This window comes from Paenibacillus sp. A14 (genome assembly GCF_036864815.1).
Lineage (GTDB): Bacteria > Bacillota > Bacilli > Paenibacillales > Paenibacillaceae > Fontibacillus > Fontibacillus sanfengchensis.
This window is the reverse complement of record NZ_JBAGJD010000004.1, coordinates 115,343-173,013: the sequence shown is the minus strand read 5'-3', so window position 1 is coordinate 173,013 and position 57,671 is coordinate 115,343. Positions and strand designations below refer to the sequence as shown.

The following is a 57,671-nucleotide window of genomic DNA, read 5'->3' as shown; positions in this document are numbered from 1 at the left end:
CGTTTGTTTGAGTTATCTTTAACAACTCGTGAAGTATTTTTTGCCACTGTTTTGCTGTGTCTTGCTCAATATGGATCAAATCAATCATTTGATATTGAAGTACATACTCCTCAAAAGTTTGGTATTCGGTTTCATCATCTGGATAATCAGAGTCCCATTTATAAAACGGGCTGATTTCGAGATATATTTTATCCTCAATATTGTAAATAAATGTTTCATTGCTAACTTCTGTATGTGACGACCAGAGTAGAAATTCCTCGGCTGGGTCACTACGATCTGAATTATCGGTTGTCCATAGCTCATGCATATAAATATTATGGTAAAAGCCAATCCCCTTCTCAACAAAATCACTTTTTAGTTGGAGTTCATTATTCAGTGCTTTCGTAAGCAAGTTATAAAGTTGCTTTACTGCTTCGATAAAAAAATCATGCACAAACAAATCACATATCATTTTTCCATCACGCCAATATTTCAAAGATACGTCAGTAAGAAAAACAACGTCTTGCTTTTCACAAGGTAAATATAATAGAATTTCCTGTGATTTCGATATTTCAAGTCTAATCGTATGAAGCAAACTTCTCCCACCTTTACTGGTTTTTAAAATCATTGATAAGATCAATTGCCTTTTGAGTTAACTTCCCTTTCCCTCCAACTACTCTCACATAACTTGCTTCAGTAAGACTTCTTTACTGTTCCAGAGTTCTTCCCAGGAGTATCTCCCATATACTCTAAACGTTTTGAGAGATCACACGGTTCCGGTAGTCCCACTTCTCTATTACTTTAATTCCCCTATCGGGACGGTGCCATCTGCCACTTGCATCTTGATAATAACCTTAGGAACATTCCAGTCCCCTAAGTTGTAATCTTAAATTGGGAATAAAAGAAAGCCACAGCACGGCAGTGAACTGCACCCCATTTGTTGGACACAACTAACAAGTGGGGTGTATTTTTGTGGGGAAGTTTTCTGAAGAGAAGAAGTATCAAGCTGTACAAGCCTATTTAGACGGTAAAGAGTCTTTTTTACTTGTTTCTAAGATGCTAGATAGCGCGTTTGAACGATTGGATGATAAAGATACCCTTCTTATTCATTCCGACCAGGGCTGGCACTATCAAATGCGTCAGTATCAGCAAGCTTTAAAAGAGCATGGGGTCACACAGAGTATGTCACGCAAAGGAAACTGTTATGATAATGCCGTTATCGAAAGCTTCTTTGGTACCTTAAAGTCCGAATTCTTATACATGCAGGAATTTGAGAATATTGACCAGTTTAAGGCCGAATTAGATCAATATATCACGTACTACAATCACAAACGGATTAAAACAAGACTGAAGGGCATGAGCCCGGTACAGTACCGGACTCACGCCCTCAATGTCGCCTAATAATATTAGTGCTAACTTTTTGGGGTCACTTCACACGGAAGTTAGCTCGCATTGTGGCATTGTTTAAGAGGCTGTTATCTAATCTGCTGTTTCATGAATAAGTTTAAACTCCCTACATTCACATAAGTTATTTACAGCTTCATAAATACTGTCCCCGAACTTCCAAATGTAATAGTCATCATGAAATCCATATACCTTGCCAAGTTTATCCATAAAGATTGTTGCATTATCGCCATATGCCGTACCTATCACAACTAAATTCTTACCCAAGATCACCTCATATCTTTTATAATGTTTTCTTTCCAAATCTCCTAAACCTTCTTGAGGAATAATGGAGAATTGGCCTTGGTCATCTTTATCCAAGTATCTGAATGTTAGTCCATTAAATTCTTCAAGAGCATCCTTTACAGATTCAAAAACTTCATAACCCTTTTTCTCTAGATACTCCACAGTAGAATTGATATCTACTCTCCTCCCACTATACCATCCTGCCTTTTCTAGTATGCTTACGGTTTTTGACGAAAGTTTCCCCATATAATTTCCTCCCATTATTTTAAAGGAACATCGACTACAAAGTCCTCAAATGTTACTTTACAATTCTTGCACATCTCTTTATATTTTCCGTTTTTAGTCGATATTGTACTTAATAGCATATTCTCAATGTTAACTCCATCCCTAAATGCTTGATTAACCGCTTGTATTTCTGCACAATTCTCTACCTCCCATGTTTGAAAACTATTTTTTCCCGTACTATCCATCGCTCTTTGCTTCGTTTTTTCTATTAAAGGTATTATATTATCGTGTAGTTCGAATTGCGTAGGATTAAATCTTGGATTACCAGTAACTAGATCTTTACCAATACCATTATACCCAAGGTAATATTTCCCCGTCTTTACATCAACAACAACGGTTATTACACGAGGAACATAAATCTCATTTGTATTTGGATCAATGTACTTTCCAGCAATTAGTTCTGCTCTCTCGGCTTCACGTATTTCTCTTGCCAATTGAACAGCTTCTTCATGTGTCAGAGCATTACCCGTCCCCTCACCACCATCCTTATTCCCGTTCCCCTGATCGTTATCCTTCTTAGGCTCTGGTTCATGATGTTGATCAGGCTTCTTGTCGGGTTCGGGATGTCGCTTAGGCGGTGGTGGATCCTTCCGATCCGGGGGATTCGGCTCATTGTTTCTTCGAGTCGGTACTTCAACTTCAATGTCCGGGCCGCCTGCAGGTACCGCTCTATTCCGACTGAACATGCTCTGCGCCAACGTGCTGCCCGTCTCTGCCAATTGCTCCAGCGATTGGCTTGCTTTGCGCCGCGCTGCCTCGACACCGTTGGCGATCCATGGCGCCACTTGGTCCAGCCCGGTTTTCGCGCCTGTTCTCCTTCCGGCATCCACTACTTGATCCATGGCTTTCCCAAGCTTGCTTCCGACCGCATCCAAACCGCCCTGCACCCATTGGCTCGCCTTGTCCAGATTGTTGCCCATGACTTTGCTCAAAGCTTTGTTGGTTCCTTGCCCCAGGGCTCCTCCGAGGTTCTTCGCGATTTTTGAGTCCAGGGCTCCGGCCGTCAGTGTCCCGACACCCGTATCGATCAGCAGCGTCTTGAAGCTGAAGCTGCCTTCCATCAATTGGCTCATGACGCTCTCTGCCGCGCTCTCCGCCGCATTAAACGCCGTTTTCCCGACAAATCCCGCCGCTCCTCCAAACGGACCGAATACCGCTCCGGTCACAGCCCCGATCGAGGAGTCCTTAAAGGCGGCCCACATATAATCGCCCGTGTCCGAGACTTCTCCCTTGGCAATGTCCGAGATGGCCATCGTCGCCACGGCTGCCGTTCCCGCCATCGCCGCTCCGACCACGACTGCCCCCGCGCCCAAGGTCGCTACCGTAAATGCCGCTGCCACTGTCACCAAGGCCACGACCGCCAACCCTGCCATGACGTTCCCGAACAATTTTCCCCAACTGAACTTCTTCTTCTCTTCTTTCGGCGGTGTCCAGGTTGCCGGCTCGTCATCAAATTTCGGATAGGTCGTCCGGTCGCTCCCGTACTGCTGAACCTGATCCCCAAAAATTTGATACTCGTTTTCGATCGTAAAGCCGCTCTGCTTGCTTAACTTTTTCACCAGGATCAAGTTCGTCGTCCGGATCACGATCCGTTTCGGCGTGTACAGCGAAATATCCTCCGCCGCCTGGAAGGTCAGCTTCCGGTGAGCGACGCCAATCTTCGTTTTACTTTGAAAAAAAGCTTATTCCTGCTCCTAATTCAAGAGGAAATAAGCTTATCACCCGAGCTTCTGTTGACGAATCAGGTTCGGTCGAAATGAATCGATAAGGCTGTTATCATCGTCATACGAAAAATGTTGCTGCTTTTGGATTTATATATATCCGGCAATCAATCGAGCAATATCTTCTTGCTTACAGTTTTTCGCCAGAGTTAATGCATCCATATTTTTCATAAATTCATTTGTATATTTCACATTTACGTCTATTCCATTTTCCAACAATAGATAAGAAGCTTCATAATTCCCTTTACGAATAGCAGTAAAAAGGGGATTTCGTTTTGGACTGCTCACATCAATCATAATATTTTTTGATAACAACAATTTAACTAATTGATTTCCCGATTCAAATACTGCATTGTTCAATTCAATTCCACTGAACTTATCTAAATCAACACCTAATAAAACTAAATCTTCTGCCAACTCAAAATTTCTTGTTTTTATAGCAACATTTAATAACGAGCCATCTCGTGTAATTATGTTACGAAAATCAGGATTGTCATGTATTAATTTTCTATCATTACTTATAACACCGTGTCTTAGTTTTTCTGAAATAACTACCGTTTCATCTGGTTCCCCCCATAAACATTCCATATTGTATCTTTTTTCGTATGCTTGATACTCGTACGAACCTGGCTTTGGTCCATCTATTACTGCCCTTATGAAATCAGATGGAGGACAATAGTTATGTTCAATTACATAATGAAGTACCATACTTGGAGCAGCATATTTCTCTTTTCCATCTTCACTTATAACTCGAATTTCTGATGATCCTAATGTAGCAAAGTCAGTTAAACTAGATTTTTCGGGAATTGTACTGTCAGCACAACATATAAAACAACTCCTGTTTTCCCTAGTTTCATTAAAAGGATTCTTCACATACATCCATAATTTGTCAACAAATTCGTTTGTTACATTCCCCTTATCATAATTCTTTGTTCCATAAATCCATCCTATATTTTGGGCATTTTCAAAATGGTGAAGAGAATAAAAGGTAAAATCTCTGTAATATTCCGTCATTTATAACTCTCCGTTCATTCTTAATATGTAAACAATTAAAATCAAGCGCTTTTAAATACTTTCGTACAAAAAGGCTCATTCCTTCCTACTCACATAGGTGAAATGAGCCTGTTTACCATCTTTTATCATGATAAATGTATTCTTAATACGTTCCATTAAAAAGTCATTAATAGTCCCTTTTTGTTATCATTGGCCTCCTTGTAAAGTTGAGTCAATTCATCATATGCCTCAATTAACTCCGGAAAAGTATATTCATATAAAGAATCGTCCATTTCTGAAAATTCACTATTTATAAATTGGTTCCTCAACTCAATAAGGTTTCTAAAAATAATCGGAACATCTTCTGTCCGAACAATTCCAGTGCCCATTCCCCCTGGATCAAGTCTGAATTTTTCTGATTCTACTGGATAACCAAGAACACAATACTCTGGATGAAATGGTGTTGGGAATTGTTTCAGTGCTTCCAACAAAGAATCCCATGAATAAGAAAGTCCAAGTTCTTCTTCTGGAGAATAAAACTTAGTCAAAGCTAAATCTGCGAGCTCTTGGACATTTCCCTGTTCCAGTTCATCTTCCCAAACATCATCTAGAAATTCCCCAGTGTACGGGGATCGAATTTTCCCGATATTATTCATATTATATTGTATTAATAACCTAGGTTCGTCTTTTTCACCAGAAGCAATTACGATTTCGCAAAGTTCTAGTTCAAAACCTTTTGTATCGAAGAGAAAGGATTTATGCTCCATGATTTTTCTCCATTTCATGTTTCCTCCACATCATCATAAGAAAGTGAGAAAGTGGGCCTCCGATGTTTACCCCGACCTATGCTTTCTGGATGAACCGAATCGAATGCCATTTTGGACCGCTTCAGAAGTTTGTCCTAGAAGGCAGTGACTTTGCCAAAACACCAAAATCTCGGATTAGCGTATCAGGCGTATTTACGCTGGTGAAACAAAACAAACGTAAGGCCATTTTTACGTGAGCAGAATAAGAACAAGGTTGTCTGAAAAGGCACTAGTTTACATAAAAAGCCCATATACTATAGACTTAACTTAAGTTATTATTCCAAACCCTCTAATACCCGCTCTATTTGTAATTGAAGCTTTTGTTTCTCTTCATCTGATAGTTGATTACCTACTTCATTAACGTTAAAGTTTTTCAAGGTGTTCTTAATGATAATTAAGCTATCAGTATCCCTTAAATGATTTTCCAATAATCGTTGGGCTAATGTAGTATAAACTACAATCTTTTCACCTATAGTATGTTTACAATCTCGTTCAAAACGCACCAATACGTCTTCTGCTAGCTCCTTAACAGATTTCGTAGGAACAAAAATTTCATCAAAGTATCTATTTACTTCATCCTTCATTTCTTCATAGTACCAAAAAGTTCTTGGGTAAAAATTCAAAGGTTTTATTTCAATTTCATTTAGAACATAATTTTTTCTGGTAATCAAATCATGATACTGCTCGTTTGTTAGCTCTTGTTCTATTAATTCAAATGCAATTTCATTAAATTTTTCTACCAAATAATCCTTTGACTTATAAAATAGATATGGTTGTCTCAATGCAAACTCACCGTAAGAAATCAAAATGATAGCTTTCTCAAGGTCACCTCTGTTCATCAGCAATTCAAAATCATCCATAGTTCGTTCTAAAGATTCAGAGTTGTTCATCCCTTTTTGTTTATAACCTTGATACGTCTCATTAAAGGACTCAAATAATTCTTCGTATATACTGCTCATATTAAAAGCTCCTTTATTATCTAATAGGTGTAATTTCAATTTTTCGGTTGTGAACAACTTCAATTTCTATATTTGGATACTTCTCTTTAAATTGACTTATTATATAATTACAACTGCCGCATGTATCTTTTTCGGTAAATAAGGTGATTTTTCCTTTAATTTCAGGTTTATCTCCTAAATCTTTAGCAATATTGTTTAATATTTTGAACTCTGTGTCATCATCTCTTAATGTTTCCCTTCCTCGTGAATTCGGAGCTTCTGTTGCTTTAAATATTGGGTTATCAGGATATTCAGATATATCTTTTATATTGGGATTACCTGAATGTTTTGTGACTTGGCTATGAGCAAAGTATTCATTTTTCGGTAATTCAACTTCCAGTTCAACTCGAGTATAACAAAAGTTACCTTTCCCGCTCTTTAATACTGTATTTGACAACCTCCCCTTATATTTAGCGGCACTTTCTAGTAATTCCTTATCTCTAATAGGATCAGCTGCCCTTGTTGTTACCCATTCGAAGTCTATTAATTCACCAGTTACAGGATCACGTGCATACCTATGCTCATGTGCTGTTGAACCATGATCATCACCGTTCCCCTGATCATTATCCTTTTTAGGCTCTGGTTCATGATGTTGATCAGGCTTTTTGTCGGGTTCGGGTTCGGGATGTCGCTTAGGCGGTGGTGGATCCTTCCGATCCGGGGGATCCAGCTCATTATTTCTTCGAGTCGGTACTTCAACTTCAATGTCCGGGCCGCCTGCAGGTACCGCTCTATTCCGACTGAACATGCTCTGCGCCAACGCGCTGCCCGTCTCTGCCAATTGCTCCAGCGATTGGCTTGCTTTGCGCCGCGCTGCCTCGACACCGTTGGCGATCCATGGCGCCACTTGGTCCAGCCCGGTTTTCGCGCCTGTTCTCCTTCCCGCATCCACTACTTGATCCATGGCTTTCCCAAGCTTGCTTCCGACCGCATCCAAACCGCCCTGCACCCATCGGCTGGCCTTGTCCAGATTGTTGCCCATGACTTTGCTCAAGGCCTTGTTTGTTCCTTGTCCCAGGGCTCCTCCGATGTTTTTCGCGATTTTTGAGTCCAGTGCTCCGGCTGTCAGTGTCCCGATGCCCGTATCGATCAGCAGCGTTTTGAGGCTGAAGCTGCCTTCCATCAATTGGCTCATGACGCTCTCTGCCGCGCTCTCCGCCGCATTAAACGCCGTCTTCCCGACAAATCCCGCCGCTCCACCAAACGGACCGAATACCGCTCCGGTCACAGCTCCGATCGAGGAGTCCCTAAAGGCGGCCCACATGTAATCGCCCGTGTCCGAGACTTCTCCCCGGGCAATATCCGAGATGGCCATCGTCGCCACGGCTGCCGTCCCCGCCATCGCAGCTCCCGCAACCACCGCCCCGACCACGACTGCCCCCGCGCCCATGGTCGCTACCGTAAATGCCGCTGCCACCGTCACCAAGGCCACGACCGCCAACCCTGCCATGACATTCCCGAACAATTTTCCCCAACTGAATTTCTTCTTCTCTTCTTTCGGCGGTGTCCAGGTTGCCGGCTCGTCATCAAATTTCGGATAGGTGGTCCGGTCGCTTCCGTACTGCAGAACCTGATCCCCCAAAATTTGATACTCGTTTTCGATCGTAAATCCGCTCTGCTTGCTTAACTTTTTCGCCAGGATCAAGTTCGTCGTCCGGATCACGATCCGTTTCGGCGTGTACAGCGAAATATCCTCCGCCGCCTGAAAAGTCAGCTTCCGGTGGCTCGTCAAAATGACGCCCGTGGCGTCGTCAAAACTGATCTTCAGCGGCTCCTTCGACCCGCTCATCACGTTGATCGCCGTTGGCGTGATCTCCAGCTCGCTTCCATGCTCGGTACCGAAATAGCGGTTATTCGGATTGCCGGTTTTGCCACAGGCCTCTCCGTTGGTCCGCACACAACCGATGACCCGCGCGTTGCCTCCCTGATCATCCGGGAAATAAAGACTGGCCTCCGTCCCCACCACGGGCATGCTGTACATCGCGTTTCCCGTAGGCGGAGCAAAGGGGAACCAATACGCCAACCCTTGCGGCTGCTTCCCGTCGATCTCCAGATGCAGCTTCACCTGCTCGCCTTGGACCTCCAACACTTTTCCCTGAATAGAAACGCCTGTCATTTGCTGATTATGTATGATGGTTTGGCGTAGGCCTTCCCTTCGCGCCAAGCGATAAGTATACCGAAAAATCCCTTTGGTGATCGAAGCCTTGACTTCGCTAACCACTAACGATTTACCTCGGAATTCAGCCGCATCTCCCAAGTTCAAGCGCTGGTCGCTTTCAATGTCGTAGCGAAAATAATCCGTATGATGAAGCCCCGCACCGCTTCCGCTCGCCCGGGTATAGTCCAACAGATCCTTACTCGCCCGATAGGGAATCTCGGAGGGAATCGTTACAGGATTCCGTTTGGGCATACCCACATATATTCTTGGCTTTGCTTCCAATATATCACTTAGAATAACGCTTTGAAAATGACTCGCAATCCGCTTGAGAAACTCCCAATCCGTTTCGTCATACTGGACGATCGGTTCCCCGATCCGCTTTTCGCTCCCCTCAACCTGAATCACATCATGTCCGGGATAGTCCGCCATCACCGTTTGGATCAGCGCCTGATAGGTCATCTCTTTATTTTGAAAAGAGCGGCGCTTTTTGCCGAGATCCATAAAGACTGTCGCCGACATCGCCTCAAGTTCAAGCAGAAATGTTCCGTTGCGATGCACCGTTTGCGCCTTGGAAATCACCCCATGAAAAATCTTGTATTCCCCCGCCTTATCGCTGACGATCACCTGAATCGTCTCTTCCATGGATGCCTTAAGGGCTGCGCTTATTTGAGCCGTTTCGTCCACGAACCCTCGAACCGTCAGCTTCCCATGCTCATTGGGCTTCCATTCGAGCGAGATATCTTCAAGGATTTTTATCGGATAAGGCGACACGATGCTTACTTGTTCGTAACCGACCACATTCGTCAAGCCTCCATTCGCATAACTGTCATGCTGTCCATTACCTCCGCCTATGCTTTTTTTTATTCGCTCTGCTGCCCATTGCTGGCAAACTTTATGATTCCTCCCAATTTGCAATACATCTCGGAATCCGTTGTCAATGCGCTCTCTCCGTCCACTTTCACTTTGGATTTGGTCTTCGTCCAGGTGTCCCCCAGCAGTTGCGGACAACAAGGCTTGCCCTGAATTTGCTGATTGTCCATAGAAATCAAATAGATGGTCTCGCCGCTTTGGTTCTTCTCGCTATAGCAAATGCCAAAACTCGAAATGTTCTCCTCTACCTTGCAGTCCTTTTCATTCATCATCGGTTTATCGCCCACAAAACTCCCGTGGCTGACCGGCAGATTCAGCTTCCTCATATGGGACCCGCAATCACAATAGACTTCGGCCCCCCGGACCACATAGTAATATTTGTCCACAACAACCCCTCCCTCAAGTTAGCTTAGGCTTACTCCATGTCGACTCGTTTCAGAGAAATCCCCACCGGATCCCGGCGCAAAATGCTCTCGGCTACTTCCAAACGTACGACAATTAACGGCTTTACGCTTTCGGCCACCCTAAAAATGCGTTTCCCCTGCAGCTTGTCTTCCTGTAAAACCAACTTCTTAATGACACTCCGATCTACTGTTAGTTCACTCTGCGGGCTTAATGCTTCAACCTCTTGAAAAATCGGCAAATAGTAGATAGCTTGCTTGTTGTGAATCATATCGATCAAAGGAATCAGCTTGAACAAACAATCCGGTTCATACATTTCAATCAAGGGCTTAAGTCGTTCGGACACCAGAAAGAGCTGAGAACTCAGAACGTCCAAATATTCCGCATCCGCTTCTGCCTGCACATGAAACAAGGTTGTATCCGGGAGGTGATGCGGCTGAATCCGGTTGATATGCCGAAAATCGATTTTCTTATGCAATTCCTTTAGGATAGGAAAGCTGGTATAACGTTCGTCCTGCTGCAGCGTAAAATACTCCATCACATTCCCCCCGCTTCACTCCGGTCCGAATCGTGATCCGGCTCTAGTGGGCCAAACAAAACCTCACTTTGATCCTGATATTCCCCTGCCAACACAAGAAAATCAGGCCTTTTCCGCATGACACCAAAGCCATCGCTCTGTAAAAGATCCGCAACCATGGTACGTATGAATTCCACCGCAAAGGAATGGTAGTACACCGCGACAATCTGCAGAATTCGGTCCACGTCCATGACAGAAATTTTGCGGGCATACTCGCGCCGGACGGATTCCAATTCGGTCATACGCCGAAATAACGGATCAAATATAAAATCCGCCTCCCACCGTGCCGAGCACTCTACCCGGTCCAGATACCAGCGATGGTCATAGACATCGATCCGGTAGCAAGCCTTTCGTTCCAGTAAACTCGTTCTTAAAAAAGTAAAGTACAGATATTGAATATCCCCTTTAAGCTGTTGTCCCTGCAGCAAGGCCGCTTTTCTGCACACTTCGTCCGCCACTTTTAGTAAACCGGCCTCAATATCGGTCCGTTTTTGTTCGTAGACCTGGCTGATCAGAGGAATGTCCTCTTCCCAACGACCAATCACGTGTTTTTCCAAAAAGTCGTCGATAGCCGCCTCGCGATCCATATACGGTTTCATTCGATGTTCACCCGGCCTCCGCTCATGGTGACCTGGTCCTCAATTTTCATGGAAGCATTGGCCTGGTTGAGTTCAATACCCGCCTCACCTTGGAGAACGATTTTGGCTCCGCCAATAATTTCGATATCCTCCTGGGCATTCAGGGATATTTTTTTGTCACTATTAATCTCAATGCCCCCATCATCCGTCAAACGCATCAACAATTGACCGCTTCCGATAATCTCTACGGCTCCCGGCTTGAACACAATTTGCTTCCCGTATTTGGTGGAAATACTTTTGACCGCCGGATCGCTTCTTTTTTGCGGGTCGGAGGACTCCACATCCACAGAACTCGCGGCAAACGCGTTCTTCTCCTCCTTATCCGGAAAGTAAAGCCGCACTTCGTCGCCGACCTCGGGCATACAGTACCATCCGCTTCCGTCCGGCGAAGAGTATACCGTTGAATAGGGGAACCACATCGCTCCTTCCGTCTGGCCATGGTCCATATGGAGGGCTAGTTTTACTTTGTCCTTGGCTACATCCGTGATCTTCCCAAACAGTGAAGTCCCGGCCAGGGCGGAATTGTATTCCGTGGGATAGCGCAATCCGGTTTCGCTTTTGAGTTCATAGGTATGCGTCAACACATCGTGTTCCAGCCTAGTCTCCACTTTGCTCACAAACAGCTTGTTTCGGTGAAATTGAACGCTGGTGCCGAGTTCAAGCCATCTATGGCTCACAACGGAATAGCTGATACTACTTTGCTCGTTGATACCGTCTATCCCGTTCTCGGATTTGACCTTGTAATCTCGCAAGTCTTTTTGAATCGCATAGTTGTACTCTTGCAACTCCAATGGATCGCCGAAGTCGGGCACACCAATATAGAGCTTGGTCCCTTCGGTGGAGCTTACGGGAATCAACGGTGCATGGAAATGAGAGGCCAACCGCCTCATAAACCCCCAATCCGTTTCCTGGTACTGAACGAGCAAGCTGCCGATCGCTTTGCCGTCCGTTGCTTCATCGATCAGGTCCGATGCCGGATACGCCTTGAGAATATTTCTGAACAATTGATTGTAAGTCATGTGTTCATCTTGAAAAGATCGGCTCTCTTTGCGAATATCCATCCCAACTGAGGAGCTATGAGCTTCAATCGTAATACTCCGCACATCCCGGATCGCTTGAACCGACATATTCGTAATGATGCCCTGGAACAAATAAATCGTTCTGTCTTTATCCTTAACCGTAACCTGGAGGACCTCGTCCGCCTCAACTTGTTCCACATACTTGTCCAGCACTTCCTCGGATACGATCCCGGTAACCGAAAGCTTGGCATGATCATTCACTTGTTTGACCATCCGAAGATCGGTAATCCGATCGAACGGATACTGGGAAACCGAAATATCTGCCGATGAAATGATCGTCTGATTCATGTTTCATCCTCCTCTTCCTTAGCGACAGTGATCGTCCGAATGGCCTGATACGCTACATCCCTCCAGTCTGGATACACCTTGTAGTCACAGCAGAATGTGCCCATAAGCACCTGACCTTCAAACTCCAGGAAATACATAATATTGAACAAATATCCTTCGATAACCGTACTTTTAAACTCAAAGAAACCTACAGTCTTCCCACCGATCGCTTCAATACCACTCTCATAAAATATGTGGGTTGGATTAACCCTCTGAATCATGGCCTTCATACCGTTAGTCAGTTCCTCTACCAGCTCATCCTCGAGCTCGTGGTCGATTCTCTTGAATGTAAAGTCGACACTGCCCATTTCATCACTTCGGATAATTTCCGGCCGCTGCTCATAAGGATATTTAATTGAGCTGTACTTTAGCGGCATTTCCCCGAACTCTTGCGGTAGGTATATGAATAACTTGTTGTCGAAGAACGACTGCCTTGTAAATTCGAAATACCGTTGACCGATTCTTACGGGACCTGAAACAATGGAGCGGGGATGCAGGGATTGCTCCGCCTCATTCATCATTCGTGCAATTTTTTCGTCCATGAATGACATAATAAGCCTCCTCCTCTTCCTACTAATTCTCCGTAATCATCCGCAAGCCACAGGCCGCCACTTCGGGTGTTCCCCTTGGATACGAGGGCAGGTGGTTGCGGAATTTACAATTGTGAAATTACACCATCTATCCCTATATTTCGGATGTAAAATCGGATAAATTAACCCACTCCCCATACAAATCGCCCCATTTCCCACAAAAAAACCTGACCTCGGAGCTTCCTCCTAGTCAGGGTCGGGACGGCATGGGTCTGGATAGCACAAAAATCTCCTCCAGGCCTACAGTATTATGTTCATGATGGCAGCGGCCGTTAGTCCGGACATCGCAGTGCATATCACAATAGCCTTGCGGTAACCCATCCGATCGCCAAATTTGCCCAGATAAGGACCTGAAAATGAGGATACCCGCAAGGGCATCGTCGGAGTCTACACACTAACGGGAAAACCTCCCGTTAATGTACCCGCTCTTGGCCCTTGGATCGGATTTAGCTGGAAAAGCTCCATCTATTTTGCGGCCCAATTGCCGATATACACCATTTCAGGCGAATTAGCAGGAGGTTTTCCAGCTAATTCGCCTCTGTAGCCGTATAGGCGCCAAATTAACGGGAGGAATTCCCCTTAATTTGAACCAAAGAATTAGCTGTAGGACAAGAGGGTGAAGAGAACTCTCGCCTTCTGTCCCAACAAAAAAAGGCCGCCCGTTAAAGGCGACCTCTTGTGTCTACTCCACTTATTTCCCCAGATAAGCGTTCAGCATCCAGGAATGTTTCTCCAGCGCCGACAGGATTCCGAGCAGCAAGTCCCCAGTCGCTTCGTCCCCGGCTTCCTCGGCCGCTTGCATGCCTTGTTTCAGCTCGTCCGAAACTACGGCAAAGTCGCTCACGATCGCAGACACCATAGCCTCCGGTGTTTCGCCTCCTTTGGCTTCGGACAAGGTGGCAAGTTCCAGCGATTCGCGCAGGGTGGCCACGGGTTTGCCGCCGATAGACAACAGGCGTTCGGCCAGTTCATCGATATATTCGGCTGCTTCATTATACAGTTCTTCAAATTTCGCATGAAGGGTGAAGAAGTTCGGCCCTTTCACAAACCAGTGGAAATTGTGCAGCTTTGTGTACAGCAAAGTCCAGTTTGCGATTTGCAGGTTCAATTGTTTCTCCAGCGCCAGTTCGTTTTGCGTCATACTTTGTTGGGACATGATCATTTCCTCCATTCAAATATAGTGATAAAGTAAAAGAAACAACTTCAATTCAGATATCTTAAATTTAGACTTATTCTAAATCTAAATCATGTATTTATCTTACCACTGTCCTCCAATTTCCGCAAGCTTTTTATACATAAATTTCCCGTGAAAAACTGCTCAATCTACAGTCTGTGCACATCGTAACCCGGTTATGCAAAAAAAGAAGCCGCCCCCTCCGGGTCCGCGGCTCCTTCTCTAATCCCGAATATGCAATTTAAGCTGTTCCAGGGTTCGTTCCAACTGGCGAATTCCGTCTTCGACCACCCGCCGGTCCACCGAGTTGACGGTGTCGATCTGCGGCTGCTTCCGCAGGGCGGCAATGGTTTTTTTCTCCTCTTCCCAGTACGCTTGGCGGCGCTGGATTTCTTTATATTTATCCAGTAAGTCCGTAATAATATCGTAAAAGCGTTCGTAATCCACGATAACGTCGTCGAGAAAGCGGTCAACCTCCTCTTTTTCATAACCGCGCATTTTCACATCAAAATCCTTCTCATGAATGGCGAGCGCATTCAGCTTAATACCAAGCTGTTTAAACAGGCCCTTCTGGTCCTCCAGCTTGCGTCCGTAATCATCCTGCATTCGGTATCCCTCCGTACCTTCGCTTGCATAATTTTCGAAATTCACATTATATAATGTACCATACTTGCTGTCATTTTTCGACGAATGCCCGCCGAGTAATCCTCCCCACCTCATGATATAATACAGGAAGCAAGGATATTCCAGTAATTCTATATTCCAATTACATAAGCGAAATGGGGTTCAATCAACTTGTCTCAACTATCCAACCCGAAGGGCCAAGCCTCCCGGTGGACCAATCCCTGGGTGATCCTCGGCAACGTTTCGGTCGGGACCTTTATGTCGACGTTGGACGGCAGCATCGCCAATGTGGCGCTGCCCACGATTGCGGGCGCATTGCATGCCGAGCTTCATGTCGTTCAGTGGGTGCTTACCGCTTATCTGCTGACCATTTGCGCCACCCTGCCCGTGATGGGCAAAATCTCCGACATGTTCGGACGCAGCCGGATTTATAACATCGGCTTTTTGATCTTTGCCGTCGGCTCCGCCCTCTGCGGTCTCTCCGATACCCTGGGGCTGTTGATCGGTTCCCGGATTCTGCAAGCGCTGGGAGCCGCCTGCCTTATGTCCAACAGCCAGGCGATTATCGCCGAAGTCTTCTCCAGCAAAGGGCGGGGCCGGGCCATGGGCATCACGGGCACCATGGTCTCGCTCGGTTCCTTGACCGGCCCGGGAATCGGCGGGATCCTCGTCGAGCATCTGGGCTGGACTTCGATCTTCTGGATCAACGTCCCGATCGGCCTGATCGGCTTTATCGCCGGCTGGTTCATTTTGCCGAAGGACCGGGATCGTAAAGCCGCCCAGCCGTTTGACTATACGGGATCTGTTCTTTTTATGCTGGGGATGGTGGCGTTTCTCTTCGTCATCTCGGGCGGACAGGACTGGGGCTGGCTGTCTCCGGCCGTTATCCTGGGGGGCGGGCTGTCTCTGCTCGTGCTGGTGTTATTTTATTTATGGGAAAAACGCTCCCGCCATCCGATGCTCGACTTTAGCCTGTACAAGATTCCCGCTTTTGCCATCGGCAATGTGACCGCGCTTCTGTCTTTTGTGGCCCTGTTCTTTACCAATGTGCTGATGCCTTTTTACATGCAGGATGTACTCGGCTTCACCCCCGCCAAAACCGGATATACCATGATGGTATATCCGCTCGTCATGGCTGTCGTCGCCCCTGTTTCCGGGTGGCTGTCCGACCGGATCGGTTCCTTTGCCCTGACGACGGCCGGCCTGATCATCAACGCGCTGGCGTTCGGGCTGCTGAACACCTTGTCGGCGGAAGAAACCGCCTGGATGGTCGGCCTGCATCTCGGGCTGTTCGGCCTGGGAGGTGGGTTGTTCCAATCGCCGAACAACTCCAGCGTGATGGGCTCCGTCCCCCGGGATCGGCTCGGCACCGCGGGGGGACTAAACGCACTGGTCCGAAATATCGGGATGGTGCTCGGCACCTCCTTGTCCATCTCCTTGTATTCTTCGCGTCTCAGCGCGGTACGCCCCTATGCTCCGGGAGAGCAGGGAGCCTTGAGCGCGCTGCATACCGTGTTCTGGACAGCGATGGCCATCTGTCTGTTAGCCCTGCTGGTATCCGTGCAGCGCCGGCGAACGAAACCGAAAAAAGATAGTATGCCCGCGTAATTTTTACATTCGACAGAAATCACGTTTCTTTTTATAATAAGATTTAGCGTTGTAAAAAACGGTTTGGTGGTGAGTTCAATTTTATATATCTACACATTGGTGCTCTCGTTTTTGATTGTATATGTTCTGATTCCACCCCTCGGCAAACTCGCCTTCCGCCTGGACTTTGTGGATAAACCCCGTGAGGATGTCGAGCGCAAAATACACCGGAATCCGATTCCGCTGACGGCCAGCTACGCGATCTTCATCGGTTTCTTTACGTCCTATCTTCTGTTTACCAGGGAATTCACCTGGGAGACCGGGGCCCTCTTTCTGGGCGGTATCCTGCTGCTGGCCATTGGAACGGTCGACGATTGGTTCAAGACGAAGGGCAAGGATTTTCCGGCGCTTCCCAAGCTGATCGTTCAGGTATCCGCGGCCGTGCTGGTGTTTACCTCCGGCATCGCATTCAGCGGATTCGTGAATCCTTTCAATGGAGAATACGTCCTGCTGCCTACCTGGCTGCAATTTATCCTGACGATCCTGTGGATTTTCGGAGTCACCACGGTCATCAATTTTTCGGACGGGCTTGACGGTCTGGCCGGGGGATTGGCCGCGATTTCCGCCGTCACCCTGTTCGTGGTCGCGTTAGCCAAAGGGCAGACTACTTCGGCGATGCTGTCGATGACGCTGATCGGCGTCACCCTGGCCTATCTGCGGTACAATAAACCGCCGGCCAGAGTATTTATGGGCGACGCGGGCGCTACGTTCCTGGGCTTCATCTTGGCCGTTATCGCTCTGGACGGGGCTTTCAAGCAAGCGACCGTACTCTCGCTCTTCATCCCCGTGCTGGCTTTGGGCGTGCCGATTTTTGACAACCTGTTCGTCGTCATCAAACGCTTTCTGCAAGGAAAATCCATCTATCAGGCCGATGCGAGCCAGGTGCACTACCGCTTGCTCCGTGCCGGATTGAATCATAAACAAGCCGTGATGTTTCTGTATCTGATCAGCACGTGCCTGGGTTTGTCCTCGATTATCCTGCTGCTGCTGCAGGGATAGAAAAAAAGCCGATCTCCAAATGTGGAGGTCGGCTTTTTTTGTGAACCACGCAGAGATGCCCGTTGGCAAATCAATCCTTCGGCTGATCGGTTTGTTTTTTGTAAGATTGATTCAACATGAACTGCCCTTCCGATTGAAGCTTTTGCAAGGCTTCCTCCAGGGAAATTTTTGTCTCCAGCACGCTCTGCAACTCCTTCTGCATGAGCTCCTGAAATCCGGCGTAAAACTCGGCCGGAGTATCGTCAGCCGTCACGGAGCTGGTCACCAAGGGCCGAAGCGCATAGAACGCGTCCAGATCAATCTCCCCTTGTTCGTAATGCCCCATTCTCGCCAAAATATTGCCGTCCATCGACTTGCCTTTCACTTTGGCGTACTCATCCCCGCTTACATATTTAATGAACTCCCAAGCCGCGTCCGCATTCGGCGAACCGTTCCGGATGGCAAAGATCTCCTTGAGCCGAATATCATTCGACGAATCTGGTCCTTGGATCTACCGGCCCGGCCACGACGCCCAGAGGAAAGGCGCTAGACTTGGGATCTCGGTTTTTCGCCCGTTTCAGATCATTAAGCAAATACAAGTCGTCCACCGTCATCGCCATGTTCCCTTGGATGAACGGGTCGGTTTCGGACTCGGCTTGTCCCGGCTTGCCCGTTGCCGCACTCTTCGAATACACGTGACCGGAGCCGCAAGCATCCACCGCCAACCGCATGATTTGTTTCCAAGCGTCCGATGCAATGACGACCTTCTTTTGGTTTGGATTCACCGTGGTTAAACCTTCCGTTGAAGCCATGCGATCCGCCAAAGCGTCTACCGTAGCCCCATCTCTCAAGCCGAATCCGTAAATACGTTTGCCGTCATTGTTTTTTAAAGGAAAGCGTCCGGCCAATTCCAAAAGTTCGTCCCATGTCATTTTCTCCCGGGGCAAGGCGATCCCGTTCTGTTCAAATAATGCCTGATTATAAAAAACAGCCGTTCCGTAGAACCTCGGACTTAATCCGTACATTTTTCCTTGTCCCTTCTCCTGGAGCAGCTCCGTAATCGTAGGATAAACACTTTGGAGGTCATAGTGATCCCTTTGAATAAGCGGATCGAGTTCCATAAGCAAACCTTTCCCGATATATTTCTCGTACTGCTCGGCTTCAAGCAACAGCACATCCGGTTGTTCTCTCTCGATAAAATCCATCTCCGCTAATGATAACGATACCATTTCTTTTGAACATATGAACCGGTGCCTCCAGTCTGTTATTACTTGGATACCCGCGAATGTTTTAATGATCCAAGCAGCTCAGACATGATGTTACCATAAAAGTAATAAAATTCTATGGCAAAACTCTCACGGAACTTAAGGAATAACGGCGGAATAAAAAAAGACAAAGAAAAAAGGCACCTTAAGGTACCCATATATTTAAAAGTTATGATGTTTTGTTCGTTTCCCCGGCGGTCCCGATTTCCTTCGGCTTTTCCTCTTCAAAATCGCCGCGGGCGCCCTTTTTAAATTCCTTGAGCATCGTTCCGAAGCTGCGGCCCAGTTCCGGCAGTTTGCTCGGACCGAATAATATTAACGCGGCGATAACCAGCAACAGCAAATGAGTTGGCCGCAACAAATTTTCAAGCACAATTATCACCTCTTTAGGCTGTCTTTTTTAAAATTATACTACTTTATACAGGATAAAGGAAAACTATTTCTGCAAAAATCCGATTAAAATCTGCCAATCCTCATAGAAAGTCCGCCGAAAGAAACCAAAAGCCGCTGACGGGCATATGCTGAGACATCAATGTATGCAAAGGAGCGAGCACCATGAACATGTACAGTCTGTGGGCTGTCATCGCCATCGGATTGGCCTCCAACCTGGACAATGCGGGCGTCGGAATCGCCTACGGTGTCCGAAAAATTCATATTCCCTGGTATTCCAATCTCGCCATCGCGGTTATTTCCTTTCTCGCTACCCTGCTTTCGGGCTTGTTCGGAAACTGGATGACCCTGTGGGTTCACCCCGGGATCGGCCAATGGGTCGGAACGATCGTGATCGTCACCGTCGGGGTCTGGGTCCTGCTTCAACCTTTTGTGGAAAAGAAAGCGGTCCCCCAGGACGAGGAGCCCCCGATTCTGACCCGGCTGCTCCGCAATCCCGAAGAGGCGGACCGGGACAGCTCGAAATCGCTCAGCATCGGGGAATCCGTGCTGCTCGGCGTGGCGCTGGCCATGAATGCGCTGGCCGGGGGATTCAACGCGGGCATCACCCACTTGAATGTGTTCTACACCTCGCTGTCCGTCGGGCTTTTCAGCTTCATCCTGCTGGCCGTTTGCTCCGGATTCGGAGAGAAATACGCCGCCGAGAAGCTCGGCAATCGGGCCACCGTCATCTCCGGGCTCCTGCTTATTTTTATAGGAATCCATCAAATTTTATAGAGGTTCCCGGATCCGGCGCCAGCCTCATTCGCACCGCCATGAGCGGCCTATTGGGGCGATGCAGCCGCGGTGGCGGGCCATTGCGGCTTTCTCGTCCGTGAAAGAAGCCATTAAGAGGGGGCTAGTGCCCCAGCAGACATCATTATAGGAGCTGGCCGGAATTAAGCGGGCCCCCAATTCGGAATTTGGGCCGCCATCTCCCGCAAATAAAATACCGAAAGTAAGTAACCGAAAGTCCGCTATTCCCTGCCTTCCGGGAGGCTTTTTTTGCCCATTTAGCTGGGGAAAGCTCGCGCTAATGGGCACTCCAAGTTGGCTCTACTCCTCCAGCAACCTAGTCCTTTCCTCCCGTCATGACCTCCACCCCACGCTCCTGCAGCCCCTTCACCCATACCTGAGGACAGGAGGCATCGGTAAGCAGCACGGAGATCTCCTCCAGCGGGCAAATCTTGGCAAATGTCGTCACGCCAAATTTGGTGTGATCGGCCACGATGAGGGACTCCTCCGCCCGCTGCATCATTTTGCGGGACACCGCGGCTTCTTCAAGATCATAGTCGGTAACGCCGTCGGTCAGCGAAACGCCTCCCACCGAAATAAATGCCTTATTGGCCTTGAATTCGTCCAAAATCCGGTGAACAACGGGGCCGGTAGCCGCTTGAACCCGAGGATCGATCTCCCCGCCGGCGAATAGGATCCTTCCCCGAAACTCATTTAAGGCGCAGTTCAAAATGGGTACCGAATTGGTAATGACGGTCACCTGAGCCCGATCTTTGATCGCCCGCATAATTTCGAGAGTTGTGGTGCCATTATCAAGCAAAACCGTTTCCCCGTCCTTGATCAAAGCGGCCGCAAGTGCGCCGATTTCCCGTTTTTCCCGCTGCTGCATCAGCGATCGCTTAAGGAAGGGGGGTTCCGTTTGCTCGGCGCGCATCTGAACGGCTCCGCCGTACACTTTCCTCAAATGTCCCTCTTTCTCCAGCCTTTCCAAATCACGGCGCACGGTTTCCGTGGATACTTTGAGCTGTTTGGCCAGCATATGTACATGAACCTTTCCCTCCTTGTCCAATTGGCCGAGGATGGTGGTCCTTCTATCCTCAAAAGTTAATGACATCGCTCTCCCACTGCTCCTTTTGCCTATATGACTTCGCGCTTGAAATTGTTATGTTGTGGTTTTCTGTTGTTTTTAATCAGTTTATTCTCCGTTTCAGATCTTGTCAAACGGCGTTGAGCGGTATTCACGGCTAAGAAATTCATTGACAGGTTTTCCGTCCGGCGATAAAATCTCTTAAAACAACAAAAAACAACAAGATACAACATCATTACAAGTATAAATGATTGGGAGGATCAACGGATGAATCAGCGTTTGACTTTTGGGGAAGACGGCACATTTACCATCGTACAGTTCACGGATTTACATTGGAAGAACGGCAATGAAATAGATCGGCAGAGCCGGGCTCTTATGGAGCTCGTCCTGGACAAAGAGCGGCCGGATCTCGTTGTGTTTACGGGAGACGTCATATATACCGGTCCCGTTCCGGACGGAGTAGCCGAGTGCGAAGATCCGGCCGGGGCGCTGCGGGAGGCGGTTGCCGCGGTCGATGAACGCCAAATTCCATGGGCCCTCGTGTTCGGCAATCACGATACCGAGCAAGGGATCACCCGGGAGGAACTGATGCGAGTCGTCATGGAGCATCCCCACGCCTTGGCGGTGCCCGGGCCGAAGACCCTTCCCGGCGTGGGAAACTATGTGATGGAGTTAGTGGATGCGAAAGGACAGCCGGCGGCCAATCTCTATTTTTTGGATTCGGGGAGCTATTCCGCTCACCCGCATATTCCCGGCTACGGCTGGATCACCCGGGAGCAGATTCAATGGCTGACCGCGGAATCGTCCCGGCTGAACCCTCCCGAAGCGGCGGATAAAACGCCGGCGCTGGCCTTTTTTCATATCCCGATCCCGGAGTATAAGGAAGTGTGGGAAACCCAGGTGTGCTATGGTGATAAGCATGAACCGGTTTGCTGTTCGCAGGTCAATTCGGGGCTTTTCGCGGCTTTCGTGGAAATGGGCGATGTAATGGGGACCTTTTGCGGACACGACCATGTCAACGATTATTGGGGGACTCTCCACGGGATTCGACTGTGTTATGGCCGGGCGAGCGGCTATCATACCTATGGCAAGGAAGGTTTTCCGCGCGGGGCGAGGGTCATAAAATTGACTGCGGGCACCAATAGCTTTGAGACTTGGCTGCGGCTTGACGATGGCAGCGCTGTCCGCGAACAATCCGTTCATCAGCCGGAAGCACCTCACCGATAGGATGTGGGCAACCTGCTGGCTGTTCCTCTTCCTCGAGCACATTTTCTTCTTATTGGCGCTTCACTTATAATAGAAAATATAATATAAATTCGCCAATCGTTGGATGGAGGAGGATTGGGCTTGATTTGGTTGCATGCCTATGAAGCGGAATTAAAGCTGGTCTTTGATGAGGCAGAAAAGAGGCTCTCCGTTCTACCCGAATCATTGCGGCAGCCGGCCTTAGAGTTTCTTGATAAATTTCATGTTCTAAAAGAAAAGTCCTCAAAAAATTATATCTGCTACCTTCTGCCTTTCTGGCTGGAAAAGCCGGCGGGGATCAGTACGGCGGACAGTCGCCGGATGGCAGTGGCAAATATTTTCGGCATGATGTATTACCATCTGTTAGATGCGGCCATGGATAAACCCGATTCCGCCATGACCGGGCGATTACCGATGGCCCAGTTGGTTCATTTGGAGTTCATACAGATATACAGCCGTTATTTTCCGGGAGATTCCCCGTTCTGGAATTATCATCGAAAATACGTAACCGAATGGGCTGAATCCGTATCCAGAGAAGCCATATCCGATTACTTTCATGACGATCCGGTGCGGATGGCGCACAAAGCCGCTCCCGTCAAACTTTCCATCGCCGGAGCGCTGCTGCTGACCGAGCGCGGCGAACTGATCCCGCGAATCGAACAAGCAGTGGATACCGTTTTGATGACCCTTCAGCTACTGGATGACTGGGACGATTGGGAGAAAGACCTCCGGGAGAACAGTTACAACGCTTTGGTATCGGTGATTCAAACCGAACTGAGTATCCCCCGGGAACGCCGCCCCACTGTCGAAGAAATGAGACAGGGTATAACGGTTCATGGGGGGTTGTCCCGGCTTGCGGAACAGGGAAACCGGAATCATGATTCCTTAACGGACATTCAGGACGTGGTGCCCGATCTGTTCACTTTCCATGCTGATCTCCGAGCCAATCTTAATGACGGAGCCGTAGAGATTGAGCAGGAGCGAAACGCTTTGCTCCGAGCGGGAGGATTGAGATACTGGCTGGACAAAAATATGAGTTGAAAGTAGATTTCATGATAGATACATGATATACTTACTAGGAAAATATAACCATTTTTTTCATGAGAAAGGGTGATCTTATGACATCAGGAGCTCTCCTTCAAAACAAGATTATTGAAAAAGCATGGCATGACCCGAGTTTTAAAGCAAAACTTCTCGCAGATCCTAAAGCCGCAATCCAGGAGGCACTCGGTGTAATTCTCCCGGATCATATCAAGGTAAAGACTGTAGAAGAGAATTCCAATGAATTCTATCTTGTACTGCCTCCAAATCCTTCTAATGTTATTAAGTCTGAAGTTAAGCCTAATGCGGTTTGGGGATAATTTCCCTATTTTTTAATTCCTGACCTGGAGTAGCGACAAGAGGACATCATACCGGACCCAATGCATTTTTTATTGCTGGAAACCGGACAATGGCCTCGGTCCCTACTCCTTTTTCACTTGTAAAGCTGATCTTCCCGTTCATGATTTCGATGATGCGGAAGGTCACCATAAGTCCCAAGCCTGTCCCTTTGGTCTTGTTGGAGAAATAAGGCTCACCCAACCGGGACAGCACTTCTTCATCCATTCCCTCTCCGGTGTCCTTAATGTGGATACTAACCTCCCCATCCTTTTCATAAGCCCAAATTTGAATCTCGCCTTCTCCGTGAAGAGATTCGATACTATTTTTGATAATATTAATAAAGGCTTGCTTGAATTTTGAGGAATTCCCTTTAATGTACAAATCCTGCGGAATGTGGACGGAAATTTTGCCTCCTTGAAGATTGGCCATCGGAACCAAAATACCTTCGATATGAATAAACTCATTTAGCACATTTAACTCGGTTACCTTACCGACCTCCGGCTTTGCGAATGTCAAAAAGTCGGTAATTATACCGGAAGCACGGTCCAATTCCTCCAGAGCCATACTCAAATAAACCTTGTCCGCAGAGTTCTGCTTCGCCACCAGCAACTGCAAGAATCCCCGGGTTACTTGCAGCGGGTTACGCACTTCATGGGCGACAGAAGCGGCCAGTTCACTGATAATTTCCATCTTTTCGGAACGTTGAAGCTCGTTGTTGAACATTTCCAATTGTTTCGAGTATTCCACTACTTGCTCGTGGTTTCGTACAAACCGCTTTCCAATAATAATAATTAGCGATATGACAAAACAAACCAGACCCCACTTCCAAAGAAAAAGATCATAGTATGTGGATTTAAAGAAAAACCAGGAAATTTCTATCAGCCCAAGGACCGCAAAAACAACAAAGCCAATCGAAAATATAATAGCCTCCTGATTCCCGCGAATCATATAAATGGTAGATACGGTAATTAGAAGGATAAACTGTACAATCATTATTGCACCAAGTACATTCATGGAGGCGAATTTGTAAAAATTGTAGAATTTATTATGGCTCAACATATTAATCAACATAAAAAGTAGACAAAACAGGGAATAACCCACTTGAAACTTTCTGTATTTGGTAATGATCGCTTTATATCCCCGTCCAATGATACTTTCAAAGAAACTGGTGAACGATGGCAGTAGGGCTAAAAGCGAGATGTCGAATAATGCAACATAAATATTACCGAACTTGCCGTATAGAGAATATAGAAATGAAGAGTACGTTATTACCAAAATTCCACTGGATAGGATGATAATACATAGCGAAAACCAGCTGGAAATGTGCTCATTCCTTAAAAACAAGGAACAGATCAGCATGACTACAGCAATAAATATCAAGGCACAACCGATGATAAAATCCGTCATGTTATTCTTGATATATGAGGTTTGCATCTCTCCAAAATCGCCTAAAAGCACTTCGCCTTGCAGCCCGATGCGCGATCCGGAATTTATCCCCACAAAAATAGAATCACCTTCAACTGAGCGATCCAAAGGCAGAAGAATTGTATTGGTTTCATATTTGTATTTGCGCTTTGACTCATAGATCATTCCGTCCCTAGACAAAATAACCACATGGGAACCGTAAAGTTTATTGAAAAGAAGTGCCGGCGTCCCCGACTTATACTGCGGTATTTTAAATTTCACCCACATTACCATAGTCCCGTCCGGCGCTTGAGGAGTGAGGTCGTCCTTTTGCACTCTCGTCCAGCCCGGCAGGGACTCCAATTCCTCCACGCTCATATTCGGATCAAATCGATCCGCCCAGGTGACTTCCCATTCTTTGATCGCCCGGTCGCTTCCATGTTTGGAATCCGGCACTTCCAATAAAAACGCGCAAAAAGCCACCATAACCAGCACAAAAAGGATGGCTATCGCTTTAAAAAAAGCTTTCATTCCAGCACCCCTGCCAATGAAATAAAGAGCCACTTCAAACTTCCTACTCAATTCGATACGTCAGATCCGCAAACCTTCAATTATATGGAAAATTAAGAACTTTTTTAAATCTGACAAGCATTAAAATTATTGTACCTTTAATGATGCGTTTAATCTACGAATACTTTTGTAGTGATGCAAATAACTTCCATTTTACCAGGAAACGGAAAGCGGTTCCAACAAAAATAGGCCCTGGATATCCATAGCTGATGGATTTCCAGAGCCTAAAGAAAGATTTATGATTTTGGCATGGATGTCTTCCGCGTTATTAGGCCATCTCGATTTCGATTCGCTTTGCCCCTCCGCTGCGGATGTCCTCCGCCAGACAACCGGAGATGACGGAACCCTCGAGGTACAGCGTCGATCCGTCGGCTTTATGCACGGCGATGCTGCGGATCACTGCCGCATCGCTGCCATAGGTGTCCTTTTTCCCGAGATTTCGGTAGGTCACCTGCGTCTTGCCCAAGAAGGTGAAGGTCACCTCGCCACGCTCGTCAAACAGCCAGCCCGGCAAAGCGGGGTTGAAGCAAAGCTGCAGTTCGCCGCCGCTCGAAATGCGGAACACCCGCTTGCCCGCCATCATCGTGATCCACATGCTGATAAACTCCGCGGTGGAGCCGCTTAGACGGGCGACAAAGCCCCGCCCGTGCACCTGGGGATCGGGATTGACGCTGGAAGCGATGAACGAGGAATTCTCCAGCGTACTCCGCCCGTAAACCTCTGGATCCAGGAACGGGATGAGCGAGGTCTGGATTTCCTCGAAAAATTGTTCCTTCAGCCCCGCTTTCAGCAACGCCAACAAATATTTGTAGCTCATGTGCAGGAAGACCGATTCCCGTTCCAGCCATCCCGACGTAAACGCGCGAATCCGGCCGATTTCATGCGATTCCCCGTCCAGGCTGACCGAGGTTTTGTACATGCGCAGCTTGTCGTCAAACAGGTCGCTGCCGCGAATCAATTCATAGGCCCGCTTGGCCTCAGCCGGATCCTCGAGCGTCTTCATCCAGCGGGCCGGCCCCTCCAGGAAATGAGGCAGCGGGCGGACGACGAATTTCTTCACCACCGCTTTAGGCAGCCCGTAGCCGCTAATCACGGGGTTCCCCTGGCCGTCCAGCACAGGTTCGTACGCTACGGCTTCAAAGGCGAAGTAGGTCGGCGCGAGTCCGTTCCCCAGCGACACGGCTTCCGCGATTCCGGCGTCGATTTTGTCCAGCATCTGACGGAAAGCCGGAAGGAGTTCCGAAAGCCGAAGCGTGCGCTCCTTCCCGGTGATGCCGTAACGGATGCTCTCCCGATAACGCTCGCGGGCCGAGGCCGCCTGGTCCCAATAGGAGAAGGCGTCCAGTTCGCCGTTCAGGTGACGAGCGAGCAGGACGGTCACGGTCCGCAACAGGTCCGCGATTTCCTCGGGGACGGCGATCTCCCGCGAGGCGGCTTCTTCGGCGGATTCCGACACGAACTTCAGCATCCGCTTCAGCTCGAAGGTTTCGCTCATTCCGGAACCGAAGAGGCCCGGCAGCCCGTTCATGGCATCGTTCCAGCCCGGCTTGTTCCCCTCCATCTCGATCCCCATACCGTAAGGATCGAGGGTCGCAAATTTGACCAGGGAAAGGGACAGCAGCTTCACGAACAAGTTGGTGCGGTAGATCTCTCCGCTGCCGTTGTTCGTTTTCAGCCAGTTCGTGCTCTTCGCCGTCAATCCCTGCCGCTGCATTTTTTCCTCATCCGGCACCATGGACCCGTACTGCCGGACTTGCCCCCCGCTAATTACGTACTTCTCGCTCCGCGGCAAAACTCGGGCCGGGCTGTCAAAGTACGTATAATCCTGCTCCTCGTACAGCAAAGCGGCCTTCCGATCCGGGAATATATCGAGATAACTGTCGATCAGATCCATATTGTAAGTCCAGTGGTCGGACCAGTAACCTTCCCCGAAGGTCGCTTCGATTTCCTGTTCGGCCAGGGACAAGATTCCGGTCAAAAACGCCTCTTCCTCCACTTGCAGAGAAACCTGGTGCTGCGCCACATAGGAAATCAGCTTGCCCGGCGTAAATTTGCCGAGACAGAGCTCCCGGAGCTCCTTCCGGGTATTGCCGGCGGCTTTGGCCAGCCATTGTTCCAGTTCCGAAGAACGGCTTTCCGGTACGCGGAAGCTCGTTCCCTCTACACCGAGCGGATTGTATCCGTCAGCCTGCATCAGGCTGAAAAACGTTTTGATATTGAAGGTACCGACGCGCGGATTGAAATAAATATCGCTGCGGCGGTTTTGGTTGGCATCCCGGAAGTTGCCGTTTCCTTGGGAATAATACTCGGGCGCGATCGAAAAAAAGTTATAGTCCCGTTCCAAATCCCCATGTTTGCGGGAATACAGGTGTATCACGAAGCCCTCTCTGCCATTCTCGAAAATAAACGGGTAACCGCCGCGGAGAAAATTGTCCAAATAGCTCTGCTTGGCGTAGGCGTCAAACAGCGGCATGGCTGTTCTGGTGGTCACGTCGGCCGTCAAGGTTTCCGTCAACTCCCGGGCTTCCTTTCGCTTCTGCTCGATATAGGCCGGTACCGCGATCAGAGGCGCCTTTTCATTCAGCCGTTCCACACTGTCAATATGACCGACCAGGGTGAAAATGCGTTTGGACGCTCCCGGCGCCAGTTCCACGGCTACACCGGAAAAACCGCACGGTACTTTGTTCGTGCAGTACTGCGTCTGTTTCGCCAGCTCGGCAAGCGGTATCCCGGCAAAACGCTCGGGATAAGCAAGCGACGTATTGCTGCCGAAGACAAGCTCGAAATCGGCAAACGGCCGAATCAGGCTGCCCTGTTCGTCGAAGGACAGGTAGAAGTGGCCGCTGCGGATTTCGCTCACTTCCGCTTCGTCGTGCGTACTGGAGCGGTTCCGGTAGTAGGGAATCCCGTTCTCCAGATTATCGACCTCCATCCAGCTCCGCAGCAGATTGCCGATTTCTTTGTATCCCGCATTTTCCACACCATAGGGTAGAATTTCCGGCATCCCGTCAAGCACCTCAAGGCGCAGCGGCCGATCCGAATCATTGGTAATTTCCACTTGCCGCACCAATGCCGCGTAATCGTCGTTCGGAATATGGAAATAGGCGACTTTCGTGCTTAGGCCCTTGCCCTCATGCTTCTCTTCAATGCCTACCTCATTGGCTAAAATCCGCATGCTGCGCTTCGCCAAAGGATCGGGAGCCATGCTTTGAAACGGCTCGTAAATCTCCGAGCTCCCCGTCTCCTTGATAAAGGTTCTGAATCCTTTCATCGAAACGGATTGATAGGTGATGCTCGCCGGGGAGAATTCCATGATCGGGCTGTTCTTGTCCCGAATCCCTAAGCTGCATACCGCCTGCCCCCGGTTTACGTAGAAGGTCCACATCGGAATCCCTTTGAGTCCCGCCAGCCCCGGCAGGAAGCTGGAAAACGGCTTGGCCTTATCGAACTGATGAATGACAAACGCATCCTGCTCAAACTTGTAATTTGACATCCGTACTCCTCCATACTTTTGTTTTCAAATCGCTTTTCAACCTTTTGTGTGCGTCTCGAAGAATCGCGTGGCGAGAGGGCCGAAACCGGTTTCGATTTCTTTCGAAAAAAATCAGGGGCCCGCGTTAAAGGAAGCGGCAAGACTCCCTGATTACAAGCTCTACCGGCAACATTGCGGTTTGTACTTCATTCCCGCCTTCTATCGTATAGATTAACATGTCGGCCGCTTTGCTGCCAAGTGCATAAGTATTCTGCCGGACGGTGGTTAATGAGGGCGTCAAAAATTTGACCATTTCAATGTCGTCGAACCCGATCAACGAGATGTCGTCCGGTACGCGGAGCCCCCGTTTTTTCAGGGTCATCATAGCTCCGACCGCCAGGTTGTCCCCGGCGGCAAACACCGCCGTGGGGAGCCGATCCGTCAGCAGCAGCTCCTCCATCGCAGCCTGGCCGCTCTCCATCGTATAATCATAGCTGCCTTGAATCACATACTGCGGTTCGACGGGCAAACTTAAGTTTTCCATCGCGCGAAGGTAACCCTGAAGCCGCTTCTCGCCCGCAAAACTATGCCCGCCGCCGATATGGGCGATCCGCCGGTGGCCGAGCCGATGCAGGTACTCCACAGCCTGCATGGCGCCTGCGATATTATCGGAACAGATCGTGCTCTTTGTGTCCGACTCCTGATCCAGAAGCACGCACGGAATGTTGGAATCCAGCAGTTCCTGAAAATACGGATCCCCGTAATCCGGCAGGATGACCACGACGCCGTCCACACCGCGAATTTTGCAGTGCTCCACGTACCCGCTTTTTTTCCCGCCGATATCCTTGGTAACGAACATCAAATCATAGCCCTTCGAGGTGGACACCTTCTTGAAGCCTTCGATGACCCCGGCGAAATAAGGGTGTAATATCCCCGCTCCCGAAGGCTCGTTAAAAAGCACTCCAATCGTCCAGGAGCGCTTGGTCGTGAGCGAACGGGCATGCGCATTCGGGAGATAACCCAGCTGCTCCGCCGTCTCCAATATTTTGCGCCGCGTTTTGGGACTGACATCGGAATAATCGTTAAACACTTTCGACACCGTGGTCGGGGAGAAGCCGGTGATTTTGGCTATATCGTAAATGGTTACCACTTGAGTTTTCATCTCCTGCCTCAGGCTCGGAATACCGCTTTCGAGGGTTCTTGTGAAATTGTATCCGATCCTGTTGCGAAAAAGCAACCGCAATTACGTCTCCCGTTGAGGCCCGGTTTCCCTTGTTTCATCAAGGCGACGAGCGTTTAAGAATAGGCAAACAGACCAATGCGAAAAAGGAGGAAATTTCCGTGTACGAGCCTCGCGAACGTAAAGAAGTCAACAGTGTCGATGTGGAGCGCAGGGACGTCCAGGAAAGATCGGAGCCCAGCATGGTTGCCGCAACCTTTATTAAATATGCGGCATATCTTATTATCTTTTTCGGATTCCTTTATTTTCTGGTCAAATATGTATTTCCAAAGTTTTAAAGCGGATACCGGACTGTATAAAAAAGAGGCTGAGCGACATCCTTCAGGATGACGGGCAGCCTCTTTGCCGTGGTTTATCGGTACAGTCCAGTTGGACGGATTCACTTCAAAGCCGATCGAACGACTGCCCGCCGAGTCATCGGGTGGTTGCGGTTCATCATTCCCTGGTGAATCAACGCGAAATCCACCTACGCTTATATATTGTACCAGTCGATCTCCCTTAGATACGACTTGGCTTTTCCCGGATCGACCTTGCTATAGTAGTTCTTCCATCCCTGGATTTTCGGGTTGAGTTCCTTCACCAGATCGTTCAGCGTCTTGACCAATTTGTTTCTTGGCGCCGTCTCTTTCTTAACCTTCTCTCGCATCTTCTTCATCGCTTTATTGGATGGAAAGCAGCGCAGAATGCGCGCGGTTCCCCCATCTTTGCTTATGACCGGAAGCCGTCAGAAGTGATGCCCCAGAAAATCGAACCCTGGGTCATCTTCCCAGATGTTCACTTGTAAGAAAGGCGAGAATTACGCTAACGGTCGCCACAGCCGTTATTTGTCCTGAAAACGCCGACTTCCCATTCTAACGGTCGCCACAGCGCTTATTTCGCAAAAACAGGCTGTTAGGGCGGGAATCCGGGGAAATAACGGCACTCACGACCGTTAAAATTTCGAAAGGGCTACTTTTCGTTAAATAGCGGCTGCTACAGCCGTTAGACTTCCCTCAGGCCTAGTACCCGCCGGAAAGCCTGACCTTTTGCAGGAATTCATTCTCGATTACATCAATGCAGGTAAAGTCTGTCTCAGATCGTGTGCGGATTAGTGCAATGCAAGTACTAGCGTTGCATTAACCCGAGGGGCTAATGGCTGTAACAGCCTCCCTTTAAAGCCGGGCGGGTGGATAAGGGCCTTTTGCGCCGCTATTTTGTCGAATTCGTCCCTTCAGCGTGAAATAGAGGTCCTTTAGGGCCTTATTCTTGGGACAAGCGGGCCGAAATAACGGCCCAAAACGCCGCTATTATAGTGGGCGGCAAGAGAGATTGTGGATAGGCAGCACCATGTCAGGTTTAAAACCTGATATGAAATAATCGATTCATATATACCCAATTATGGGATAAATCGATGTAAACACCTGTTGATTTGTTCGCGATGCAATGGCTTAACGCGACACTAGTGAAAAGAAAGCAGATGAAGGCTCTCCTTTCCCCCGGATCAATACGGTGATTTACGAAAATTCACGAGTAAGGCCGCTCGTTTGAAATTCAGGAATTGGGGTAAACTCCAAGTAGATGACAGAATCCAGGAGGCGAACAAGGATGCCGAATGAACCGAGCACAAATCCGGGGGAACAAGCCTATGAAAGATATAATTTGCTGAAAGAACACCGGGCCGAGAATGATATTCCCGGCGATGATCTGCTTCCCCACGATACGCGGATTACCCAAAGCTTAAGCGAATCCGGCGACGAGTCGGCCGGAGACGCGGAGTATGGCGCCGGAGCATTGGATCCGCTGCCGGATGTTCCGGATGCCGACGCCATCCAGCAGGACAGCCCCGTCGACCCGTCGGCGCCCGATCCGGACGCCATGCACGGTACGGATCTGCTCAACGGCTACGATGGTGACGATAGCCAGTGACTTCTCCCCATCCCGGACGTGCGGGATGGGGTTTTTCTTTTATGGCTTTTTAAAGCACTTTACATAACCACCGCCGGAAACGGAAATCATTAGTATTATGGCTAGGTGAGAGGCGGTTCTTTTGATGGATAATTTTCGAAATCAACACCGCAGCCGGCGGTATCAGGCACATGTGAGCATGTTCGGCACAACGCAACTTCATTTCAGAAACCCTTATATAGTCGCTTGCTGGTCCTTGGCCTTTCCGGGCTTCGGTCATCTGCTGCTGAACAAATACCTCCGCGGATACGCTCTGGTCATCTGGGAAATGTTCATTAACCAGAAAATTCATTTGAATCTGGCCATGGTTTATTCCTTTAACGGCCAGTTTCAGGCAGCCAAAGAAGTATTGGACCCCAAATTCACGATCATGTACATTCCCGTATATCTATTCGCCATATGGGATAGTTATCGGACGGCTGTAGACCTTAATAAAGTTTATGTACTTGCCCACCGTGAGAATGCTCCCTTCAGTACGTTCAGCATAGGAGTTCTTGAAATCAATTACCTTGATGAACGCAAACCCTGGTTGGCCGCCTTTTGGTCTGCGTGCATTCCGAGTATGGGCCAGCTCTATCTGCATCGAATTGTGTTGGCTGTTTTCGTGTTGATCTTTACCATTCTTATCATTGACAGATCGAATTTTATTTGGTCACTGCATTTCTTAATTCTCGGAGATCTGCGGCAATCATCCGCTGTGCTGGATACCCAATGGCTGCTGTATATTCCTTCGTTTTATTTGTTCAACATCTACGAGGCCTATATAAACGCCGTAGAGAACAACAAATTATTCAACACGGACTTAAAAAACTATCTGCGACGCAACTACCAGCCAAAAGGCCGATTTTTTCAGTACAAGGAGTAGAGTGGGTTGATACAGATTTTTGCCACATTCCAGTATTCGGTGTTCACGGAAATCCTGATCTCAGAGCTTGAAGAGAAGGGGGTTACCGATATTTATGCCGTTCCGCTCGATTCACGCAAGCAAGCTCCGAGATTGATGGATACCCTCCACCGTAGTGACGGGGTGTCCTTCCTGGATAAAGCCTTTGTCTTTGCTTTTCTGTTCTCCACTATTGGAGCGAGCAAAGGATTTGTATGGGCATGGGGGCCCGTTATGTGGGGCTTAATCGGGGCGGCGGCCGGTTTTATCCTCGGGCTGCTGATCAGTGTGTTGACCTATTGGTTAAAACAACGCAAGCATAGAAACAAGCGAACGGACAAAAGAAAGAGTGAGATCATCCTGATAGTAACCTGTGAGGAGAGCCAATCAAAACTGGTGGAGGATCTTCTTTGGGACCATATGGCTCTAGGATTAGCCAAAACAAAATAAGAAGGCGGAATCGGGTTGATATCTTTCGAAGAAATCGAACGTTTAAGGAAACAACTTGCGGATTTGGAGCAGCAATTCTGGCTGAACCATGTCTTGTTTTCGATGCAGTGGTGGATTTTACTTGCCACCTTTATTGTCCCCTGGGTCATTTGGTGGATGGCCGTCGATAAGCGGAATATTAGAACGATCTTGTTGTACGGGCTGGTTATTATGACTTTGATTAATATCATGGATCATACCGGTCTTCAATTGATGTTATGGTCATACGAATACAAATTGACCCCATTAATACCTATCTTGTCTCCGGCAAATCTTTCGCTCCTGCCGGTGCTCTATATGTTGATGTACCAGTACTTCAGAAGCTGGAGATCGTTTATAACCGCACATATCGCGAGTGCCGCCGTCATCAGTTTTGTGGGAGAACCGATGTTTGTTGAACTGGGCATCTATCACATGTTGAACTGGGAGCATTACTACTCCTTTCCTATCTATATCGCTATGGCAGCCCTTATACGCTGGTTTCTCGAATGGCTGCTAAAAAAGTGCCTACCCAATCCGGAAAATAGGCTCGAACTGTAAAAAGCCTGCGCATTTGCAGGCTTTTTGCTCGTCAACGTCCAGCTAAACTTATTGAATCATCCCCGTATATTTAATCTTCACATCCGCCTTGACCTGGAATTCGGCTTCCGGATAAAGCTGCTGCCATTGCTTGAGCTCGGTGTCATTGTTCCAATGTCTCGAGATATAGCGCAAGCCCCACCCGAAAGGATCAACGCCGATGGACTGGACTTTTTTCAACAGCTTCATGCTCTCTTCTTCCCACTGCTTGCCGGCGACCTTCGATATTGCACGCATTTCGGGACCGCCAATCACCATGCCTTCTTCGTTGGACTCAAGCATCGCTTTGCCGGTCAGGCTGTACTCAATGACAGCCTTTCCGTTTTTCCCGGTGCAGATGCGGTATTTGGGCCTGGAGCTCTCCAGATTGTAGTCGATTTTATTTCCCGCGGTCTCTACGTGAAAGCTCGAACGCAAATTCCGGGTCCGTAGCAAATTCAGGATTCTTGTCTCTTGCGGAGACAACATCGCTACCATTTTCTTTTTATCAAAAAGCGCGACCTTGTCGATCACCAGCATATCCGGCTTTTTCGCTTCAACGACCGGCATTAGAGGATCCATCCCGTTTTCCGTGATCCTGCGATGCAGGTCAAAGGAATACACCGTCGTTATAAACGGTGATTCCGTCCCTTCCGTCCCCAGGCTTAAAATAAGGGCATTGCCGGGAAGGCGTTCGCTTTTGGTCTGCATATTGACCACCTCTTTGGCCGAAGGCTTGCCGACCGCGACGTACATGATCAATTGGATGTCCCGGCGTCTGGCGGACCAGTCGGTCATCGGAACGATATTATCCCGCGCAAAAGATTCACCGTAAATCAACGCCTTGCAATGACTGAAATCCGGTTCTTTATCGATCTTGGATTTGATTAAGCGGATGGCTTCCGGTACGCTTTCGGCGACTTCCGTAATGACTACTGCTTCCTGGGTCCGCTTTGTCGGGTCTCCCTCCGGAATCGCCATTTTCAGCGTCACTTCAAACTGGTCTCTTTTCCGAGGGTCCTCGGGACGGTCGACGCCAATGGCCAGCACGAAGGACCGTTTGTCGATATCTTTGAACTGGCAGCCCGTCAGCACCCCGCCGAGCAGAATCACGACCAGGAAACAGATTCCCTTTCTCATGTTCGTTTCGCACTCCTTCTATGGGCGATAAACAGGAAAAGCAGCAGCAAAAATTCATTGGCAAAACGAATATTCAAAAACCACTGCCCCATTTGAGCCAGGCGGACCTGGTTCATGAATGTCATGAGCAGCAGCGTCACCAGGCAGACGGGACCCAGAATCCACCAGTCGCCTTTCTTGCTTCCTTCTTCCGCCTCCTTTGACCTGAACACCCCTTTAAACAGCTCAAGCCCGACATGCCAATGAATCGACATGCTTATAAGGGACAGCGACAAGTAAGTCGTATAGAACAAAAACAGCAACCGCTCGATGATAAACAGTTCCATCCGGATCGAATCCGCCGTGGAAAACCAGCTGTAAACATGGTCTTCCACTCCGATCGTTCCGTGATAGCCGACCGGAACAAGAAAGGTGACCAGCAGAATGACAAAGGAGGTGACCGGAATCACCCATAATAAACGGGTGTTTAGATTGCGAAAGTTCCGGTTGAACACCACCAGATTCATATAGCCGGAAAAGATAAAGGTAGCCCCGGCCACCGCGGAATAATTCGGCCGGGTCCATAAATGGGTGACGATCTGCATTACGGCGTCCCAACTGAATCCCGGACTGGTTAACGATTTGACCAGAATATAAACGATCAGCGGTGTGACAAGCAGCAGGATCGTCTCCAGCGCATACAGAATCGATTCCGACGAAAGCCGCGCACAGAAAGAGGAAAGGAGCAGAAAACCGATCATGACAGCATACGGGGAAATGTCCGGGCTGATAAAGCGGAGCGTAATATCCACGAAAGAAAGCATCGTGATGATCGCCGCGCCAAACCAGAATATTGAATAAAGGAGCAGCAGCGGGGCCGAAAAAAAACGCGGGAGATGCCGGTTAAATATTTCCGGGAGCCCCTTCCCCTGAAAACGGGACATTAACCGCGTAAATACATACAGAATCACCGTTCCCACAGCGGTTGCGATAAATATGGCGATCAAGGCCCCCCGAAATCGCGCCGAAATAAGAATACGGGGCACAAAGTTGATGATATTGATCAACGCGTTCATCAGAAACAAATAGTAAATATATTTTCCGTTAACCATTTCTCCGCTCACCCTTTGACTTGAATTCCAATACGGTCATTTTGAGATAGGGCCGACCGAAGCTGCGGATCCCCGAAAGATACAAGACCAGGCCGACCAACGCTACGACAATCCCGACCAGCCCGAATGTGATGGCGAACAGGACGATAATATATTTGATCACGCGAATGGTGTACCCCATCATACTTAATGGGATAATGAAATTCGAGATCGCGACGGCCGAGACGAGAATAATCATGATATTGCTGACCAGCCCGGCTTGGGTGGCCGCTTGGCCGAGAATCAGCCCTCCTACCGTCGTGGCCGTTGGACCGATCGCCTTGGGCAGCCGTAAACTCGCCTCCGTCAAAAACTCCATCATCAGAAGCATCAGGAAGACTTCCATAAAAGACGGATAAGGAACCGCCGCCCGGCTACCCGCGATCAGCAGCGAAATTTGTACTTTCAGAATCTCCGGATTGTAAGAGGCAAAGGTGACATAGAGCCCGGGCAATGTCAGCGTCATAAACAACCCGATGTAACGGATCATCTTCAAGAACCATCCCACCAAAGGCACCTGGATTTTATCATCCATCGCCGTGAAGAAATCGGTGAAGATCGTCGGAGCCAAAATGGCAAATCCGGTCGTATTCATCAGTACGGCGACCTTGCCTTCGGCGATGTTGAACACAACCCGGTCGGGGCGCTCGGTGACCACCATAGCCGGGAACACGCGAAATTTCTGCGTGCTTATATATTTCTCCAGTTCGCCGGCCGACTGCAAAATATCCACCTTGACCCCTTCGATCTTCTCCCGCATTTCCCGGAGGACCTGCTGATCCACCCGGTCGGTGTCATAAAGAATCGCTACCGAGGTTTTGGACACATTTCCGACCGTGAGCATCTCGATTTTTAAAGCGGAGGACTGATATCTTCGGCGAATGAGGTTGATGTTCGTTTCAATGTTTTCGCTGAGGGCATCCCGCGGTCCCTGGACGATCGACTCGTTGACCGCTTCGCTGACCCCGCTTGACTCCGTTTTCATCGCTTCGAACAGATAGCATTCGGATTCGATCGTGATGGCAATGTAACCTTTAAGCACGTACTCCATCAGTTGCTCCAAATCCTTCGGCCTAACGGTACCGGGAAAGGAGGCGATATAATTTTTAAAGGCCTGGACGTCGGCCATCTCATAGCTGGGTGTCACAATAAACCGAAAGATGGTGTCCGAATTCGTCAGAGTCCGCAAATATTGCACGCGAAACTCATCGCCCGGCCCCAGCCGCCGCTCCTCAAAATCGACCTGCCCCGACATTTTTTCCCACAGCCACGTGTCCGCCGGCTCCTTCGTTTTCGAACTCACGCCCGGTTCCCTCCTCTTCTGTTGGCGTTAGGTTTCAAGCTAAGCCTTATTTTGCTAGCCTCAGCCGATTTTCATACTACCAAGGGACTTTCTTTCCCACTTGAGGAAAATAAAAAAAGCCCCGCAAAATGCGAAGCTTGTCAAGTGTCCATGGGTTGTCCGAAACGGTACGGCGAGGGAAGCGTTGCCCGGCATACCCGGTTTCTGCCCGAAGCTTTGGCTTCGTACAATGCCCGGTCCGCTCTATCCACCAACAGATGGCTGTCGATATCGGGGTATGTCGCACTTCCCGCGGAAACGGTAATCTTCAATTCCGTCCCGTCGGGTACCCGGAACCCATGATTTTCTACGTTTCTTCGGAGACGCTCGGCGATAATCCGGATTTGTTCGGAATCGCACGCATCGACGATCACGGCGAACTCCTCGCCGCCTTTGCGGGCAATCTGGTCTCCCGGCCGGAAGGTTTCGCGGAGCACGTCCGCGATCTGCGCCAGCACGGCATCGCCCGCGGGATGCCCGTAGGTGTCATTGACCTTTTTAAAATAATCGATGTCCAGCATAAGCAATGTAAACGGAACGCGATAACGATTGGAGGTTTCTATTTTCTGCTCCAACATCAAGTCGAAGGCTCTTGCATTATACAGGCCGGTCAAAAAGTCGCGGTGCGCCGCCTCCCGCATAATGCGCAGCAATTCATCCGAGCGCTTCAAATAGGTCAGCATGGAGAAGGAAAACAGCCCGCTGGTGTAAAAGATCAGAATAAAGACGGCAATGGCCAGCCATTTCCCCCTGTCCTCCAATAGAATAAAAAAAACCACCACGGTAACCAAAGTAGACAGACCGACGGCCCAGTTCCATCTCCGAAGGGACAAACGGTATTCCCTCAAGATGGCTATGGCGATCAAGTAGGTCAACAGCGCGTCGATCGCGCCCAGAATAGAGGCGAAATTAAAACCGCTCAAAAACAATAAACGATAAATTAAAATAATGAAAGTCGTGATTCCCCCTCCGGCCCATCCACCAATGAATACGGAAATAAGGATAGGGAGCTGCCGAAGATCGGTGAAGACCGAGGAATTTAGGGGAAAAGCGATGTACATTAGAGAAACGCCGAAAAGGCCGAGAGCCGTCCCGAGCAGGAGTTGTATTTTTATAGTTTTGTACTTACCCATCTCGCCGGAGGAACGCCATTTTCCCCAGACGATATAACCGAAAAAAAGGAAAGTGGTCAGAAAAGTGAAGTTGCTGATCAAACTTTGAAGCATAGGCTATACCCCCACTTGTAAAACCCGTTATAGCGAAATTCAAACGGACAAAGTAAGCATAACATATAAATCTGGAAAAAACCCGTTAAAAATACAATAAAATTTAACATAATTCGATAATATTCGACAAATTACCTATAAAATTCGACATGATTCTTAGGGTCTCTTCATTCGCCGGTCACCCATGCTATAATGGCAGCAACAGGATTTAAGGAGGAAGAAAATGGAGGAAAGAGGATTGGGGCGGGAGGAGCAGGAGCCGATCGAAGTTTGCCTGCTGGCCGGAAAAATTATGCTGCAAAGCGGTGCGGAGACCTACCGGGTGGAGGATACGATGACGCGGATTGCCGAAGCTTTAGGATTGACCGGCTCGCACAGCTATGTCACGCCAACGGGAATTATGTTTCAGTCCGACGACATGCGATGGGCCAAACTGGTCCGCATTATGGAAAGAACGACCGACCTTCAGAAGGTCGCCGAAGTGAACGACATCTCCCGTAAATTGGCAAATCGCGATCTGACGGCGGCGGAGGCCCGGAAACGGCTGGCGGCCGTCGAATCGTCCGGCCATGCCTATTCCGTTCCCCTGCGGATTGGAGCCGCCGCCATCTCCAGCGGTTGCTTTACCCTGATGTTTGAGGGCGGCCTTCCCGACTTCCTTCCGGGGATCGTTTGCGGCGGACTTGGATTCTCGGCTTTGATTCTGCTGCATCGCCTGGTGAAGGTCAAATTTTTCGCGGAATTTACGGCCTCCTTCCTGATCGGCATCTTTGCGTATCTGCTGATTCGGGCGGGAATCGGCGCCGATCCGGGTAAGATCATTATCGGCTCGGTTATGCCGCTCGTGCCCGGCCTGCTTATAACCAACGCCGTGCGCGACCTGATGGCCGGACATCTGGTTTCCGGCTTGTCCCGGGGCGCCGAGGCCTTTCTGACCGCCTTTGCGATCGGAGCGGGCATCGCGGTCGTCTTTACGATTTTATAATGGAGAAAAGAGGATTGTGCTGGTGATGAATTTGGCGCTACACCTGGTTACAAGCTTTATCGCGTCAGCCGCCTTCGGCATTATATTCAACGCCCCCAGACGCACCCTTCTGCAATGCGGCGCGTCCGGCATGCTGGGCTGGGCTGTCTATGTGCTGCTGGACGAACGTCTGGATACCGTTTTGGCCACCGTCGCCGCGACTTTTATTGTCGGCGTCGTCAGCCAAATTTTCGCCCGGACGCACAAAAAACCGGTCATTCTGTTTAGCGTCTCGGGAATTATTCCGCTTGTGCCCGGGGGGTTGGCCTACGACGCGATGCGGAATTTTGTCGAGAACGACTATAATACGGCGGTTCAATTGGCGGCCCAGGCCTTTTTGATCTCCGGTTCGATCGCCATCGGCCTGGTCCTCTCCGAGGTATTGAACCAAACCTGGCGTAGGCTGTCCGGCAGGTGAAACCTCTATGAATCATCGAATTATAACTTACATCCAATTACAGAAAGAAGATGAACCGAAGCGATGATCGCCGATATTTTACTGGACGTCGTGCTGCCCATTTTCGTGCTGATCGGGCTGGGTGCCTTGATGCAGCGGGCATTTCGGCTGGACCTGTACACCCTGGCCAAAATTAATTTCTACTATATCACTCCCGCCGTCGTGTTTCTCAGTATGTACCATTCGGAGATGTCCCCCGAACTGCTCGGGAATGTCACCGTTTTCTATATCTTGTACGTGCTCCTGCTTTATGCGGTAAGCGCCCTTGTCAGCCGTCGGCTGAAATTCAGCCGCGGGTTGAAAGCGGCATTTACCAACAGCCTGATTCTCGACAATTCCGGCAACTATGGACTGCCGATCAACCAACTGGCTTTTAAGGGAGACGCCCTGGCTACCTCGCTCCAGGCGCTGATCATGACTTTCCAAAGCCTTGTGACCTTTACATATGGCGTCATGTCGGTCCAGCGGGCGAAATCCGGCGGAACGTTGAAGGCCTCCTTGATCGGCTTTCTTAAAATGCCGGTACCTTACGCTCTTGTGCTGGGGCTTGCTTTTCACGTGCTGCATCTGCCGCTGCCGGAATTTATCGGCAAGCCGCTATCCTATGTGTCCGACTCGATGGTCAGCGTCGCGCTGCTGACCCTGGGGGCGCAAATCGTCAAATACCCGCTGCGGCTGGACAGGTTCGAGGTTTATCTCAGCGTAGCCTTGCGCCTTCTGATCGGCCCCGCCATCGGATTGCTGCTCATTTGGCTGCTCGGTCTTCACGGCGTTCCCGCCCAGGCCCTGCTGATCGCTTCCGGTATGCCGACGGGGGTCAACAGCACAATTTTGGCGGAAGAATACAATAACGAACCCGATTTCGCTTCCCAAACGGTACTGATCTCCACCCTATTAAACATCATCACCATCACCGCGCTCATTTCCCTATCCCAGTATGTGGCCTGACGAACAAGGGCCGATATCGCGCCTTACGCACGATATCGGCCCTCCTCCGCATGGCAGACTTGCGTTTCACGCTCCATCCCCCGTCTGCACGCTCTTTACGCTTCGGCTTTCGCATTCATTTCATAAGCGGTTTGATGCAATTCTCTGATCATTCTCCGCAAAAATTGACCCTCTTGTTTTCCCAATCCATATTGGTTTTCTTTGGCGATCATCGCGCCAATCCGTTTCTTCAGCATCTCGCTCCGGCGTACCAACATTTCATCATAAGCCAAGTCAAGTCATCTCCTATCCGTTTTTTGTAACGGTTTTTTATAACACAACTATTAGTATAGAGATTGCTGCTCCGGAGGGAAAACCGATTCAGCACCGCTAAAATTGGATTATTTTTAATGCCGTTGGTTTCCCGCGCGCTCCCCGGACCTATTCTTATTTATCCTCCAAGATCCTGCCGGATGGTCGTATTTCCTTCATTCTGGCTGCAAATCGCCAGGCCCGGGACTTCCCAAAAACCAGGATTCGGGAAATGGCTTTTTGGGACTCAGCCATAAGCCGACAATGCCATGGGTTTAGTTTCCTTGCATAGGGTGCAGGGTAAAAAGTTAAGTAATAACAGCAGAGGAATAAAACCATGCTGCACCCATCAAGGAGGTCACCTATGAATTTTCTTAAAGGTAAAGGCTGCCTGGTCCCATTGATTGCCCTCGCGGTGATCGTCGTTATCCTAATCGCTTTGTTCGCCGGCAACTATAATAAGTTTGTCGCGGCTGACGAGAATGTGAATCGGGAATGGAGCAAAATCGACGTCCAACTGCAGCGGAGATACGACCTCATCCCAAACCTGGTCAATACGGTCAAAGGCTATGCCGCCCATGAAAAGGATGTCATTCAGGCGGTTGCCGACGCCCGGGCTGCCCTAGGCGGTGCACGAACACCGGATGAGCTGGCCCAAGCCGATCAGCAATTGTCCGGCGCGTTAAGCCGGTTGCTGGTCGTGGTCGAGAATTATCCGACTCTTAAAGCGGACGCACAGTTCCAACAGCTGATGGATGAACTGGCCGGAACGGAGAATCGGATCGCGGTGGCCCGGAACGACTACAATGCCGCCGTCGCCAGCTACAACAACATGCGGAGAAGGTTTCCCGGCAACTTGCTGGCGGGGTTGATGGGTTTTGATGCGCGGGCGTACTTCGAAACAACGCCGGAATCCCGGACCAACCCGGAGGTTGATTTCGGAACGGATGCCGGTACCTCCTCCGTGCCCTTCCCTAAACTTACGGCCATAACGGGTACGGGAGCATGAGACATTTCGCGGGATTGCCCGGGCTAAAACCGGGGTCCGTTCTATATGGCCTGACCTGCGCGGTTATGCTCTTCACTAGTTTGCTCTGGGGATCCGGCTTCTCGTCAAGCGCGGCAGCCGCCCCAGCCCCGGACATCCCCGAACCGCGCGGGGACATTTACATCCAGGATTTCGAAGGTCTGCTGGCCGAGGATCAGGTGCGGCTATTAACCGCGCTGGGACGGGCGCTGGAGGACCGGACCGGCGCGCAGATTGCCGTACTGACGGTTCCCACTCTACATGGATCCACGGTAGAAGAGTACGCGCTGCAGGCTTTTCGCAAATACGGATTGGGCGGCAAGGAGCAAAATAACGGGGTCCTGCTGCTCCTGTCCATGGGCGGCGGCGAGCCGGGAAATCGGCCGCTCCGGATTGAAGTCGGCTATGGACTTGAAGGCGCGCTTCCCGATGGTAAGGTCGGGCGAATCCTCGATCAGGTGACGATCCCTTACTTGAGAGAGAATCAACCCGGAACCGCGATTGTCGAAACCTACAAAACGCTATATAACGAAGTTGCCCGGGAGTACGGCGTGGAGGACGAACTGGCTCCGCAGGAGGTTGCCGTCCCGCAGACCTCGGCCGGAGAGGCCGGCGGAGGCCGCTTCTCCGCCGGCTGGCTGCTGCTGATCGTCGCTTTTCTCGCGGTGGATTTTATTTTCTTCCGCGGGATGATAACGATGCTGCTGATTTCGATGCTGGGTCGCGGCGGAGGACGCGGCGGCGGGGGTTACGGTGGAGGCGGCGGCTTCGGTGGAGGCGGCTTCCGGGGCGGAGGCGGCGGTACTTCGGGCGGAGGCGGCGCAAGCCGGAGATTTTAGAGACTCTCGTCTTCCGGTATAATATCCTATGGATATGAAACCGACGAAGGGGAGAGAAAACAAAAATCCATGACACAGAGTGAAAATACGAACCAACCGCAACACAAAGCCGTCTTTTTCGATGTTGACGATACGCTGTACGATCACTTGATTCCTTTTCGCCAGGCCCTCCAGGAGGTCCTGGCTACCTCCGCTGAATTCCCCTATCCCGAGGCTTACCATCGCATGCGCTTCTATAGCGATAAGCTGTCGGCGGAAGCCGGCGGCACTCCGACGCATGGGCGGGCCCTCGAAGAAATGCGCACGCAGCGGTTTGTTCTTGCGCTGCGCGAGTTTGGCCTGGAACTGTCCGCAGCCCAAGCGGCCGAAGTGCAAGCAGCCTATTTGCGCAGGCAGTTTGACATCTCGCTGTTTGAGGGAGCTCTCGGTTTGATCACCGCCCTGATGGAGAGAAGCCACACCGTCGGGATTATCACCAACGGACCGCCGGAGCACCAAATGAAAAAGATCACGGCCCTGGGGCTGCGTGATCTCATCCCGCCTGAGCGGATCTTTATTTCGGGCGCCGTCGGCATCACCAAACCGGACCGTCGGCTGTTCGACCATGTGGCGGACAAGCTGGGTCTGTCCCCTGCGGACTGCACGTATATCGGCGACTCCTGGCGGAACGATGTCGTCGGGGCGCTAGATGCCGGATGGAAGGTCCTTTGGTTTAACCACCGGGGCGCGGCGCCGGAATCGGCCCATCGTCTGCCGCCCCGAGTCACCAGTTACGCGGAAATCGAACGGGAATTGCTCCAATCTCTGTAAACCGGCTAAAGGAAGAGCGACCAGCCATCGCTGAGCAAACGGCCGAGCGGGCCAAACAGCAGCTTTCCGAACAAAGCCAGGGTCAAAAGCACGGCCAAATACACGAGCAAGGTTCCCTGGAGCTGATCCGGAAAACCCGGGGTCTGCCCCTCGGCGGAATACCCGGTCAGGATCACAAACGCGGGGACGGCGAACCAGGCCCCGAGCAGGCCAATCAATAGCAGCAGGGACTGCAAGGAATGAATTCCCAGCAACGCCGCCAGCAGGGCGAGCAGAAGCAGCGCCGTAAACGGCACCAGATACACTCCGAAGCGGGCCGCCACCTCACGGTAGTCAGCGGGCCCTTTTCCGTATCTGACCACAGCGTAGCAGTAGGCCGTAATAAGCAGACTCATGATAAGAAAGGCCAGCGTCGGCCGGAGCACCATCCCGACGAAGGGGTTATCCACAAACCCGACCAATCGTTGAAAACCGGTGTAAATGATGAGCGGGACCAGCAATGAAAAAAGGAGGATCGTAATTAATCCGGCTATAAACTGTCCATGATTCACTCTTCGGGCAAAGGCCACAGGATGCCTCAAGGCGGCGGTCACGAATTGGAGATAGGCAAATCCCGCAGCGCCTCGGGTCAGAGGCTTCCCGCAATTTTCGCAGTATCTCGCTTTCTCGGTAAGCTGACGGTGTTGGCATTTCGGACAGATCATTCTGGCACCTTCCTTTCCTCTATTTATATTAATTATGTTGGAAAACCCGAGCGATTATCAAGTTGTCCCGGGCCCGCTCCGTTCCCTGAGTGAACGGGACGGGCCTTTTTGCATGCATCCTCGGCCCGTATATTTTTCCAGCCGCGGAACAAACTACTTTAAAAGTGCTTTGGGAGGGATGCGGCCGTGTCGCTATTTCGGAAAATATCCAAGCTGTTCGGCTCGGGGAGCGGTTCCGGGTCAAAATCTCAGGAAGCTCACCCCCAGGGAACCCCCCAAGCTTCCGGACCGTTGACCTTGGATGTATTTCTTCAGGAGTTCAAGGACTGCGGGGACTTGATAACGTGGCACATGCCGACCATTTCGGCTCATCTCGTTTACTTCGATCATTTGGTCGACATTCCTACCTTTGAGCAGGAAATCCTGCTGCCTTTGCAGCATACCGGACAGGAGGATCTTCAAGAACTGCTTCGCCAGTCGCGCTTCGTCCGAACTTCGGATCCCGTGAAGGCGGTTAAGGGCGTTTTGGATGGAAAGGTGGCCCTCTTTCTGCCCGAAGGCGTTTATCTCGTCAATATATACAACCCCGAAAAGCGCAGCATACAGCAGTCGGAATCCGAAACCGCCATTACGGGCCCGCACGACGCTTTTATTGAAATGCTCGAAACGAACCTGTCGTTGATCCGCCGAAAGCTGAGAAGCAACCGTTTGAAGGTCATCCAGTTAAACGTGGGGGAGCTGACGAAAACAAAGGTGGCTGTTCTGTACGTTGACGGTATCGCCAAAAAGGAATTCGTGGACAAGATGGTGGAACGCATTAAAGCGATCGAATTCAGCAGTCTGTACGACGGCACCATGCTTACACAAATGATCGATGACTTTCCGAATTCGCTGTTCCCGCTATTCCAGACTTCCGAACGTCCGGATGTAACCATTTCCAAGCTGACCGAGGGAAAGATCGTCGTGCTCGCGGATCAAAGCCCGTCCGCCATCATGGCGCCGTCCACCTTTTTTGAGTTTTTCACCACCCCGGACGACTATTACAACCGCTGGGCCGTCGGGACCGCCCTCCGGCTGCTGCGCTACATTGCGTTTATCATTACGATCTCTTTAACGTCTTTATATGTCGCCGTCACGACGTATCATTACGAAATGATTCCCGAGAATCTGCTGGCCTCGCTGACCGAATCGAGAAGCCGCGTCCCGTTCCCACCGATCATCGAAGCACTGATTATGGAAACGACGATCGAAATGCTTCGGGAAGCGGGGGCGCGCCTGCCTACCAAAATCGGGCAGACGATCGGGATCGTCGGCGGGATCGTGATCGGTACGGCTGCTGTCGAGGCGGGGTTTACGAGCAATATCCTCATTATCGCGGTAGCGATGTCCGCAATCGCTTCCTTCGTGATTCCCAGCTATATCATGAGCGGTTCGCTCCGATTGGTGCGGTTTGGACTTATTATTCTTGCCGGTATGCAGGGCAACTTCGGGTTTATGATCGGGGTCGCTCTGATCATCATCCACCTCTCCAAGCTGACCAGCCTGGGTGCCCCTTACACGATCCCGGCCGCTCCGATCAAGCCGGTCGACTGGAAGGATATTTTTATCCGCGCGCCGTTCTGGTCTTTTAACGTGCGTCCGAGCCAGGCGAAATCGCCGAACAAGACGCCAAATAAGATGAAGAAATAGGTGACCGCCTTGTCTATGGAAAAGCTCCATCGTTTTCACATCGCCCTGCTCGTCTTCAACACCCAGTGCGGAGTGACACTCTTCGTCATCCCCCGGGTCGCGGCGATTAACCTCGGAACCAACGGCTGGATCGGAATCGGGATCGGCTACTTGATTGTCTCGATCAACATAATGCTGATTACGCTCCTTTACCGTTTAGGCCGCGGAGCCTCCATCTTTCAAATTCTGGGAAAGGGGCTCCCCCGATTTTTGCTTGTTCCGCTATACCTCTTGATAGCATTAGGCCTGGCGTTGGTCGGCTGTTTTGTCGTCAAGGAATATGTGGTGATTTATCAGATTCTGATCTTTCCGCAAACCCCGGAAATGGTACTGAAGCTGTTCGTGGATGTGTCGGTCTTCCTGATGGTTACCAAAGGGGTTTACAATATGTCGAAGGCCAATCTCTTCTTTGTTGCGTTCCTTCTGGCCCTGGTTCCGCTGAGCTTCACCTTCGTCAATGACTTCGACTTCAACCGGTTGACGCCTTATCTTTTTAAGGAGGCCCACAATCCCGCCGAGGGAATTTTCAGAATGTATGCAGCCTTTTTGGGATACGAGTTGTTCATGTTTTTGTTTCCCTATGCCGAGAACAACAAAAAATGGCTGAAGTATCTGCATCTGGGCAACACCATGACCGCTGCGGTTTATTTGCTGGTCACGCTCGTCTGCTACGGCTTTTTTAATTACAGGGAACTGACCAATCTCGCCTTTCCGATCCTCGAGATGTTCGGTTATTTACAGTTTCCCTTTGTGGAACGGGTTCAGAACTTTTTATACAGCACCTTCCTGCTGTCTATTTTGACCACGGCGTCCATGTATTACTGGTCTGGTCAAATCGTCATCGCCGAAGTCTTTCCCCGCCTCCCCTGGAAAGGCGTCGTGTTTACTTTAATGGCGGGCAGCTTTCTGGTTGCGCTTATTCCCAAAACCCTCCTTGAAGTGGAAAAATGGTTCGGGCTGCTGCTGTATTTTGAGAGTGGAGTAGCTTTCGGGCTTCCCCTGCTGGCGCTTCTGTCCCTACTCATCCAGAAAGGCAGGAAATCCCATGCATAAAAAAAACGCCGGACTCTTGTTGTTTGCCCTGAGCTTGCTGCTGCTCACCGCCTGCAATCAGGACCAGAACATCCTGGAACGGGTCGGCTATATCCGGACCGGAGGCATCGATCCGGCGGAAGAGGGGAAGATTCGCTTAACCATCAACGTTCCGCTCACCATCAATGAGGGCAGCAACACAAAACGGCTGACCGAAACGTTAACCACCGTGGCCACGGGCAGCAAGGAAGCGCGAAACGAGCTTTCCCGCAAATCCAGCCGCAAGCTCGTCAGCGGTCAATTGCGCACGCTTCTGTTCAACACGGAGCTCGCGAAGAAAGGACTTAACCCGTATCTCGACACCTTGTTCCGCGACCCTTCCATCTCCAAGCGCATCGAAATCGTGCTGACGGAAGGCTCCACGCAGGAGATCATCACCAGCCAATATCCAGGGCATCCCGGTGTGTCGCAATACATAGACCAACTGCTCCGGAAAGAATTCGACATGCAAAATACGCCGCGAATTCTGCTGCATCATTTTTTCCGCGATTATTATGATGACGGCAAGGACCCTACGGCCACTATGCTGGTCAAAAAGGGCAACGAACTGGAGCTCGACGGAATTGCCTTGTTCCGGAAAGACAAATACGTCGGAAAGCTGGAGAAAGATGATATATTCTATTTTACAATTCTGAAGCAAGAGCAAAAAAAGGGGGAGTTCACGCTCAACACGGATCGCCCTGAATTAAAATCCATCACCTTCAGCGCAATCAAAAGCAAGCGGAAAATAAAAATCAAAAAAAACGAGGAAGGAAAATATATCGCGGATATCGGCATCCGCGTAGAGGGCGGGGTGCTGGAATATATCGGAAATTTAAACCTGACCAAATCCGATCGCAAAAAACTGGAGGACCTGATCAGCGAGCACATGACCAAAAGAGCGGAACTGGTTCTGAAGAAATTGCGGCAGCACCGGTCGGACCCTATCGGGCTCGGCCAGTACGTCCGCAACAAAATGACCTATTCGGCTTGGAAGGATACCGATTGGAGCGAGATGTACGCCAATATGGAAATTCGCGTCCACAGCCGTTTTTTGATGAAAAACTTCGGAAACCTCTACAATTGATCCGGTTCTCCCATTTCCAGGATCTCCACGCCGTACGGCGCCAATTCCAGCTTCGTCCCTCTCATCTCCGCGTCGAGCAAGCTGTAATACTCCGCGGGAAGGGTAACCCGCCGAACCTCACGGCTCAGGTTCAAGAGAAAAAGAATCTCCCTGTCCGCAGCGGTGCGGATCGTAACTTGTACGCCGTCGGGAAGATCCGGAAAAGCCGGGATTTCAAGGCGGGCGGCAATTTCGCCGAACAAACGCTTGAGCCAGGCCTCTTCCGGATGGGTTCCCAAATAGTAGACCTCCCCTTGACCAAAACGGTTGACGGTCACGGCCGGCTGCCCGGCATAGAAATCGCTAGCGTACCGAAGCAGCACTTCCGCACCCAAAGGAGCCAGAATATCGCACCAATGCCGGCATGTAAAAGTCTGACCCTTGTCGTCCACCAATTCGTGAACATCTTGGCCGATCGGATCGTATTCCGTCACCATGACGCCCGAACAGGAAGAAAGAAGGCCGGGCAGCGGGCTCATGATGCACAGGTTGTTCATGTCCTTGACGCCGGTACGGCTCGTCAGGACCAAGGTGCCTCCTTCGGCCGCAAAACGTTCCAGCCGGTAGGCCGTCTCCGCATCCAACAAGTAAAGACTCGGGGCAACCACCAATTTGTAGCCGTCCAAAGGCTCGCTCCACTCGATCACATCGCAGCCGATACCAAGCTTGGTCAGCGCCCGGTGGTAATCCTTGATGCTTTCGTAATAGTCCATCCCTTCCGCCTGCGGCTGAATCCTTAAAGCCTCCAATTGTTCGATGGATAGCAGGATGGCCGCCTCGTGCTCAAGCACCGTGCCCTTGATTTTCTTGGACAACATATTCACTTCGGAGCACAGGGAAGCAAACTCGTCGAACTTGCGGCCCGGTATATTGCTGTGATCGATCAGACCATGCCAGAACTGCTCGGCTCCCGCTACGGCGCTTCTCCAGCGGAAGTGCATCACCGCATCGGCTCCCCGGGCGATCGCCTGCCAGGCATGGGCGCGGATAAATCCGGGATAAGGGGTTCGCCACATCGGAAACCAACAGCCCGGAGGACCGCTGAGCTGTTCCATGATCCAGAAATTCTTCCGCTTAATGCCACGGGTGACATCCAGGGATAAGGCGCCGCTGTACGGTCCGGTCGATTGTTTGCCGGGGGACGTGTTCGGATAGTAGTCGAAAGCGGCGAAGTCGAGGTCCTTTCCGACCCGGTACAAGTCCAGCCGTTGAGGATAACTGTGAAAATTATGCGTGACGAAATGATGCGGGCAATGCTTCTGAATGATCTTGATCTGGCTCCGCTGAAAAGACGCCAAGGTATCCCACTGGAAACGGGCGAAATCCAGCAGGTAAGACGGATTTTGGTGTGGGGATCCGCCAAGCGGTGTGCCGATTTGACACCAATCGCTGTATTCCCCGCTCCAGACGACCGTTCCCCAGGCGCGGTTCACCGCGCCAATCGAACCGTACTTCTGCTTGACCCACTCGCAGAACTTTGTGTTGCAACTCGGGCAATTACAATCAAGCATGCCGAACTCGTTATCGGTCTGCCATCCGATGACAGCGGGATGTTTGCCGAAATGTTCTGCCATCTTTTCGACAATCCGCGAGCCGTACACCAGCATCGATTCACTGTTGAAACAGCGGTGCCCCCGAACGCCCGGTTGAAAGATACGCCCATCGGCAAACACCGGTAAAATATCCGGCCGCAGGTCGGTCAGCCAGCGCGGCGGGGTGTTGGTCGGTGTACCGATCACGACGGAAATGCCATATTTATAGAACAAATCCAGTACCCGATCCAGCCAATCGAAAAGATAGATCCCAGATGAAGGCTCGAGCCGGCTCCAGGCAAATTCGGCAACGCGCGCAATGCGGACGCCCGTCACCTTCATGAGCTGGATATCCTCTTCCCAAACCCCCGGATCCCATTGCTCGGGGTAGTAGTCCACCCCGATTCGCACGGCATTATTCTGCCATGTCTTTCTTCTCACGATCTCTCCCCCGTTTCCAATAGTTCAAGAAGCACAAAATGGCATGACCGCCCGCTCGCCCGAAAGCCGGGCGAAGCGTAGCGGTCTGCCATATGTGTTCTGATCCATATAAGTTGAACTATCGATTCGCATATGAGGCAGCCGTGTGAAATGTTCTTCCGATCGCTGTTGTTCCCAGATTCCTCATCAATTAAATTCAGAAAAGGTAGAAATCCGGTCACAAAGGCGAACGCTACGCTTCTCCAGAATCATTTCACACTCTTGCCTAGAGCAAATTTTTAGTTCAACTTATATACTATTTATTTTTTAAGTTTGTCCCAGGCCGCCTGCATGTTGGTCATCCAGCCGTTCACATCGGTCTTCTCCGCGATCAGCTCCTGAATGACGCTCGCGAATTCTTGGGTTACCCCGTCCGGGAACTTCGAAGATTGTAAACCATAAACTTTGTTCTCGTCTACATATTTTTTCACATCCGCGCCCAACAGCCCAATATCTTCGGCCGCTGCCGGAATCGTCTTCAAGGCAGGGATGAATTTCCATTTCTTGACGATGTATTCTTTACCCAGGTCGGAAGTCGCGAGCCAGTTCAAGAAAATTTTCGCTTCTTCTTTCGAAGCGGATTCCTTGTTCACGACCAGGTTGGCCGGAATCCCAACGGTAAGCTTGTCGTTCTTCTCTGCGTCGTCATCGATCGGCATCGGGAACATGCCGATATTCATTCCAGGCTTAATGTTGTCGATCAAAGTTTGCGCCCAGTTCCCCTCTTGCATCATAGCCACTTCCCCGTTGGCAAACAGGGCCAGATGCGTATTCGCATCCGTCGTCAGCGGATTTTTCTGTCCGTATTGAACGGTCAGCTTAAGCAGATTGCTCCAGTTTTTGAATTGCGGGTTGTCGACGATCGTTTGGGTTCCGTCGTTCAAGCCCTTGATAAATTCATCGACATTGTCCTGTCTGGCGAAAGCCACGCTGATCCCCTGATTGCCCAGCAACCACCATTCCTGATAAGCGTTGCCGAACGGCGTGATGCCGGCAGCTTGCAGTTTCTTGGCCGCTTCTTCCAGCTCGGTGATCGTCTTAGGCGTTTCCGTAATGCCCGCCTTGGCAAACAGGTCCTTGTTGTACACGTACCCGATCCCTTCCAGGTTCATCGGCATACCGTATACTTTTCCGTCTTTGGTCATCGGCTCGGCTGCCAAAGGCACCAGATCCTTGACCCACGGCTGGTCGGACAGGTCTTCGATCTTGTCCTGCCACATGTCGAGCTCGGCAAAGCCCCCGTTGGAGAAAATGTCCGGCGCATCGCCGGAGGCGAATTTCGTCTTCAGTGCAGCCGCGTAGTCCGCGCCGCCGCCGACCGTTTGAATATCGAGCTTGATGTTTGGATATTCTTTTTCAAACTCAACTTTCAGCTCATTCAGGCCTTCCACAATTTCGGTTTTAAATTGAAAAATCTTGACGGTTTTGACTTCGCCTTCCTTAGCTCCGCCGCCGTTTGCGGCCGAACCGGAGTTTGCGGCATTTTTACCGCCGCATGCCGCGAGCAGCATGCTCATCATCAGCAGCACCGACAGAATGACCATGGAACGTTTCTTATTCATGTCTTTCATATCCCCCTGTACATTTGTAAAATGAGTTGCCTCTATATTTGGAACGCCGGACTTCGGTTAGTCTACCCTTTAACCGAGCCCGCCGCGATTCCCTCGACGATATAACGCTGCAGCAGCAGATAGAAGACGACGATCGGCAGAATTCCGATGGCCAGCGCCGGGAGCGCCATATCCCATTGCTTCGTGTACTGGCCGAAGAAGGAATATGTCGCCAGCGGAATCGTCCGCAGCGAAGGATTTTGCAAAATCAGCGATGGCAGCAAGTAGTCATTCCAGATGGCCAGCGCATTCAGCACGATAATGGTCATCATCATCGGGCGGAGCAGCGGCATGACGATCCGGAAAAACACGGTGACCGGATTGCAGCCGTCCACGGTGGCGGCCTCTTCAATTTCCAACGGCACGGATTTGACGAAACCGTGGAACAGGAATACCGCCAGCGGAAGACTGAGCCCCAGGTTGGTCAAAAGCAGGCCGGCAATGCTGTTGTTAACACCGAGCGTATTGACCACTTTCAAAACCGGAATCATGATCGTTTGAAACGGCACGACCATCGCCGCGACGAACAAGAGCAGCAACAGCCGGTTAAACCAAGTATTGGACCGGACCATCCGGTAAGCGGCCATCGCGCTGAACAGCGTAATCAGCACGACGCTGATCACCGTGATCACGATGGAGTTGCGGAACGCCTCGGAAAACCGGGCCAGCTCCCAGGCCTTGGTATAGTTCTCCCAATTAAATTTTGTAGGCCAACTGGCCGCGTTGGACAAAATTTCACCAAACGATTTGACCGAGTTGACGAACAGAAAATAAAACGGGGCGAGAAAGATCAGCGCCACGAGCGCCATAATGATTTCAAGCAGCACGTTTTTGCCGCGGGATCTGGCTTCCATCACGCTTCAACCTCCTTGCTCTTCGTGACGCGCACTTGAATCAAGGTGATGAGCGCCACGATGACGAAGAACAGTAATGCTTTGGCTGTGCCCAGACCATAGCGGTTATTCAGGAACGCTTCATTGTAAATGTTGAGCGCCACCGATTCCGTCGATTTGAACGGACCGCCTTTGGTCAAGGACAGGTTCAGGTCGAACATTTTGAAAGACCACGAGATCGCCAGGAAGAGGCTGACCGTCACCGCCGGCATGATCAGCGGAGCGATGATGCTGCGCAGAATCTGAAAGTGGCTGGCCCCGTCGATTTCCGCGGCTTCGAGCACTTCCTTGGACACATTGCTAAGCGAAGCGATATAAATCACCATCAGATAACCGGAATACTGCCAGACGAAGACCATGACGATCGCCCAGAATCCGGTGGTAGCGTCCCCGAGCCAAGGAAGTTCAAAGAAGGACCAGCCGGTCATTTCCCCCATGGTGGAGAAGCCTTTGATAAAAATAAACTGCCAGATAAACCCGAGCAGCAGGCCCCCGATGACGTTCGGCATAAAAAATATCGTCCGCATCACACTGCGCGTTTTCAAGGGCTTGGTTAAAAAATAGGCCAGGAAAAAGCCCACCAGATTCGTCAGAATCACGCCGAGAAGCGTAAAACGGACCGTAAACCCGAACGATTTCCAGAAATCCGGATCCCCGGAGAAAATTTGCTTGAAATTATCGAAACCGACCCAGCTCACTTGCCCCGATACCCCGTTCCAGTCCGTAAAGGAATAATACATTCCCATCGCAAACGGAATAATCATGACCAGCGTAAAAAACAACACGGCAGGGCCGACGAAAAACAGCTGCTGCCCAAACTGCGATAACTTTCGGTTACGCATGTATGGCCCCCTCCATTCTCTCTTTGTCGTATTTCGTCTACAAGTGTTATTATGTATTTATTTTGATCCCCCCGAAACCGACGCAGGTGAACTTAAAGGTGTAAAATATTGATCGGATGTGGCCGAATGAGATGGAATAGTATTCGTACAAAATTGATTGTCTTTCTGCTGCTGCCCATCATCGTTACGATGGCGGCCGCGGTGGCGGTCAGCTACTCGCATACCACGGCATCGCTCCGGGAACGCGCGGTGGAGGAGAACCGCAACTTGCTCTATCAGGGATATCGCAACATCGACAGCTTGCTGCAGAACATAAACCGAATCTCCCTGAGCGTGTACTCGGACTCCGAATTTTACAGACTGCTCGACGCCGGTTACGACGATATGTCGGCCAATATCGGGATCTATGCCTCCCTGAACTACATTTACAAGGCGGCTCCCGATATATTTCAGGTTTATTTGTACGGTGTCGAGGATCAGAAAGCGACCCTCATTACGCAGGATACGCCCAAGCGCTGGCAGGATTCCGCCCCTTTCCCGGTCTCCGATCTGCCGGAGCATGAACCGCTGCGCATCCAGACAACCCATGAAAGCCACCATTACGGGCTGTTGACGCCCTTTTTTCCGAAAGCGACGACGGAGCAGGTATTCACCTTGCACCGCCGTATTGAGAAAATACCGTCCAATCAAGCCATCGGCTACTTGTCGATCGATGTGAAGCTGTCGGCGCTTAGCGAAATTGTCGATCAATTATATGACAGGGCTCAAGAGAACCTGTTTATCCTTGATGCGGACGGCCAGTTGGTCTACGCCAATCAGCCCGAGCTGATCGGACAGCCGATCGCAGCCGATTGGTACTCGGGACGGGGTTCTCTTTTCGAAGGGAAGCAGGGCTATTTTGAACAGGACCATTCGGTATTCGTTTATCAGGAAATCGACAGCGCGGGGGCAAGGTGGATGCTGGTCAAACAGATTCCGGTGTCCCACCTGCTCGGCGAAGCCAACCAGGCCGCAAAAATCAACGGATTGCTGTTCGGTTTGGCGCTCCTTGTGATCGTCACGGCGACGGTGCTGATCTCGATCCGCATCACCTCCCCGATCAAGCGGCTTTCACAATACATGAGCCAGGTGAAGATCGGGAATCTCCAGGTGGATATCGCCTCCGCCGGCAACGATGAGATCGGCGTTTTGACGGAAAGGTTCCGGAATATGATGGACACGCTGAACAATTTGATTCTCCGCGAATACAAGCTGGAGTTGTCCAACAAGAACAACCAGCTGCGGGCGCTCCAGGCGCAGATCAATCCGCATTTTCTGAACAATACGCTGCAGATCATCGGTACGCTGGCCCTGGAACTGAAGGTTCCGCAAATTTATACCTTAATCTCGTCGCTGGCCAAAATGATGCGCTACAGTATGCACGACGATGACCGGGGCGTGACGCTGCGGGATGAGCTTGAGCATGTAAAAGCCTATGTCGAGCTGCAAAAGGAGCGTTTTGAGAACCGGTTCGACTTCCAGGTACAAATAGACGAGTCTTTGTTATCGGTGAATATGCCCAAGATGATATTGCAGCCGATTGTGGAAAATTACTTTAAGCACGGCTTGGGACCGGAAGATACCGGTGGAACGCTTGGGCTGACCGCGGCTTACGCGGAAGACGGGAGCATTGTCATAACTGTGGAAAATAACGGTTGCCGCATCCCCGAAGACAAGCTGCGCCGGCTCCAAAGCGGGCTGAGCCACTCCGGGGCCGAACAGATTCGGCCCGGCGAGGACGAAACGGGGGGCGGCTCCGCACCGTCCATCGGGCTGATCAACGTGCTGACCCGGCTTCGCCTGGTTTACGGCGAAGCTGCGGAGTTGAGCGTCAACAATCTGGACCCGTCCGGAGTCCGCATCCAGCTGAGGTTCCGGAACGATGACAAGAACGAGGAGGAAGCATCGGAATGAGAGCATTGATCGTGGACGATGAAGCGAGAGTGCGCAAAGCGGTAAGACTGCTGGTCGATTGGCAGGAACACGGCATCGAAGAAATTGCGGAAGCCGTGGGAGGTTCGGAGGCCATCGGCGTTATCCGCGAATTCAAGCCGGCCATCGTCATCATGGATATGATGATGAATGCCGGCCATGGCATGGAACTGATGGCCTGGGTCAACGAGCACGCCCCGTCTCTCAAATTTATCGTGATCAGCGGGCACGATGACTTTGAATTTGTCCGGGGGACCGTCCGGCACGGCGGGGTCGATTATATTTTGAAGCCGATCGAGCCCGAGGCGATCAACGCCGCGGTAGCCAAGGCGGTCCGCCAGTGGCGGCAGGAGGAACGGGAACGGCTGGAGCAGCAGAACACGAGTATCCGGTTGAACGAATTTAAACCGGTCTACGGCGAGAGGCTCCTCTCCTCGATGATTGACGATCCGGGCTCGGCGGACAACAGTTTAAAACGGCTGCGGATGGAAGGCGTGATTCCCGGGGAGGCGGATCAGGCCAGGCTGCTGCTGATCCAGGTGGATGCTTCGGACACCTCCCTGCTGAAGCGATTCGGAAATGAAGGCGAACTGCTGCAGTTCTCGCTGATCAACATCTGCAACGATTTCCTGACCGCCGAGCAAAGAGGCATCGCCTTCAAGCATTGGGGCGCCGCCATGGAAATCCTGATTCTCCTCTGGAAACTGCCGGAACGGGCCGCCGAGCTCGTGGCCAAAATCAACGATGGCCTGTTTCATACGCTGCAGCGGAGAATTCACGTGGGCCTTGCTTCCACGGGACCGATGCCGTCCAGCCTGCCCGCGCAATATGCGGAAGCGACGGCAGCCATCCGCCGGCGCAATCTGCTTCAGCCCGACCAATACATCCACGAGCTGAAGCAGGGCCAGCCCGCGGCGGAAGAGGAACCCGTCTCCCTGTCGTTTGCCGGCGTCCAAGCGGATTGGAAAACCGCCGTCCTGAGCGGGGATCCGGGGCAAATCGCCTCGTCGGTGCAGCGGTGGATCGACGCCCTTGGCCGGACCGGCTTCGTCTCCCCGGAGATGCTCGACTCCTGGAGGTCCTCCATCTTCTCCTTCCGTTCCGGCTTGCTCCGGGAGATGCTCGGCAGCGACGCGGACCAGGTGCTCTCTGCGCTGGAACAAGGAGATCACGCCGAGGCGCCGCCTATGCCGAACAACTATGTCTTTTCCCCGTTTGCGTGGCGGGATTGGCTTAACCGCTTC

General features: G+C 50.4%; 55 protein-coding genes (2 of these 55 running past the window's edge). 23 read left to right on the top strand and 32 right to left on the bottom strand.

Annotation, left to right across the window (positions count from 1 at the left end):
* Positions 1-607: the 5' portion of a hypothetical protein gene (locus V4U88_RS12100; protein ID WP_334073523.1), read on the bottom strand. Its footprint begins 23 nt before the window's first position; 607 of the gene's 630 nt are visible here — the first part of the coding sequence; it begins with the start codon at positions 605-607; its stop codon lies beyond the left edge, outside the window.
* Positions 608-936: 329 nt separating this feature from the next.
* On the opposite strand from V4U88_RS12100, the gene V4U88_RS12095 reads away from it, so the two are divergent.
* Entirely contained in the window at positions 937-1,380 is a 444-nt protein-coding gene (locus V4U88_RS12095; protein WP_334073522.1) for an IS3 family transposase, read from the top strand.
* A 78-nt stretch (positions 1,381-1,458) separates the two neighbouring features.
* On the opposite strand, the gene V4U88_RS12090 is transcribed toward V4U88_RS12095, so the two are convergent.
* The 13 genes from V4U88_RS12090 to V4U88_RS12030 form a co-directional block, all read right to left on the bottom strand.
* Positions 1,459-1,914, bottom strand: coding sequence for an SUKH-3 domain-containing protein (locus V4U88_RS12090; RefSeq protein ID WP_334073521.1), 456 nt, complete (start codon positions 1,912-1,914; stop codon positions 1,459-1,461).
* Positions 1,915-1,928: 14 nt separating this feature from the next.
* Positions 1,929-3,539, bottom strand: coding sequence for a hypothetical protein (locus tag V4U88_RS12085; RefSeq protein ID WP_334073520.1), 1,611 nt, complete (start codon positions 3,537-3,539; stop codon positions 1,929-1,931).
* Between the two features lie 225 nt (positions 3,540-3,764).
* Complete coding sequence (locus V4U88_RS12080; protein ID WP_334073519.1) at positions 3,765-4,688, bottom strand: ankyrin repeat domain-containing protein; 924 nt, start codon at positions 4,686-4,688, stop codon at positions 3,765-3,767.
* Positions 4,689-4,843: 155 nt separating this feature from the next.
* On the bottom strand, positions 4,844-5,452 hold the full coding sequence (locus V4U88_RS12075) for a hypothetical protein (RefSeq protein WP_334073518.1): 609 nt from the start codon (positions 5,450-5,452) through the stop codon (positions 4,844-4,846).
* A gap of 296 nt (positions 5,453-5,748) precedes the next feature.
* On the bottom strand, positions 5,749-6,432 hold the full coding sequence (locus V4U88_RS12070; protein ID WP_334073517.1) for an Imm3 family immunity protein: 684 nt from the start codon (positions 6,430-6,432) through the stop codon (positions 5,749-5,751).
* 16 nt (positions 6,433-6,448) lie between these two features.
* Positions 6,449-9,427 carry a deaminase domain-containing protein gene (locus V4U88_RS12065; protein WP_334073959.1) on the bottom strand — a complete coding sequence of 993 codons (2,979 nt, stop codon included), beginning with the start codon at positions 9,425-9,427 and terminating at the stop codon, positions 6,449-6,451.
* Positions 9,428-9,489: 62 nt separating this feature from the next.
* Entirely contained in the window at positions 9,490-9,885 is a 396-nt protein-coding gene (locus tag V4U88_RS12060; protein ID WP_334073516.1) for a DUF4280 domain-containing protein, read from the bottom strand.
* A 29-nt stretch (positions 9,886-9,914) separates the two neighbouring features.
* Positions 9,915-10,439 (bottom strand): imm11 family protein, encoded by a 525-nt coding sequence (locus tag V4U88_RS12055; RefSeq protein ID WP_334073515.1) that lies wholly within the window; start codon positions 10,437-10,439, stop codon positions 9,915-9,917.
* Positions 10,439-11,077 (bottom strand): hypothetical protein, encoded by a 639-nt coding sequence (locus V4U88_RS12050; protein ID WP_334073514.1) that lies wholly within the window; start codon positions 11,075-11,077, stop codon positions 10,439-10,441. The genes V4U88_RS12055 and V4U88_RS12050 overlap by 1 nt, the downstream gene beginning before the upstream one ends.
* Positions 11,074-12,483 (bottom strand): phage baseplate assembly protein V, encoded by a 1,410-nt coding sequence (locus V4U88_RS12045; protein ID WP_334073513.1) that lies wholly within the window; start codon positions 12,481-12,483, stop codon positions 11,074-11,076. The genes V4U88_RS12050 and V4U88_RS12045 overlap by 4 nt, the downstream gene beginning before the upstream one ends.
* Complete coding sequence (locus V4U88_RS12040) at positions 12,480-13,073, bottom strand: hypothetical protein (protein ID WP_334073512.1); 594 nt, start codon at positions 13,071-13,073, stop codon at positions 12,480-12,482. The genes V4U88_RS12045 and V4U88_RS12040 overlap by 4 nt, the downstream gene beginning before the upstream one ends.
* A gap of 730 nt (positions 13,074-13,803) precedes the next feature.
* Positions 13,804-14,268 (bottom strand): Dps family protein, encoded by a 465-nt coding sequence (locus tag V4U88_RS12035; protein WP_334073511.1) that lies wholly within the window; start codon positions 14,266-14,268, stop codon positions 13,804-13,806.
* A 240-nt stretch (positions 14,269-14,508) separates the two neighbouring features.
* Complete coding sequence (locus V4U88_RS12030; RefSeq protein ID WP_334073510.1) at positions 14,509-14,892, bottom strand: DivIVA domain-containing protein; 384 nt, start codon at positions 14,890-14,892, stop codon at positions 14,509-14,511.
* Between the two features lie 189 nt (positions 14,893-15,081).
* Here V4U88_RS12030 and V4U88_RS12025 point away from each other — a divergent pair, with 189 nt between their 5' ends.
* Both V4U88_RS12025 and V4U88_RS12020 read left to right on the top strand, forming a co-directional pair.
* Positions 15,082-16,518, top strand: a complete 1,437-nt coding sequence (locus tag V4U88_RS12025) for an MFS transporter (protein ID WP_334073509.1) — start codon at positions 15,082-15,084, stop codon at positions 16,516-16,518.
* A gap of 63 nt (positions 16,519-16,581) precedes the next feature.
* Positions 16,582-17,556 (top strand): MraY family glycosyltransferase, encoded by a 975-nt coding sequence (locus V4U88_RS12020; protein ID WP_416367220.1) that lies wholly within the window; start codon positions 16,582-16,584, stop codon positions 17,554-17,556.
* 70 nt (positions 17,557-17,626) lie between these two features.
* Here V4U88_RS12020 and V4U88_RS12015 read toward each other — a convergent pair whose 3' ends face one another.
* The 3 genes from V4U88_RS12015 to tatA form a co-directional block, all read right to left on the bottom strand.
* Positions 17,627-17,920 carry a hypothetical protein gene (locus V4U88_RS12015; RefSeq protein WP_334073508.1) on the bottom strand — a complete coding sequence of 98 codons (294 nt, stop codon included), beginning with the start codon at positions 17,918-17,920 and terminating at the stop codon, positions 17,627-17,629.
* Between the two features lie 100 nt (positions 17,921-18,020).
* Complete coding sequence (locus tag V4U88_RS12010) at positions 18,021-18,740, bottom strand: ABC transporter substrate-binding protein (RefSeq protein ID WP_334073507.1); 720 nt, start codon at positions 18,738-18,740, stop codon at positions 18,021-18,023.
* Between the two features lie 229 nt (positions 18,741-18,969).
* Positions 18,970-19,173, bottom strand: coding sequence for a twin-arginine translocase TatA/TatE family subunit (gene tatA / locus V4U88_RS12005; RefSeq protein WP_334073506.1), 204 nt, complete (start codon positions 19,171-19,173; stop codon positions 18,970-18,972).
* Between the two features lie 182 nt (positions 19,174-19,355).
* Here tatA and ytaF point away from each other — a divergent pair, with 182 nt between their 5' ends.
* Positions 19,356-19,967: a sporulation membrane protein YtaF gene (ytaF, locus tag V4U88_RS12000; RefSeq protein WP_334073505.1), complete on the top strand. Its 612-nt coding sequence runs from the start codon at positions 19,356-19,358 to the stop codon at positions 19,965-19,967.
* A 334-nt stretch (positions 19,968-20,301) separates the two neighbouring features.
* Here the strand turns inward: ytaF and V4U88_RS11995 are convergent, their stop codons facing one another.
* On the bottom strand, positions 20,302-21,078 hold the full coding sequence (locus V4U88_RS11995) for a DeoR/GlpR family DNA-binding transcription regulator (RefSeq protein ID WP_334073504.1): 777 nt from the start codon (positions 21,076-21,078) through the stop codon (positions 20,302-20,304).
* Positions 21,079-21,318: 240 nt separating this feature from the next.
* Between V4U88_RS11995 and V4U88_RS11990 the strand changes: the two genes are divergently transcribed.
* The 3 genes from V4U88_RS11990 (at position 21,319) to V4U88_RS11980 (ending at position 23,657) form a co-directional block, all read left to right on the top strand.
* Complete coding sequence (locus tag V4U88_RS11990) at positions 21,319-22,278, top strand: metallophosphoesterase family protein (RefSeq protein WP_334073503.1); 960 nt, start codon at positions 21,319-21,321, stop codon at positions 22,276-22,278.
* A 120-nt stretch (positions 22,279-22,398) separates the two neighbouring features.
* Positions 22,399-23,337, top strand: coding sequence for a hypothetical protein (locus V4U88_RS11985; protein WP_334073502.1), 939 nt, complete (start codon positions 22,399-22,401; stop codon positions 23,335-23,337).
* Positions 23,338-23,396: 59 nt separating this feature from the next.
* On the top strand, positions 23,397-23,657 hold the full coding sequence (locus V4U88_RS11980) for an NHLP leader peptide family RiPP precursor (protein WP_442951885.1): 261 nt from the start codon (positions 23,397-23,399) through the stop codon (positions 23,655-23,657).
* Between the two features lie 46 nt (positions 23,658-23,703).
* Here the strand turns inward: V4U88_RS11980 and V4U88_RS11975 are convergent, their stop codons facing one another.
* The 3 genes from V4U88_RS11975 to V4U88_RS11965 form a co-directional block, all read right to left on the bottom strand.
* Positions 23,704-25,611 (bottom strand): ATP-binding protein, encoded by a 1,908-nt coding sequence (locus V4U88_RS11975; protein WP_334073501.1) that lies wholly within the window; start codon positions 25,609-25,611, stop codon positions 23,704-23,706.
* Positions 25,612-25,918: 307 nt separating this feature from the next.
* The gene (locus V4U88_RS11970) at positions 25,919-29,143 is read right to left on the bottom strand and encodes a cellobiose phosphorylase (RefSeq protein WP_334073500.1); all 3,225 of its coding nucleotides are present in this window, start codon (positions 29,141-29,143) and stop codon (positions 25,919-25,921) included.
* Between the two features lie 124 nt (positions 29,144-29,267).
* The gene (locus V4U88_RS11965) at positions 29,268-30,272 is read right to left on the bottom strand and encodes a LacI family DNA-binding transcriptional regulator (RefSeq protein ID WP_334073956.1); all 1,005 of its coding nucleotides are present in this window, start codon (positions 30,270-30,272) and stop codon (positions 29,268-29,270) included.
* Between the two features lie 191 nt (positions 30,273-30,463).
* Between V4U88_RS11965 and V4U88_RS11960 the strand changes: the two genes are divergently transcribed.
* Positions 30,464-30,640, top strand: a complete 177-nt coding sequence (locus V4U88_RS11960) for a hypothetical protein (protein WP_334073499.1) — start codon at positions 30,464-30,466, stop codon at positions 30,638-30,640.
* Between the two features lie 194 nt (positions 30,641-30,834).
* Here V4U88_RS11960 and V4U88_RS11955 read toward each other — a convergent pair whose 3' ends face one another.
* Entirely contained in the window at positions 30,835-31,017 is a 183-nt protein-coding gene (locus tag V4U88_RS11955) for a group II intron maturase-specific domain-containing protein (protein WP_334073498.1), read from the bottom strand.
* A 929-nt stretch (positions 31,018-31,946) separates the two neighbouring features.
* Between V4U88_RS11955 and V4U88_RS11950 the strand changes: the two genes are divergently transcribed.
* From V4U88_RS11950 to V4U88_RS11935, 4 genes are all read left to right on the top strand, one after another.
* A complete protein-coding gene (locus tag V4U88_RS11950) occupies positions 31,947-32,267 on the top strand; it encodes a hypothetical protein (protein ID WP_334073497.1) in 321 nt (106 codons plus the stop codon).
* Positions 32,268-32,391: 124 nt separating this feature from the next.
* Positions 32,392-33,171: a hypothetical protein gene (locus tag V4U88_RS11945; protein ID WP_334073496.1), complete on the top strand. Its 780-nt coding sequence runs from the start codon at positions 32,392-32,394 to the stop codon at positions 33,169-33,171.
* Positions 33,172-33,177: 6 nt separating this feature from the next.
* Entirely contained in the window at positions 33,178-33,639 is a 462-nt protein-coding gene (locus V4U88_RS11940; protein ID WP_334073495.1) for a hypothetical protein, read from the top strand.
* A 15-nt stretch (positions 33,640-33,654) separates the two neighbouring features.
* Positions 33,655-34,218, top strand: coding sequence for a CBO0543 family protein (locus V4U88_RS11935; RefSeq protein ID WP_334073494.1), 564 nt, complete (start codon positions 33,655-33,657; stop codon positions 34,216-34,218).
* Positions 34,219-34,266: 48 nt separating this feature from the next.
* Here V4U88_RS11935 and V4U88_RS11930 read toward each other — a convergent pair whose 3' ends face one another.
* The 4 genes from V4U88_RS11930 to V4U88_RS11915 form a co-directional block, all read right to left on the bottom strand.
* The gene (locus V4U88_RS11930) at positions 34,267-35,376 is read right to left on the bottom strand and encodes a Ger(x)C family spore germination protein (protein ID WP_334073493.1); all 1,110 of its coding nucleotides are present in this window, start codon (positions 35,374-35,376) and stop codon (positions 34,267-34,269) included.
* Positions 35,373-36,467: a GerAB/ArcD/ProY family transporter gene (locus V4U88_RS11925; RefSeq protein WP_334073492.1), complete on the bottom strand. Its 1,095-nt coding sequence runs from the start codon at positions 36,465-36,467 to the stop codon at positions 35,373-35,375. Before V4U88_RS11925 ends, V4U88_RS11930 begins: the two co-directional genes overlap by 4 nt.
* Positions 36,460-37,809 (bottom strand): spore germination protein, encoded by a 1,350-nt coding sequence (locus V4U88_RS11920; RefSeq protein ID WP_334073491.1) that lies wholly within the window; start codon positions 37,807-37,809, stop codon positions 36,460-36,462. The genes V4U88_RS11925 and V4U88_RS11920 overlap by 8 nt, the downstream gene beginning before the upstream one ends.
* A gap of 140 nt (positions 37,810-37,949) precedes the next feature.
* Positions 37,950-39,074: a GGDEF domain-containing protein gene (locus V4U88_RS11915; protein ID WP_334073490.1), complete on the bottom strand. Its 1,125-nt coding sequence runs from the start codon at positions 39,072-39,074 to the stop codon at positions 37,950-37,952.
* 223 nt (positions 39,075-39,297) lie between these two features.
* On the opposite strand from V4U88_RS11915, the gene V4U88_RS11910 reads away from it, so the two are divergent.
* The 3 genes from V4U88_RS11910 (at position 39,298) to V4U88_RS11900 (ending at position 41,503) form a co-directional block, all read left to right on the top strand.
* Positions 39,298-40,059 (top strand): threonine/serine exporter family protein, encoded by a 762-nt coding sequence (locus tag V4U88_RS11910; RefSeq protein WP_334073489.1) that lies wholly within the window; start codon positions 39,298-39,300, stop codon positions 40,057-40,059.
* 25 nt (positions 40,060-40,084) lie between these two features.
* Positions 40,085-40,516 carry a threonine/serine exporter family protein gene (locus V4U88_RS11905; protein WP_334073488.1) on the top strand — a complete coding sequence of 144 codons (432 nt, stop codon included), beginning with the start codon at positions 40,085-40,087 and terminating at the stop codon, positions 40,514-40,516.
* Positions 40,517-40,579: 63 nt separating this feature from the next.
* Complete coding sequence (locus V4U88_RS11900) at positions 40,580-41,503, top strand: AEC family transporter (RefSeq protein WP_334073487.1); 924 nt, start codon at positions 40,580-40,582, stop codon at positions 41,501-41,503.
* Positions 41,504-41,598: 95 nt separating this feature from the next.
* Here the strand turns inward: V4U88_RS11900 and V4U88_RS11895 are convergent, their stop codons facing one another.
* Entirely contained in the window at positions 41,599-41,775 is a 177-nt protein-coding gene (locus V4U88_RS11895) for a hypothetical protein (protein WP_334073486.1), read from the bottom strand.
* 383 nt (positions 41,776-42,158) lie between these two features.
* Between V4U88_RS11895 and V4U88_RS11890 the strand changes: the two genes are divergently transcribed.
* From V4U88_RS11890 to V4U88_RS11880, 3 genes are all read left to right on the top strand, one after another.
* Positions 42,159-42,803 (top strand): LemA family protein, encoded by a 645-nt coding sequence (locus V4U88_RS11890; RefSeq protein ID WP_334073485.1) that lies wholly within the window; start codon positions 42,159-42,161, stop codon positions 42,801-42,803.
* A complete protein-coding gene (locus V4U88_RS11885; protein WP_334073484.1) occupies positions 42,800-43,660 on the top strand; it encodes a TPM domain-containing protein in 861 nt (286 codons plus the stop codon). Before V4U88_RS11890 ends, V4U88_RS11885 begins: the two co-directional genes overlap by 4 nt.
* 69 nt (positions 43,661-43,729) lie before the next feature.
* A complete protein-coding gene (locus tag V4U88_RS11880) occupies positions 43,730-44,470 on the top strand; it encodes an HAD family hydrolase (protein ID WP_334073483.1) in 741 nt (246 codons plus the stop codon).
* A gap of 5 nt (positions 44,471-44,475) precedes the next feature.
* Here the strand turns inward: V4U88_RS11880 and V4U88_RS11875 are convergent, their stop codons facing one another.
* Positions 44,476-45,174 carry a zinc ribbon domain-containing protein gene (locus V4U88_RS11875; RefSeq protein WP_334073482.1) on the bottom strand — a complete coding sequence of 233 codons (699 nt, stop codon included), beginning with the start codon at positions 45,172-45,174 and terminating at the stop codon, positions 44,476-44,478.
* Between the two features lie 186 nt (positions 45,175-45,360).
* On the opposite strand from V4U88_RS11875, the gene V4U88_RS11870 reads away from it, so the two are divergent.
* From V4U88_RS11870 to V4U88_RS11860, 3 genes are read left to right on the top strand one after another with little or no spacing between them, the layout of a single operon-like run.
* Complete coding sequence (locus tag V4U88_RS11870; RefSeq protein ID WP_334073481.1) at positions 45,361-46,863, top strand: spore germination protein; 1,503 nt, start codon at positions 45,361-45,363, stop codon at positions 46,861-46,863.
* Positions 46,864-46,878: 15 nt separating this feature from the next.
* On the top strand, positions 46,879-47,955 hold the full coding sequence (locus V4U88_RS11865) for a GerAB/ArcD/ProY family transporter (protein ID WP_334073480.1): 1,077 nt from the start codon (positions 46,879-46,881) through the stop codon (positions 47,953-47,955).
* Positions 47,948-49,060: a Ger(x)C family spore germination protein gene (locus V4U88_RS11860; RefSeq protein WP_334073479.1), complete on the top strand. Its 1,113-nt coding sequence runs from the start codon at positions 47,948-47,950 to the stop codon at positions 49,058-49,060. Before V4U88_RS11865 ends, V4U88_RS11860 begins: the two co-directional genes overlap by 8 nt.
* Here the strand turns inward: V4U88_RS11860 and V4U88_RS11855 are convergent.
* The 4 genes from V4U88_RS11855 to V4U88_RS11840 all read right to left on the bottom strand — a co-directional run bounded on the left by V4U88_RS11855 (position 49,051) and on the right by V4U88_RS11840 (position 54,456).
* On the bottom strand, positions 49,051-51,072 hold the full coding sequence (locus V4U88_RS11855; protein WP_334073478.1) for a beta-galactosidase: 2,022 nt from the start codon (positions 51,070-51,072) through the stop codon (positions 49,051-49,053). The genes V4U88_RS11860 and V4U88_RS11855 overlap by 10 nt on opposite strands.
* 299 nt (positions 51,073-51,371) lie before the next feature.
* Complete coding sequence (locus V4U88_RS11850; RefSeq protein ID WP_334073477.1) at positions 51,372-52,673, bottom strand: ABC transporter substrate-binding protein; 1,302 nt, start codon at positions 52,671-52,673, stop codon at positions 51,372-51,374.
* Positions 52,674-52,744: 71 nt separating this feature from the next.
* Entirely contained in the window at positions 52,745-53,575 is an 831-nt protein-coding gene (locus V4U88_RS11845; RefSeq protein WP_334073955.1) for a carbohydrate ABC transporter permease, read from the bottom strand.
* Positions 53,575-54,456 carry a carbohydrate ABC transporter permease gene (locus tag V4U88_RS11840; RefSeq protein ID WP_334073476.1) on the bottom strand — a complete coding sequence of 294 codons (882 nt, stop codon included), beginning with the start codon at positions 54,454-54,456 and terminating at the stop codon, positions 53,575-53,577. Before V4U88_RS11840 ends, V4U88_RS11845 begins: the two co-directional genes overlap by 1 nt.
* Before the next feature lie 126 nt (positions 54,457-54,582).
* Between V4U88_RS11840 and V4U88_RS11835 the strand changes: the two genes are divergently transcribed.
* Both V4U88_RS11835 and V4U88_RS11830 read left to right on the top strand, forming a co-directional pair.
* Positions 54,583-56,409: a cache domain-containing sensor histidine kinase gene (locus tag V4U88_RS11835; protein WP_334073475.1), complete on the top strand. Its 1,827-nt coding sequence runs from the start codon at positions 54,583-54,585 to the stop codon at positions 56,407-56,409.
* Positions 56,406-57,671: the 5' portion of a response regulator transcription factor gene (locus tag V4U88_RS11830; RefSeq protein WP_334073474.1), read on the top strand. It continues 366 nt past the right edge of the window; the window shows 1,266 of its 1,632 coding nt (coding positions 1-1,266); it begins with the start codon at positions 56,406-56,408; the stop codon falls past the right edge of the window. The genes V4U88_RS11835 and V4U88_RS11830 overlap by 4 nt, the downstream gene beginning before the upstream one ends.

Coding starts and splice junctions, on each gene's coding strand:
- V4U88_RS11980 (WP_442951885.1), top strand. CDS start 23,397: ATGAGAAAGGGTGATCTTATGACATCAGGAGCTCTCCTTCAAAACAAG.
- V4U88_RS11845 (WP_334073955.1), bottom strand. CDS start 53,575: ATGGAAGCCAGATCCCGCGGCAAAAACGTGCTGCTTGAAATCATTATG.
- V4U88_RS11955 (WP_334073498.1), bottom strand. CDS start 31,017: ATGAAGAAGATGCGAGAGAAGGTTAAGAAAGAGACGGCGCCAAGAAAC.
- V4U88_RS11860 (WP_334073479.1), top strand. CDS start 47,948: ATGCATAAAAAAAACGCCGGACTCTTGTTGTTTGCCCTGAGCTTGCTG.
- V4U88_RS11840 (WP_334073476.1), bottom strand. CDS start 54,456: ATGCGTAACCGAAAGTTATCGCAGTTTGGGCAGCAGCTGTTTTTCGTC.
- V4U88_RS12050 (WP_334073514.1), bottom strand. CDS start 11,077: ATGAAACCGTATATGGATCGCGAGGCGGCTATCGACGACTTTTTGGAA.
- V4U88_RS12090 (WP_334073521.1), bottom strand. CDS start 1,914: ATGGGGAAACTTTCGTCAAAAACCGTAAGCATACTAGAAAAGGCAGGA.
- V4U88_RS11925 (WP_334073492.1), bottom strand. CDS start 36,467: ATGGTTAACGGAAAATATATTTACTATTTGTTTCTGATGAACGCGTTG.
- V4U88_RS11910 (WP_334073489.1), top strand. CDS start 39,298: ATGGAGGAAAGAGGATTGGGGCGGGAGGAGCAGGAGCCGATCGAAGTT.
- V4U88_RS11930 (WP_334073493.1), bottom strand. CDS start 35,376: ATGAGAAAGGGAATCTGTTTCCTGGTCGTGATTCTGCTCGGCGGGGTG.
- V4U88_RS11915 (WP_334073490.1), bottom strand. CDS start 39,074: ATGCTTCAAAGTTTGATCAGCAACTTCACTTTTCTGACCACTTTCCTT.
- V4U88_RS12010 (WP_334073507.1), bottom strand. CDS start 18,740: ATGGATTTTATCGAGAGAGAACAACCGGATGTGCTGTTGCTTGAAGCC.
- V4U88_RS12075 (WP_334073518.1), bottom strand. CDS start 5,452: ATGAAATGGAGAAAAATCATGGAGCATAAATCCTTTCTCTTCGATACA.
- V4U88_RS11905 (WP_334073488.1), top strand. CDS start 40,085: ATGAATTTGGCGCTACACCTGGTTACAAGCTTTATCGCGTCAGCCGCC.
- V4U88_RS12045 (WP_334073513.1), bottom strand. CDS start 12,483: ATGAATCAGACGATCATTTCATCGGCAGATATTTCGGTTTCCCAGTAT.
- V4U88_RS12035 (WP_334073511.1), bottom strand. CDS start 14,268: ATGTCCCAACAAAGTATGACGCAAAACGAACTGGCGCTGGAGAAACAA.
- V4U88_RS11875 (WP_334073482.1), bottom strand. CDS start 45,174: ATGATCTGTCCGAAATGCCAACACCGTCAGCTTACCGAGAAAGCGAGA.
- V4U88_RS12040 (WP_334073512.1), bottom strand. CDS start 13,073: ATGTCATTCATGGACGAAAAAATTGCACGAATGATGAATGAGGCGGAG.
- V4U88_RS12080 (WP_334073519.1), bottom strand. CDS start 4,688: ATGACGGAATATTACAGAGATTTTACCTTTTATTCTCTTCACCATTTT.
- V4U88_RS11975 (WP_334073501.1), bottom strand. CDS start 25,611: ATGAAAGCTTTTTTTAAAGCGATAGCCATCCTTTTTGTGCTGGTTATG.
- V4U88_RS11950 (WP_334073497.1), top strand. CDS start 31,947: ATGCCGAATGAACCGAGCACAAATCCGGGGGAACAAGCCTATGAAAGA.
- V4U88_RS11900 (WP_334073487.1), top strand. CDS start 40,580: ATGATCGCCGATATTTTACTGGACGTCGTGCTGCCCATTTTCGTGCTG.
- V4U88_RS11885 (WP_334073484.1), top strand. CDS start 42,800: ATGAGACATTTCGCGGGATTGCCCGGGCTAAAACCGGGGTCCGTTCTA.
- V4U88_RS11990 (WP_334073503.1), top strand. CDS start 21,319: ATGAATCAGCGTTTGACTTTTGGGGAAGACGGCACATTTACCATCGTA.
- V4U88_RS11945 (WP_334073496.1), top strand. CDS start 32,392: ATGGATAATTTTCGAAATCAACACCGCAGCCGGCGGTATCAGGCACAT.
- V4U88_RS11835 (WP_334073475.1), top strand. CDS start 54,583: ATGAGATGGAATAGTATTCGTACAAAATTGATTGTCTTTCTGCTGCTG.
- V4U88_RS12055 (WP_334073515.1), bottom strand. CDS start 10,439: ATGGAGTATTTTACGCTGCAGCAGGACGAACGTTATACCAGCTTTCCT.
- V4U88_RS12030 (WP_334073510.1), bottom strand. CDS start 14,892: ATGCAGGATGATTACGGACGCAAGCTGGAGGACCAGAAGGGCCTGTTT.
- V4U88_RS12070 (WP_334073517.1), bottom strand. CDS start 6,432: ATGAGCAGTATATACGAAGAATTATTTGAGTCCTTTAATGAGACGTAT.
- V4U88_RS11880 (WP_334073483.1), top strand. CDS start 43,730: ATGACACAGAGTGAAAATACGAACCAACCGCAACACAAAGCCGTCTTT.
- V4U88_RS11850 (WP_334073477.1), bottom strand. CDS start 52,673: ATGAATAAGAAACGTTCCATGGTCATTCTGTCGGTGCTGCTGATGATG.
- V4U88_RS11970 (WP_334073500.1), bottom strand. CDS start 29,143: ATGTCAAATTACAAGTTTGAGCAGGATGCGTTTGTCATTCATCAGTTC.
- V4U88_RS11865 (WP_334073480.1), top strand. CDS start 46,879: ATGGAAAAGCTCCATCGTTTTCACATCGCCCTGCTCGTCTTCAACACC.
- V4U88_RS11995 (WP_334073504.1), bottom strand. CDS start 21,078: ATGTCATTAACTTTTGAGGATAGAAGGACCACCATCCTCGGCCAATTG.
- ytaF (WP_334073505.1), top strand. CDS start 19,356: ATGAACATGTACAGTCTGTGGGCTGTCATCGCCATCGGATTGGCCTCC.
- V4U88_RS11890 (WP_334073485.1), top strand. CDS start 42,159: ATGAATTTTCTTAAAGGTAAAGGCTGCCTGGTCCCATTGATTGCCCTC.